Annotated in this window: 35 protein-coding genes and 1 pseudogene; 14 read left to right on the top strand and 22 right to left on the bottom strand. The window is 39.0% G+C overall.

The annotated features are described in order from the left end of the window. Positions 1-92: 92 nt before the first annotated feature. Both QMA12_RS19675 and QMA12_RS19670 read right to left on the bottom strand, forming a co-directional pair. The gene (locus QMA12_RS19675) at positions 93-1,826 is read right to left on the bottom strand and encodes a cobaltochelatase subunit CobN (RefSeq protein ID WP_290211112.1); all 1,734 of its coding nucleotides are present in this window, start codon (positions 1,824-1,826) and stop codon (positions 93-95) included. 17 nt (positions 1,827-1,843) lie between these two features. After that, a complete protein-coding gene (locus QMA12_RS19670; protein ID WP_290211111.1) occupies positions 1,844-3,745 on the bottom strand; it encodes a TonB-dependent receptor in 1,902 nt (633 codons plus the stop codon). Between the two features lie 571 nt (positions 3,746-4,316). Between QMA12_RS19670 and QMA12_RS19665 the strand changes: the two genes are divergently transcribed. Beyond that, positions 4,317-5,315 carry an SEC-C domain-containing protein gene (locus tag QMA12_RS19665; RefSeq protein ID WP_290211110.1) on the top strand — a complete coding sequence of 333 codons (999 nt, stop codon included), beginning with the start codon at positions 4,317-4,319 and terminating at the stop codon, positions 5,313-5,315. Between the two features lie 455 nt (positions 5,316-5,770). On the opposite strand, the gene QMA12_RS19660 is transcribed toward QMA12_RS19665, so the two are convergent. The 3 genes from QMA12_RS19660 to QMA12_RS19650 form a co-directional block, all read right to left on the bottom strand. Further along, positions 5,771-7,159 carry a HipA domain-containing protein gene (locus tag QMA12_RS19660; protein ID WP_290211109.1) on the bottom strand — a complete coding sequence of 463 codons (1,389 nt, stop codon included), beginning with the start codon at positions 7,157-7,159 and terminating at the stop codon, positions 5,771-5,773. Further along, positions 7,143-7,463, bottom strand: coding sequence for a transcriptional regulator (locus QMA12_RS19655; RefSeq protein WP_087534137.1), 321 nt, complete (start codon positions 7,461-7,463; stop codon positions 7,143-7,145). Before QMA12_RS19655 ends, QMA12_RS19660 begins: the two co-directional genes overlap by 17 nt. 515 nt (positions 7,464-7,978) lie before the next feature. Next, positions 7,979-8,332, bottom strand: a complete 354-nt coding sequence (locus tag QMA12_RS19650) for a hypothetical protein (protein WP_256828011.1) — start codon at positions 8,330-8,332, stop codon at positions 7,979-7,981. Positions 8,333-8,421: 89 nt separating this feature from the next. Here QMA12_RS19650 and QMA12_RS19645 point away from each other — a divergent pair, with 89 nt between their 5' ends. Next, positions 8,422-8,637 carry a hypothetical protein gene (locus QMA12_RS19645; protein ID WP_054452423.1) on the top strand — a complete coding sequence of 72 codons (216 nt, stop codon included), beginning with the start codon at positions 8,422-8,424 and terminating at the stop codon, positions 8,635-8,637. A gap of 31 nt (positions 8,638-8,668) precedes the next feature. On the opposite strand, the gene QMA12_RS19640 is transcribed toward QMA12_RS19645, so the two are convergent. Then, positions 8,669-9,109, bottom strand: a complete 441-nt coding sequence (locus tag QMA12_RS19640; protein ID WP_290211108.1) for a hypothetical protein — start codon at positions 9,107-9,109, stop codon at positions 8,669-8,671. Positions 9,110-9,372: 263 nt separating this feature from the next. Between QMA12_RS19640 and QMA12_RS19635 the strand changes: the two genes are divergently transcribed. The 5 genes from QMA12_RS19635 (at position 9,373) to dndE (ending at position 16,603) form a co-directional block, all read left to right on the top strand. After that, complete coding sequence (locus QMA12_RS19635) at positions 9,373-11,430, top strand: DNA phosphorothioation-associated putative methyltransferase (RefSeq protein WP_290211107.1); 2,058 nt, start codon at positions 9,373-9,375, stop codon at positions 11,428-11,430. Between the two features lie 116 nt (positions 11,431-11,546). After that, positions 11,547-12,632, top strand: a complete 1,086-nt coding sequence (gene dndB / locus QMA12_RS19630; RefSeq protein ID WP_054452429.1) for a DNA sulfur modification protein DndB — start codon at positions 11,547-11,549, stop codon at positions 12,630-12,632. Continuing rightward, complete coding sequence (locus tag QMA12_RS19625; protein ID WP_290211106.1) at positions 12,629-14,254, top strand: DNA phosphorothioation system sulfurtransferase DndC; 1,626 nt, start codon at positions 12,629-12,631, stop codon at positions 14,252-14,254. Before dndB ends, QMA12_RS19625 begins: the two co-directional genes overlap by 4 nt. Beyond that, positions 14,251-16,242 (top strand): DNA sulfur modification protein DndD, encoded by a 1,992-nt coding sequence (gene dndD, locus QMA12_RS19620; RefSeq protein ID WP_290211105.1) that lies wholly within the window; start codon positions 14,251-14,253, stop codon positions 16,240-16,242. The genes QMA12_RS19625 and dndD overlap by 4 nt, the downstream gene beginning before the upstream one ends. Before the next feature lies 1 nt (position 16,243). After that, a complete protein-coding gene (gene dndE, locus QMA12_RS19615; protein ID WP_290211104.1) occupies positions 16,244-16,603 on the top strand; it encodes a DNA sulfur modification protein DndE in 360 nt (119 codons plus the stop codon). Here dndE and QMA12_RS19610 read toward each other — a convergent pair. The 8 genes from QMA12_RS19610 to QMA12_RS19575 all read right to left on the bottom strand — a co-directional run bounded on the left by QMA12_RS19610 (position 16,594) and on the right by QMA12_RS19575 (position 30,941). Then, entirely contained in the window at positions 16,594-17,724 is a 1,131-nt protein-coding gene (locus tag QMA12_RS19610; RefSeq protein ID WP_290211103.1) for a hypothetical protein, read from the bottom strand. The two genes, dndE and QMA12_RS19610, sit on opposite strands and share 10 nt — an antisense overlap. Positions 17,725-17,726: 2 nt before the next feature. After that, positions 17,727-19,826, bottom strand: coding sequence for a DNA sulfur modification protein DndB (locus QMA12_RS19605; protein WP_290211102.1), 2,100 nt, complete (start codon positions 19,824-19,826; stop codon positions 17,727-17,729). A 65-nt stretch (positions 19,827-19,891) separates the two neighbouring features. Then, complete coding sequence (locus tag QMA12_RS19600) at positions 19,892-21,346, bottom strand: Swt1 family HEPN domain-containing protein (RefSeq protein WP_290211101.1); 1,455 nt, start codon at positions 21,344-21,346, stop codon at positions 19,892-19,894. After that, positions 21,333-26,387: a DNA phosphorothioation-dependent restriction protein DptH gene (dptH, locus tag QMA12_RS19595; RefSeq protein ID WP_290211100.1), complete on the bottom strand. Its 5,055-nt coding sequence runs from the start codon at positions 26,385-26,387 to the stop codon at positions 21,333-21,335. Before dptH ends, QMA12_RS19600 begins: the two co-directional genes overlap by 14 nt. Then, positions 26,368-27,666 carry a DNA phosphorothioation-dependent restriction protein DptG gene (gene dptG / locus QMA12_RS19590; protein WP_290211099.1) on the bottom strand — a complete coding sequence of 433 codons (1,299 nt, stop codon included), beginning with the start codon at positions 27,664-27,666 and terminating at the stop codon, positions 26,368-26,370. The genes dptH and dptG overlap by 20 nt, the downstream gene beginning before the upstream one ends. A 3-nt stretch (positions 27,667-27,669) precedes the next feature. Continuing rightward, on the bottom strand, positions 27,670-29,262 hold the full coding sequence (gene dptF / locus QMA12_RS19585) for a DNA phosphorothioation-dependent restriction protein DptF (protein WP_290211098.1): 1,593 nt from the start codon (positions 29,260-29,262) through the stop codon (positions 27,670-27,672). An 877-nt stretch (positions 29,263-30,139) separates the two neighbouring features. After that, positions 30,140-30,559 (bottom strand): DUF86 domain-containing protein, encoded by a 420-nt coding sequence (locus QMA12_RS19580; protein ID WP_087533548.1) that lies wholly within the window; start codon positions 30,557-30,559, stop codon positions 30,140-30,142. Next, positions 30,552-30,941: a nucleotidyltransferase domain-containing protein gene (locus QMA12_RS19575; RefSeq protein WP_087533549.1), complete on the bottom strand. Its 390-nt coding sequence runs from the start codon at positions 30,939-30,941 to the stop codon at positions 30,552-30,554. The genes QMA12_RS19580 and QMA12_RS19575 overlap by 8 nt, the downstream gene beginning before the upstream one ends. Positions 30,942-31,525: 584 nt before the next feature. Between QMA12_RS19575 and QMA12_RS19570 the strand changes: the two genes are divergently transcribed. Both QMA12_RS19570 and QMA12_RS19565 read left to right on the top strand, forming a co-directional pair. Beyond that, positions 31,526-32,050 (top strand): hypothetical protein, encoded by a 525-nt coding sequence (locus QMA12_RS19570; protein ID WP_290211097.1) that lies wholly within the window; start codon positions 31,526-31,528, stop codon positions 32,048-32,050. Continuing rightward, on the top strand, positions 32,051-32,941 hold the full coding sequence (locus tag QMA12_RS19565; RefSeq protein ID WP_290211096.1) for a nucleotidyl transferase AbiEii/AbiGii toxin family protein: 891 nt from the start codon (positions 32,051-32,053) through the stop codon (positions 32,939-32,941). A 422-nt stretch (positions 32,942-33,363) separates the two neighbouring features. Here QMA12_RS19565 and QMA12_RS19560 read toward each other — a convergent pair whose 3' ends face one another. The 5 genes from QMA12_RS19560 to QMA12_RS19540 form a co-directional block, all read right to left on the bottom strand. After that, positions 33,364-34,644 carry a UPF0149 family protein gene (locus tag QMA12_RS19560; RefSeq protein ID WP_290211095.1) on the bottom strand — a complete coding sequence of 427 codons (1,281 nt, stop codon included), beginning with the start codon at positions 34,642-34,644 and terminating at the stop codon, positions 33,364-33,366. 123 nt (positions 34,645-34,767) lie between these two features. Continuing rightward, positions 34,768-37,203 (bottom strand): hypothetical protein, encoded by a 2,436-nt coding sequence (locus QMA12_RS19555; RefSeq protein WP_290211094.1) that lies wholly within the window; start codon positions 37,201-37,203, stop codon positions 34,768-34,770. Between the two features lie 30 nt (positions 37,204-37,233). Beyond that, positions 37,234-39,933 carry a TonB-dependent receptor gene (locus QMA12_RS19550; RefSeq protein WP_290211093.1) on the bottom strand — a complete coding sequence of 900 codons (2,700 nt, stop codon included), beginning with the start codon at positions 39,931-39,933 and terminating at the stop codon, positions 37,234-37,236. A 92-nt stretch (positions 39,934-40,025) separates the two neighbouring features. After that, positions 40,026-41,015 carry a FecR domain-containing protein gene (locus QMA12_RS19545; RefSeq protein ID WP_290211092.1) on the bottom strand — a complete coding sequence of 330 codons (990 nt, stop codon included), beginning with the start codon at positions 41,013-41,015 and terminating at the stop codon, positions 40,026-40,028. 2 nt (positions 41,016-41,017) lie between these two features. Further along, entirely contained in the window at positions 41,018-41,536 is a 519-nt protein-coding gene (locus tag QMA12_RS19540) for a sigma-70 family RNA polymerase sigma factor (RefSeq protein ID WP_290211091.1), read from the bottom strand. A 212-nt stretch (positions 41,537-41,748) separates the two neighbouring features. Here QMA12_RS19540 and exbB point away from each other — a divergent pair, with 212 nt between their 5' ends. The 4 genes from exbB (at position 41,749) to QMA12_RS19520 (ending at position 45,854) form a co-directional block, all read left to right on the top strand. Continuing rightward, entirely contained in the window at positions 41,749-42,696 is a 948-nt protein-coding gene (gene exbB, locus QMA12_RS19535; protein ID WP_290211090.1) for a tonB-system energizer ExbB, read from the top strand. 2 nt (positions 42,697-42,698) lie between these two features. After that, complete coding sequence (locus QMA12_RS19530; protein ID WP_290211089.1) at positions 42,699-43,133, top strand: biopolymer transporter ExbD; 435 nt, start codon at positions 42,699-42,701, stop codon at positions 43,131-43,133. A 2-nt stretch (positions 43,134-43,135) separates the two neighbouring features. After that, on the top strand, positions 43,136-43,975 hold the full coding sequence (locus tag QMA12_RS19525) for an energy transducer TonB (protein WP_290211114.1): 840 nt from the start codon (positions 43,136-43,138) through the stop codon (positions 43,973-43,975). A gap of 1,042 nt (positions 43,976-45,017) precedes the next feature. Then, positions 45,018-45,854, top strand: coding sequence for a tetratricopeptide repeat protein (locus QMA12_RS19520; RefSeq protein ID WP_290211113.1), 837 nt, complete (start codon positions 45,018-45,020; stop codon positions 45,852-45,854). Here the strand turns inward: QMA12_RS19520 and QMA12_RS19515 are convergent. From QMA12_RS19515 to QMA12_RS19505, 3 genes are all read right to left on the bottom strand, one after another. Further along, positions 45,851-46,171 (bottom strand): hypothetical protein, encoded by a 321-nt coding sequence (locus tag QMA12_RS19515; RefSeq protein ID WP_290211088.1) that lies wholly within the window; start codon positions 46,169-46,171, stop codon positions 45,851-45,853. The genes QMA12_RS19520 and QMA12_RS19515 overlap by 4 nt on opposite strands. A gap of 17 nt (positions 46,172-46,188) precedes the next feature. Then, on the bottom strand, positions 46,189-46,944 hold the full coding sequence (locus QMA12_RS19510) for a nuclear transport factor 2 family protein (protein WP_290211087.1): 756 nt from the start codon (positions 46,942-46,944) through the stop codon (positions 46,189-46,191). An 80-nt stretch (positions 46,945-47,024) separates the two neighbouring features. After that, the gene (locus QMA12_RS19505) at positions 47,025-47,765 is read right to left on the bottom strand and encodes a ferredoxin--NADP reductase (RefSeq protein ID WP_290211086.1); all 741 of its coding nucleotides are present in this window, start codon (positions 47,763-47,765) and stop codon (positions 47,025-47,027) included. 59 nt (positions 47,766-47,824) lie between these two features. Here QMA12_RS19505 and QMA12_RS22255 point away from each other — a divergent pair. Beyond that, a pseudogene (locus tag QMA12_RS22255) lies at positions 47,825-47,957 on the top strand (hypothetical protein); the annotation flags it as partial.

Genomic DNA, 47,957 nt, shown 5'->3' with positions numbered 1-47,957 from the left:
TGAGGCAATGCGAATGCGGGGCCCCAAGTCAACGTAGCAAAATCAAAAAGGCAAGCTGGAGTGATGATTATCGGGCGAGAATATTTTTTGGATTATAAATTAATCAAAGTATGCTCCCGCCCTGGACGTCTTGCTTGCAAAGCCTCTGCCACATTATCCTGAATATAAGGGTAAATAACGGGCATATTACCCAAACTTAGAAATGGATAATCATACGCACTTAAGCCCCTTGCTTTGCCTGGAGTCCATTCTTGCGTGCCATGAGTACCTAGATGGATCAATGCATCCGTTTTTCGTAATTGCAACGCTAAGTAGGCAGCCAAATAATAATGGTCCGGCGGCACTTTTGTATCATGTGTATCGGCCCCAACTTTGCCTGATCGAGGCGGCTGAGGCATCACCAATAAGTTGCCCCAACTTACTGCTGGGAAAACAAACGATAATTGATCGTTAATATCACGCAATCCCCAATGTTTGCTAGGCTCACCCCACTTTTTATTTAAAGCTTGCTGTATTTCAACAGGCAACATTGAAAACCACGATAGGTAGTCATTTAAAGGCAAACTGATTGCCTGCTCTTGCTGCCACAAATCGACTAGTTTATCTGGGTGATAAATCCCACTGAGCAACCGCTTTCCTTGCTCAATAACCTCGTTTTCGTTTTTACTGTCAACCGAATAACCGGCCTTTTGTAGTTCTGAAGTGATAGTCGCTATACTTGTAGGAATGTTTAGATTCGAAGCTGACATGTTTTCTTCGCCAGAAGGGGAGTTCCAAAACATTAGAGCAAGTTTTTTAGTTTTATTTTCGGCCTTTTGTAAACGAACTAACGCGTTTAATTTACCTAATAATAATGACACCTGCTTATCAATTAACTCGGCTTCACCATTATGCATCGCGGCAATAACGATAGGATCTGTCATTCCCCAACTTTCTGGTACTGCCATTAACGTTGCAGCAGTGCTGACAGCGAGCCCATCAGCTGACGATAGCCAATCTTGCTTACTACCATTGCGGTAAGTTAGCGCTTGCAGCACTGGTACACCTAGCTGCAAAAACTCTGACTTACGTGCCTCACCATTTTGCATATGAGTCATATTAATTAATGCGCTAGGTTTTTGCTGCTGCCAAAAATCAACCAACCCATTATCATTAACACTATCAAACCAAAAAAATACCGGCATCAACCCTGCATCAATAACTCGTTGATACAAATCGTTTATTGTTTTAGTTTGCATATTACGGATCAAACTATTTGAAATAGCAAAACCGACCATCGGAAGAGGTTCCAAAGACGGATTGTTTTTTAAAAAGTGAGCTAAGTTATCAAATACTCCTGTTGGCGAATACACACCTTGCTTTTTAAGTGTAATCGGCTCAGGAAAAACAATATTAGTTTCTTTATTCACTATTTTTTGTAAAGCACCAAGTAAATACTCGTAATTTTGCTGTGTGCCATTATCATAATAAGCAATAAAATTACGCGCCCACGGCCCCGGTATTTTGCCAAATCCAGGCCGCCCCCCACCTACTTGAATCCAAGGCACATTAAGCCCCGCCACTCCATCAGGTAACGCAGCAACAACTGCCGCTCTATCCGAAGGTCTTGGCCCATCTAAAATCACTAACGAAGTGGTATTTAATTGGGCATCTGATATTTCATTAATTTGTTGGGCATAAATATAATCAACATGTATGTTGTATTTCTCTGCAATGCTCGCTAACTGTTTAAACTTACCTGCAGCAACAAAATCAGATGCAATCACCAGCACCTTAGCGGGGGCTTGCGCAAGCGCGGGCGCTGCTAATAGCCATAAAAATAACATAAAAAATCTTAGCATAATCAAAAGTTCATCCGCGCACCAAGAAACAACGTACGTCCAGACTCAACAAACTCAAACTCTACCGATTCATCAGGTAAGTAAACATCCGTTAAGTTTTCAATACTGGCTCGAACTGACCATTGTGAATTAATGCGATAACTAGAACTTACGTGAAGCAATTGATAACTAGGCAGTTTGGCATCATCTAAATACTGTTCACCAACATACTCTAAGCGTAATTGAGTATCTAACCTTTCGCTTGGTTGCCATACCAACTCTGCATAACCAGACATTTTGGGTTTATTTTCTAGTGCTTTATCTTCGGTATCATTGCGTGCATCGAGGTAATTCATATTAGTTGAAACACTCAAATCATTTAATACTTGCCACTGCGCATTTACTTCAACACCTGATAAAGTCGCACTTTCAATATTTCGATAATTGCGTAATGCACCGCGTCCATCGCAACCCGAGATGCAAAATGTTTCGATTAAATCATCTACTTTTGTTTCGAATACCGTTGTTGTTATATTCCAATTATTACTTGCATAACGTGCAGATAACTCATAAGCCTTATTTGTTTCAGGTTGTAAATCAGGATTACCCACAATATAAAACAGGCCACCGGCTGCAGATGTTTCATATTCAGCAGAAAGTTGCTTTAGGCTAGGAGCTTTAAAACCTTCACCATACCCCCCCTTAAATACCCAATCGCCTTGACTCCACACTAAATAAGCACGAGGACTCGTTTCCCAGCCGTACATATCATGATGGTCAAAACGGCTCCCAAGTAACAATGATAAATCATTACTCATTGCCCAATCATCCTGAACAAAAGCAGATTTTTGTATCGTTTGACTTTCTCCAGCCTCATTAACAGTGCTGTTTTTGAGATTCTGGCGTAACCATTGTCCGCCAAACTGTAACTGATGGACTCCTAACTCTGTTCCCAATCTAAAATCGGCAATATCTTCTGTTATGGTACTTGGGCTAGTAGCTGAAATGCCATTCGTTCGCGTATTTTCACGATCAACTTCAGTATGATACATGCGTACAGTTGAGTCTCCCCATGACCAATAGCCCTGGTGCCGCATTGATAATTGCACCTGTTCAATGTCATCTTTAAAAGTATAGTAAGTTGAACGAGAAGCCGTATCATGCCAACGGTTATCATCTATTAATGCTACTGATGCATCTATTGTTTGATTATCGGTAGCTGCCCATATCATTTTCAGGCGTAAATTATCTGTTTTTTGCCCTTCGATATCTGAAAGATTAGGATCAATGCGGTTTGCTACATCTTGTTGATATTCACGAACCACAGATGCTCTAATACTCAAATCTTCAGTTATAGAACCCGACGTTGACGCACCCATACTATAACTTTGTGCCTCTTCATCGCTTAGCTGCTGACCACCGTTTAGCGCCAGTGAGCTACGCCACTCACTTGATACTTTCTTAGTAATAACATTAATAACACCACCTAATGCATCTGATCCATACAATGCAGAAATTGGCCCACGTACAATTTCAATTCTTTCAATATCATCGACTGGAATTGAATTAAGCTCAAAATTTGAATGAGCAATCAAGTCTGACGAACCACCAACTCGTTGCCCATCAATCAAAACCAACGTTTGATCTGAGTCCATACCTCTAATTTCAATTCCTTTTCGTCCAAAGCCAACAGCACTCAAATTAATACCCGTTTGGCCTCGTAGAGCATCTGATAGATTCATAACAACTCGCCGATTAAGGTCAGCTTGTGTAATAACGCTGATACTCGCAGGCGCTTCACTTACTATTTTTTGTGTTGATGTTGACGTTATTACTATCTGCTCAATATCTTGATCAGCAGCTATTGCATTAATTGACAGTGTTAAAGGTGAGAGATAAAGAAGTGGATAAATATATTTTTTCATCGTTATGTTACAACATATCAAAACATCATAATATTGATGTAATTAAATTAAAATAATTTGAGTGATAAAACCCAAACAACAGCAAATTAGTTTTCCAACCGCCAAATATAATATGTTATACCATAACAACTTTCAAGCGATGCTAACTAATATCCACAATAGTCACCGACATTTCCTTGTAGAAAAAGCTTCAACTTTAAGCGACGAGCCGCGCTACACCGAGAAAACATTAAAAATCATTTTGCACAATGAGAAGCCATAAAGCTACGGGAATCGAGCGACGCGCTATGAATTCAGCCTAGCTCCTAGTCACTTCCTAAAACCTAGCGCCTTTATCTTGCCTGTGAATGTTTTAAAACCAATTCACCACAGAGATCAGCGAGGCGCTGCGCTACACAGAGAAGAAAAAACCACGGGCTAAGGGCTACGAATACAGCTAGCACCTAGTCAATTTCCTAAAACCTAGCACCTTTTACTGCTCAAGCGCCAAATTATTGCAGCTCTTACTTTGACCCAAAACAGATAGCTTGTATAAAATAGAGTAAAATCACTCCATATTAAGTCTCATCACATGAAGTTAGGCCGAAACGATCCATGTCCGTGCAATAGCGGTAAAAAGTATAAGCGCTGTTGTATGGATAGCGCATCAAAGCAGCACTGCGAAGTATTTGACGAAATAGCACAAACCATTGCTACTAACCCTGACTTAAGCCTAGATGAAATGAATCTAGTAGCTCAACATAAAATTTCAGGTATCAACAACAATCCATTAGATGATTTTTGCGGCCTCTCAGCTAATCTAATGGATAATTGGCTAAGAGCACCATTTAATGAGTTAGCAGGGGTAACAATAACGATACCTAATGGGCTAACAGCAAGCCCCGTGATGCGTTACCTAGCGATAATACTTGATGAAGCAATGCAACAAGGTGGCTCATTTAAAGCAACAGCCAAAGGTAATTTACCAGCCAAAATAGCCAAGCAAGCTAGTGAATTACTTCCTGAGTTTGCCGTATCTGAGTATGAAAAGCCCGTCAGCATCAGTGAGTTCTCCGGTAGTAACGAAGACAAAATTAACGCCTTACATTACACCCGAGTTTTGGCAGATATTGCAGGTATTATTTACCTTAAAAGCGGCAGCTTCCATATTAAAAAAACCGCCCAAAAGCAATATCAAACTCATGGTATTAAAGCCTTTTTCTTACCCATGCTTGAAGCTGCCACCACACACTATAATTGGGGCTATTTTGATAGTTTTGTCAGTGATAGCGATCTACGTATTTTTTGGGTGTTTATGCTGTGGCGAATCCAAACTCACGGTTCCGTTGAGCAATTGATTGAAGAAGTCATTACCGCATTTCCGGCTCTACTAAATGAAGTGCCAGCTACGCAATACAAAGAGCCACAAGATTTGTTAGGTGTTTTAATCAGATCCCGTTTTATAGAGAGATTTTTAGAGTTTTGGGGATTTATAACCGTTAACCCTAAGCGATTTTCAGATGGCAAACCCATTGCAATAAAAGCAAATATACAACCATTATTAAAGCAAACTTTTACGTTTGATATATAAAAAAGAGCACATCTTATTCGCCTCACCTAATGAGGCGAATAGCCAACTTAATTGCCTCATTATGGAGTTTACGAGTTTGCGAGTTTGCGAGTTTGCGAGTTTGCGAGTTTGCGAGTTTAAAAAGACTAAAGCTGGCGAGTTGAAATAGCAACGGGTTTCGGGCGGCGTGCTTCGGGTTACGGATTCACCCTAGCACCTAGTCACCTCCTAAAACCTAGCGCCTTTATCTTGCCTGTGAATGTTTTAAACCCAAATTTACCACCGAGGTCGCCGAGGCGCTTCGCTACACCGAGAAAGCATTAATAAAACATGTTTGCACAAAGAGAAAACAATGAGGGTAAATGAGAAGGCAAAAAGCTGCTGGAATCGAGCGACGGCTACGGATTAATCCTAGAACCTAGTCACTTCCCTAGCACCTAGAACCTTTAATTGCCTTTTACTTACAATGAAGAAGCCTAAATAAACACTTTCATACTTGGTAACAGCTCAACCTGTTCACCCAGTTCGACAGCTGCTTTTTTAATAATATTAATACATAAACCGATGTGTTCTAGTTCACTATTAGACAAATTATTTGCAATAGCAGCCGCTTTGGCCATATTTATTGCCGCTAATACTGACTCAATTGTTTGACTCATCAGTAGCTGCATACGCGCAAGAGAAATATCAAACTCATCAGCAAAATCAGCTAACATATAAGCCGTTATTTCATTACTAAAATTACCCGCGCCTTGTGAATTATAGTCACCTAGCGACATTGCATAATTCCTTGAAATAGCTGGCTGTGAACCACTTTTTGCACAATCAATGCTCGTCTGTTCAATAATCGCTTCAATGTTTACCAAATCGTAAAATGGTGTGAGCTCTAAACCATTTTTACCAACAAAAAAACTAATATTTTTACCGTGAGCATCATAATTACGCACTAAAATATTAAATGTCATCCAACGAATAAGTTGCGCCTGATACGCTTGCTCATTCGCTGTTTCAATATTAAACAGCTTAGGAAAAGACACTCCATCTCGAATATAAATACCATCACCTTCATCACCGTGCTGACGCTCGTATTTGTAAGAAGGCGGCAAATTAGTCGCTTGGCACCCATCAATAACATGACGACGTAAAACTCGGTTTTGCTCTTTAACAACACGCCTATCAAAACGATCGATAACAAAGGCCCGAATTTCACCATAGCTACGCAATTCAACGTCAGGCACATCAAGTCCTGCGCCTCTTGCCAGTAACATAGTAAATAGTTCGTTCACTGCAATGAAAGGCGCAGCACCCGTTTCAAATTTAAAGATTTTATTAGAGCATAACTGGCCTTCACCAAACCCTAACCTTCCATCTATTTCGAGTAGATTAAGCTTATCTTGAACCCCAGCAACAGAGAGTCTCGTTCGTCCATCCCACAGTGTAATGGCCTCGCCTGCTTGCTTAAAACGGCTAAGCTTCTGACTTAACTCCTCATTAGTTATTTCGCGAAAAGAGGTTTGCTTTGCAGCACTATTACTTGCCCTAAACGACAAAGCACCTGACGTCTCCTCGCCAATCACTTTAATCAAGCCGAAGGTGTTATTTTTAGAAATAGTCGTGCTACTAATGATCTCTTCAAGCCCTTTACCTTCAGGTAATAAATTTTGTAGGTAATTACGCACTGCACGAGAGTCAAAATCGCCATTGAGTGGCAAGTGGGGTGAAACTGCAAAACCCTCGTTGACCCAATTAGCCTCATAAGTAAATGAAATTTCACTTTCAGAGCCTACTGCTAATGTTATCTCAGCCACCTTTTGCGATTGACCAATAAACACATCTAAGCGGTTGGTATTAGTACCACTGTTCATCGCTCACCTCATCATTGCTATGAGCTATATCATCGCTAACAAGGCTAAACGACAACCCTAAATACTCCATCACTTTTAGTACATTATGCAGTTGCACGGTTACATCGCCTTTTTCTATTTTTATCAGTGTAGGCTTAGAAATAGCAAGCGCGTGTGATACATCCATTAATGTCAGCTTCATTCCTGTTCGTTTTGCAGTAATGGCTTTAGCCAGCTGCACGGGTGAAAATGGCTTAGAAAGCTCAGGCATTTCAGTACGCTTAACAACTCTTCCGAGTGTTTTTTTGCCAAGGGTATCACTCATATTTGGTCAACTATAATTTACTTATACAACCGATTTTAGGACACCCAAAGCAAAAGTCAACAGTACTTTACTTTTAGATTAAAGCATAAATTAATCAGACCATAAGAAAGTTATATTTTACTTATGGGGAGTTAAAATTTAATTAAACCCCATAAGTAAATTTAAATTGACTAGCTAATAAGTAAAGCTGGCGAGTTTAAAAGAGTAAAGTTAGCGAGCCGCGAGCTATGGGCTGCGAAATAATCCTAGAGTCTTTTACCTTTTTACATTCCAAATTTTAGTTATGTCGCGTTGGCGACGGCAACCAAAGTGTGATTTGTCTTTAAATCAACTCTGCTGCAAATAATTCATCCGTGAAGCTGGGTTACTGTCGGCATCCATGCCTTCACTTCCTCAAGCTGCAAAGCTGCGCTTTGGTCATTCGTCACCTCTCGGCGCCCCGAGCATTTTGCTATTTCCTCAAAACCTAAATTGATATGAGCGTAAACGCCGTGTAAGACGCGTAATTTGTCAGGCTAAAGCTTACTACCCTCTGAATCTATATTATTTATTAGTTCCTTAGATACTTCTTGCAGTGCTCTTTTTACATCTAAAGATATAAAACCAAGATCTAAAGGATTAGAAATCGCTAAATCGGAGTTTTTAAATTCACGTAAATTTGCGATATTGGCTAAATAACTTTCGAGTAACTCTGGTTTTGCTTTTCGTTTTAAATTTTGGCGAAAAGTTTCAACAAACTTATTAATTTCTTCTGTGTCATCATCTTCAAAGCGCTCACAATAAACTCGCTTGGCCATTTCTTTTTGACTTAAACCAAGTTCTTTAATAATAGTTTTAATTTTATTTTGTAATTCTTCGTGTTTTTCCATTTTCTGTCCCAGTTTGTCCCAATACCTTATTTATGATGATTTTGCTCTCAAAGCGAAGAGCATTCCTTAAACTAAACAAAGGTAATATTATGAAAAACATGAATCAAAGTGCCGCTGCACGAATCCAAGCTGCCGAGGCAAAAGCTAACAATGGCTTAGTTGAAAAAGGCGGTTTTGCTGCACGAGCTCAAAGAGCTGCTGCAAATAACCAGCAAACTTCACGTCCAGCCCCAAATAATGGACCTAGTAAAACAGGGAACCCTTCGGGCCCGGGCAGAGGTAATAATCCACCAAAATCGAAATAAAAAGAGTACCTTTAGCGATACGCAAGTATCGCTATCTACATTGCTGTAAATTATTCACAAAAGAATCTTTAAACAGCTTGGCATTTGACGACAACTCCGCCTCAGGCACTTCTTTCATTGTTTCGTCTAAAGCACAAATACAAGCTCTCGCTGTGACTCTTTGAGAGGCTTTACTAAAAATAGAATCAGAGCTTGCACAAAAGCTAACTATTTCAACAATTGCACCAGTAGAATAACGTTTTGGCTCTAAAAATTCTTTATCTAATTTATACGCCCCCACTGCACCTATTAATAATGCAGCTTTTACTGAAAGCAGAGGCTTTTTAAATTTTTTATAAGTATGACCTGCAAAGGTTTTCTCACATTTATTGCAGCTTATGTGGTTTCCATACTCTAAGGCATTTTCTTCTGTGCAGGCAGGGCAAACAATATTGAGTGGATTTTTATCATTTTCTTGTTTTACTGAGTCCATTACGTCAATTAATTTCCATATCTTAACTTATGTAACTAGGATATTGATATTTATCAATATACTCAACCTAAATTTACTCAGACCGCACTGGTAACGGCAATCAAGGGGCGATAGTTCTTCCAATAAACTCTACTGTAAATTACTCATCATTAATTTAATCTCGGGTGTGATCACGGGGGAATTGTCTTAGCATTAGCCTTCAAATTTGTTGTTGCTATTGCTGTTAGGTATATTGAGTTATCTTAACTATTTGAGTAATTTAAATGGCTGCTAACTTACCGGCATCACTAAACTTCCCTCAATACCGTGATTTAGTAAAAAAGCTCAAGCATGGTAAATCATTACCTACAGCCATTTATTTACATAAGAGTTCATTAGAAGAAGCCCTACCAGCAGAATTATTAAGCTTTATAACAAGCACAATAAACAAACTTGATGTTCAACAATCTTGGAACCTAGTTAAGCTTTATAAACGCGATTTAAAATTTACACTACTTAACTACCCTAATTTTGATGAATACGCTTACCCAGCACTCCATACCAGCCATACTATAGATGCCCAAGAGCTAACCTTAAAAACAACTAATTACAGTAGCTCAAATAATCCCCCCATATTGCACCGTAAAGAAACCTTTGTACTGCCTAATTACCCTCATTACACATTATTTAAAGCTATTACGAAAGAAGGCGAGCAAATAGGTCTGTATCAAAACACCAAAAGTATTGGTTTTAAACAGCAATGGCAAAACTTAATTAAGCGCAAAGGCTACGAACTAGATGCTCAAGGCAGGTTAAACAAACTAACAGAATTACCAAAACCAGTAATTGAACATGAGCCACAAAAAATACAGCGCCATTTAACCGCAATAAATCGCGATAGACTTTCAGCGCCTTTTCAAAAACTGGCAAAGTATGGCTACTTGAATGGTGAATATTCAATACTTGATTACGGTTGTGGGTTAGCTGATGACGCAACTGAACTTGAAGCCCACGGGCTTAATATAAATGCGTGGGATCCAGTGCATAGGCCAAACGGGAACAAACAAACGAGTGATATTGTTAATTTGGGCTTTGTACTCAATGTTATTGAAGATCAACAAGAACGAATAAACACACTAAGAGCGGCTTACCGGCATACTAAAAAATTGCTTTTAGTATCAGTAATGCTCGCCAATGAAGCCAAGCAAGAACACTTTAAACAATACAAAGATGGCGTAATAACTAAATGGAATACGTTTCAAAAATACTATAGCCAAGCCCAAATAAGAGCTTACATAGAGCAAACCCTAAACGTTAAAACAATGGCGTTTGGGCAAGGCATAATTGCTATTTTTAAATGCCCACAATTAGAAGAAGCCCATCACTTAGAGCTACAATTTCAAAATTATAATTGGCAACATTTAACGAAAAGGCCACAGCCAAAAGCTTTGCCCAAAGCCCAGCAAAAAACCTTGTTTGAAAAACACCAAACACTGCTTGATGATTTTTGGCAACATTGCCTGCACTTTGGCCGCTTACCAGCAAACGACGAGTTTGAGCAAAGTACAACACTGCGCAAATATTTCGCCAGCCATAACAAAGCATTTACCCTGCTGCAAAATTACTATGAACAAAGTGAGTTTGAGCAAGCGCAACAAAAACGAAAACACGATTTACTGGTTTATTTTGCACTTAGCCTATTTGGTAAACGCCAAGCTAAAAGCCACATGCCTGCAAGGCTAACGCGAGATTTAAAAGTACATTTTAGTGATTACAACCAAGCATTAGAACAAGCAAAACAACAGCTTTTCTCGATTGCAGAGCCCGCTAATATTGGTAATGCCTGTTACCAAGCTTACGAGCAAATTCAGCTCGGTGAGTTACACGACAACCACTCGTATATATTACCCACTCGTTACTTAAATCAACTTCCAGCAATATTGCGTGTTTATATAGGCTGTGCGGTGCAGTTGTATGGCGATATAGACGACGTAGATTTAGTAAAAATACACATGCGATCGGGCAAAGTTACATTTTTAAAATACGATGACTTTAATAAAAAGCTGCCATTACTAATCGAGCGAATAAAAGTAAAAATGCTAGAGCAAGATATCGATTATTTTTACTATGGAGATATTTACCCCTATCAGCCGTTTTATAATAAAATAAATTATTTACAAAAAGGCAGTAGCGAATACAAAAACCAACAACGGTTTGATAAAAAATTAGCCGATATGCTAAAAGGCGTAACCAAAGCAGAATGGCCTGATTGGTTAATATTGCAGAAGGTTTTTGATTATTGGGGTGTGGAATTAAAAGGTGATAAATTTTTTAAAAAATAAAAATTCTTTCATAACAAGGAACTAGTTATTAATTGTCCTAAGCGGAATAATAAAAACTGTATTTATCACGTAAGGTACGTAATAATATTACGTACCTTACGTGATGAGATTAAACTATGAGCAACCTTGAAAGCAATTATTGCTACAGCTTCCCCGCGGTCCGTGGCCAACAGGCTGGCAAACCATTTTATATAGCAACCTGCCCTTTAAGGCTCATACCTAAAATCTTCATGTATGACGAAGAAGAAGTCCCCGTAGAGCTTAGAGCTCAACGTACTCTCAATAAAGGTCGCATACCCGAAATGGCTCGATACCTAGTTGAGTCACCACACGATTATGTATTTTCAGCTATTACCGCCTCAATTGGTGCTGAGATCGATTTTATTGAAGTGGATAAAAACAGCAATATTGGCAGCTTAAAAGTACCAATGGATGCACAAATTTTAATAAACGATGGGCAACACCGTCGAGCAGCCATTGAAGAAGCCTTAAAAGAGCGCCCAGAGCTCAGTCAAGACAACATAGCCGTATTATTTTTTGTCGACGAAGGCTTACAACGTAGCCAACAAATGTTTGCCGATTTAAATAAATACGCAGTACGTCCTAGCCCATCGCTTGGCACCATGTACGATCACCGCGATCAAGCATCTGAACTTGCTCGTTATTTAGCTTTAAATACAAAACCGTTTGCAGGATTTACTGAATTTGAACGCTCTACAATTGCCGTTAAAAGTAGTAAACTGTTTACCCTTAGTGGCATTAAACAAGCAAACCGCGTTTTACTTGGCAAAGGGACTAAGGAAGGCTTTAATGAAGACGAAAGGCAAATTGCTGCAAAGTACTGGGAAGCACTAAATATTTATATGCCAGAATGGATACAAGTACAAAACAAACAGCTTTCGGCTGCAGAATTTCGACAAGAGTATATTTCGGCACATGGTATTGGTCTTCAGGCACTTGCACTAGTTGGTAAAAGCTTACTAACTCTGAGCGAATCAGAAAAACAAAAAAAGCTTAAGTTAATTGCCAACATCAACTGGCTTAAAAGTAACCCAGCTTGGGCTCACAGAGCAATGCAACATGGCAGACTTTCAAAAGCTATGAGCAATATTTTCCTTACAAGCATGCAAATTAAACGTGAAATTGGCCTCCCTCTTTCGAAAGAAGATGTACAAAAAGAGAATGAATACTTAAACGCATGAAATTATTAAACCAGTACGATCTAGAAGACTACATCGAATTTATCGAAAACGAATCGTTTGCAGGTAGCCAACTACATAACTTTGTAGCCGATACCCAACGAGTTTACATGGCCGATAAACGCCCATGGGTATTAGGTTACAGCGGCGGTAAAGATTCATCTGCCGTAATGACTCTAATTTACTTTGCGTTACTAGGTTTAAAACCAGAAGATCGCCATAAGCCCGTTTTTGTCGTCGCGTCCGATACCTTGGTAGAAACACCTATGGTGGTTGATCACGTCGATAAATCACTAAAGCTTATCGAAGAAGGTGCAAAGCGCGAAGGCCTACCAATTACTTCACATAAAGTGGTGCCAAAATCGAATAATACGTTTTGGGCTAATTTACTTGGTAAAGGTTACCCTGCACCAACGCGTAACTTTCGCTGGTGTACTGAGCGAATGAAAATCGATCCTGTAAGTACCTTTATTAAAGAGCGTGTAAGTGAATACGACGAAGTAATTGTTGTATTAGGCTCTCGCTCACAAGAAAGTGCATCGCGTGCGCAAGTAATTAAAAAGCACAAAATTGATGGTTCAGACTTAGCCGTACACACCACTTTAAGCAACGCCTTTATTTACACGCCAATTGATACATGGAGTGTTGATGATGTGTGGAAAATTTTACGCCTATGCCACTTAAAAACCGAAGAAACGCCATACGGCACTAAAAACAAATGGTTTGATAAGTACGACCTAGAATGGGAAAACCCATGGGGTGGTAAAAACCTCGTTTTATGGAACCTATACAAAGACTCATCAGGCCAAGGCGAATGCCCAATGGTTATTGACGAAACCACGCCATCGTGTGGTAACTCACGTTTTGGTTGTTGGACATGTACCGTAGTCACTCGCGACCGCGCAATGGAAAGCCTCATTCAAAACGGTGAGCAGTGGATGACACCACTACTAAAATACCGCAATATTTTGTCGCGCAGTACTTCGCCTAAGCTTAAAAAGAAATACCGCAACCACATTCGTCGCGATGGCCGTTTAGCGTTTAAAACCCTAAAAGAAGACAAAGAGCGCGTATTAACAGACGACTACACAACAGGCCCTTATAAGTTAAAATATCGCCAGCATGCCATGCGTTTATTGCTTAATATACAAAAGCAATTTAACGACCAAGGCCGTGATGTAGAGCTAATTACAGTTGATGAATTACACGCCGTAAGGCACGAATGGTTAAACGACCCCAACGAGCCAGATTGGGACGATACCCTACCCGGTATTGTATTTGATGCGCTAGGCATAAAGCTCGACTGGACAATAGACGACTCAAACCAATTTAGCCTTACCGAAGGCCAGTTACTTAACGACATTGCACCTAAACATGGCGTATCGCCGCAAATGGTTAAAAAGTTAATAGACGTTGAAACTCAAATGAGTGGCCTTGCCCGCCGTACGGGTATTTTTAACCGAATTGGCCGCTTAATTCAGCAAGATTGGGAAAGTGCCGAAGTTATTATTGCCTCTAATTTAGATATTCGTCAGAGCCAAATGCGCCAAAGTAACGAAGTAAAAGCGCTAGAAGACGACCTAAAACAAATTACTGCATTGCTCAAAGCTGAGGGCATAGAATGATTTTTAAAACACTGACCCTAAATAACTTTCGAGTTTTTAACGGCCAAACCACTATAGACTTAGACCCGCGTAAAGAAGGCATGTTTGAGCGCCCTATTATTTTATTTGGTGGCTTAAACGGTGCGGGTAAAACCTCTATTCTTACTGCAATTCGTTTAGCGTTATTAGGTAAGCGTGCGTTGGGTGCTGTAATCACTAAAAAAGATTACCTAAGTTACTTAAACGAGCAGACTAATAAAACAGCTACCAAAGCCCAGCAAGATGCCGAAGGCAGTATTACGCTAAGCTTTTCGCATACTCATCAAGGCAAACATAACCTTTACGAAGTAACCCGTAAATGGCAGCTTGAGGGCGATGAAAAGTTAACGCTTACTATTAATGGCGAGCAAGATACCTCGTTAAACTCAGAGCAAGTACAAGCGTTTTTACATGAAATAGTACCGCCGGGTATTGGCGATTTATTCTTTTTTGATGGCGAAAAAATAGCAGAGCTAGCAGAAGACGATACAGGCTCTTACTTAAAAGAAGCCGTACAAAAACTGCTAGGTATCGATATTATAAACCGCCTAAGCAACGACCTTGATATTTACTTAAAAGGCCTAGGCGCAGAAACCGCCGATAAAGACACGCTTAAAAAAATTAAAGCCGCAGAAGATCAAAAACACCAAATTACCCAGCAAGTCAATGCAACAATGGATAAAGCCGACAGCATTGGTGCGCAATTAACAGAGCTTAAAAATAAAATAGCCGCTAAAGAGCACGAAATACAAGCCCAAGGTGGCGCATGGGCTAAAACCAAAGATCAAGAACAAGCAAAAGCCTCTGAGTTGATAGAGCTTGAAAAAGAGCTAACCGCTAAAATACGCCAAGAGCTAAGCGGCAGCTTACCAATGGCACTTGCGCCAACGGCAATGCAAAACTTAATTGAGCAACTAACGAGCGATCAACAAATCAAGCAAGCCAAAGCATTTGGCAACGAGCTGGTGGAAGCGTTACCAAATCTTGAAAGCGCATTGAGCCAAAAGTTTGATGCCCAAAGCAGCGATATAATGGCAACTGTAAATAGTTATTTTGGTCAGCTGGTAAACCAAACTGCGCTTGCCGAGCCAAAACTTGATATTTCAGACTCTGAATTTGCACTTATAAACGCACAAGTAATAGAGGCTTCGCAATCGCAAGCGCTAATAAAAGAGCTATCAACAGCACTTACACAAACGCAAAATAAATTAAGCTCACTTTCAATTAATATTGAACGAGCGCCCGATGCTGCGGACTTACATGAGCTTTATACATCGCTGCGCGAGCTTGAAAAGCAGCGCGATGCGACAAGCAAAGAGTACATAAGTGAATTACTTAAAGCGAAAGAGTTTAAAGCTAAAGAGCTAGAGCTGGCTAAACGCCTAGAAAAAGATTACGCCAAGCTTAAAAACAACCACTCAGCTGATAAAGCCGTTGAGCGTGTAGAGCTTAGCCAATATGTACTGCAAGACTTTAAACACGCCCTTACAGAGCTGCGTGTAACGCAATTAGAAGAGCTATTTGTAAAAGCGTATCGTAAGCTCGCCCGTAAAGAAGACTTAAAGCTCTCAGCTAAAATAGATCCAACCAGCTTTGACGTAAACCTAGTCGATGCCGAAGGCGTTATTATTAATCGTAAATCAATGTCGGCAGGTGAAAAGCAAATATTTGCCTTCGCTATTTTAGAAGCACTCGGCAAGCTTTCAGGTAAAGTACTACCTGTAGTCGTAGATACACCACTTGGCCGTTTAGATTCAAAGCACCGCGATAAACTTATTAAGCACTACTTCCCAGAGGCCAGCGAGCAAGTAATACTGCTTTCAACCGATACCGAAGTAGACGAAGACTTTTACCAAGCTATTGAGCATAAAGTCTCTCACGCGTTCGAGATTGAGTTTAACCAACATACAAATTGTTCAACCCTGCGAGAAGGTTACTTTTGGGCAGAGCTTGCACAGGAGGCTATATAACATGCTCCCACAAACTATGTGGCTTAATAAAGCCGTTGAAGAACAGCTCCAAACCCTAAAAGGCAAAACAGGCGTTACACCAAACGTAGCAGCCCGTATCGCGTTTTTTCGTTCTATAGAAAGCGGGTTTGTATTCAATAAAGAAAAAGACTACAAGCTCTCTGGTAGCCTTAAACTCGATAAGTTTACGTGGTTGGGTAAAACTCAAATGATCACTGAGCTATTACTCAAGCAGCGCTACCCTGAGTATTCTGATAAAGAATTACAAACAGCATGGGCAGCACATGTTGAGGATGGAGTTTCTGCGATTAGGAATTATGGAAAATTAAATGAATTAGTTATTAATCTTTATCATTTTTGATTATTAAATAACGATTTAATAATATCGTTGAATCTTCGCTTTGAATGAAGCATGAAAAGTTTTTTACACTTCTTAAAAAAATAAGCTTCATCTTCATTCAGTAATTCAAGTACTAATTTCGTATAGCTATTATATATATCATCATACTTATCAAGATTTGGAGAATATAAACCATGACCAACAAATGAATTATTTCTGATGCTAAGTAAGGTTAGAATCGAGGATTCCTTATCTATCTTTTGTATGTCTTTCATATAATGTATCAAAGGTCCAGAGCCCTTTACTTGGGTTCCGTCATGAAAAAAAAACTCGTTATTTTCCTCCTTGATATAACCCTTTTTTTTCAGGTAAAAGACAAGAAAAACCTCCAAACTACGTAGTAGAAATAAATAAGACAATGCACTTTTTTTAAAGTTTTTTTGAAATAATGAAATATTTAAAAATAATGAAACATAAAAAAGTAATACTCTTTCATTATCACTCCTTACATAGTTCTGATATTCATCCATGCAATCTTTTAAATCACTCCACTTTCCCTTTTTTTTATATTCGCGGTCTGCAATCCCAACCATTTTATAAAAAAATGACTCATTTCTTAGAGAGCTCTTAAGCCCCTTTTGGATATTTTTGAACTCGCAAAAATTAAATTGATAGTTATACAATGAAATTAATAAGTTATCGAACTCAATATCACTAACGAGAGTAACTAAACCAGTCTTTAACTCTTTACAGGGGATTGATTCAAGTTTTTTAGGTAATGTAAATATTGAGTGCAAAAAGCTACCATATTCACTGGATTTATTTTGATAAGCATTCAGTATTGATCTAAGTTCTAGTTGATAAGTATATTCATTCCCTTCATAAATTTTTAAAATAACTTTATTAAAGAAGTTTTTATAAACGGTATATAAAGCAATAACACTTTCTAAATGCTTTTCATCAAAAGGGGAAAAGCCTAAATAGTACACTTCCTCAGATAAGCAGTTTATAACAAGCTCTTCATAGACTTCTTTCTTACCAAAAACAAACAAAGGTTCTTTTTTTTGCTGTACTTCGTCTATCATTAGTGCTTTCAAGTCAGCATCGGAATATAAGTTGGTATTAACGCAAAGTACTTCCAAAGCTAATCCTCAATATCAAGGTATTCATCTGCGAAGAAACCTGTTAAACCAAATACATCTAACTCACTTTCCAGAATATCTTGTAACTCTTTTCGTGACTTATTAGTTTCTATTTCTACATACTTACTAACCAAAACTTCAAATTTTGTACTAATCTCATTTCGGGCAATATCACCATCTTTAAACGCTTTTTCATCTCGTTTACGTATCACCTCTTGTTGACTAAGCTCTTCTCTTTCATCAGCATCGATACTTCGGTCTGTTGCATATGTAGCCTTAAAGTCCTTCGTTTTACTTTTTAAATAAAGATCAAAGTATAAATTTAAACTTCTGTACCCTAAATTTTCTAGCTCTTCTAATAAGTCTTTCTTAAATCTACTTTCTGCATTTAAGGAATTGCATTCACGTACAACACTCTTTCTAAAGTCAATATTAGAAAACTTTGATAGCATTAAAAAGGCTATACCTTTTCTTACATCTCCGGTTGGAATAATTTTATTTGAATTAAAAATGAATGATTGGCAATAATTTCTTTTGGGGTTTATTAAAGAATCCAATGATGGAGTAATTGCATTTATAAATGAGATGAATATATCACTTGCAATATTTGAATCAATTTGACTAATCTTGCATGCTTTAAGTATTTCAGATAGGGTCAAAAATATGGCTCTTTGAAAAATTGCATAGCCTAACCATTCGAAAACTTTATCCTCTTTACATGTTGCAACATCATCTTCAAATTTTCTTAAGTTTGCGTGTGATACACGCATCACTTTCTCATCACCTATCGGAATGTATTCTAAAATTCTGTCCAACACAGGTTGATATTGAGTATTCCCAGTAGGTACATTAGCAGCTTGCTTTTTAAGGTCATCTAAAATAGATAAAAAACAATCATTGGCTGGTTTGAATAGCTTACTTTCAAAAAACAATCGATATAATAAATCAACAATAGTTTCACCTAAGAGTGGTTCAATAACTCTTTTTTGAGAAAAAGAAAAGCGTTCCCAACTTACCTTTGGAAATTCATGGTAATCGTCAACACCACTAGGGTGAACTCTGCTCTCTACAGTATCAAAGTTAATTAAATAATTAAAAATTGTTTTTGACTTGCTAAAAGTTTCAGTCAATGCTTTTTCAATTACGCCTATACTTGTGATGTAATATTTTTTTGTAATCTCATTCGATAGTTTTTTATTCTTTTGATTCCACTCTATCTGAGCTAATAATTCTAAACGCTCTCCTTCAAGAACTTTTTTACAAAAGCTCCTGCAAATAGAGCTTCCCATATTCCCCTCCGAGAGTAATATATTAAAATGCCCACCAACTTGAACAGCATTTTTATTAACGTCAACGAAGAGCTGGCGAAAAATTAATGGTATGGAAGGAATGTTAAATGTTTCTGTGCCGAATTTATCAGCAACTTCAGCAGTTGAATTTGGAGAGAAAAGTATACAAATAGGTAAAGCCAATTCAGAAAGGTCTAAGTTATTCTGATCATAAACATCTCTTAAAGCTTTTAACCTATGTTGACCATCTATAACAACTAACTTAATTCCCTTTTCAATTCCTTTAGTTAAGTTTGCTTCAAAAATTGCAGGCTCTTTAACTATTGAAAACCGCTCATCTCCCATCATACTAGGCTGTATTGAATACCCATTCTTAGTTCGTTTTAATTTTAATTTGAAATATTCATCCCACATCCTATTCAAAAACTTTGCCTCAGTTTTATCTATTTCCTGATCAGAATAATGCTCTTGCATCGTTTTATTTTCAACGGGAATAGCTGCAACTAATAAAGGAGGGAAAAATATTGTTTTCGCTCTCTTTTCTACATCGGTTAAACCAGGGGAGGTTAAGTATGGTTCAATTTCACTTTTGACACGCTCTTCATCTATATCCCTCTGTAAAAGCTGTTCAAAATCAACTGACGCAGGTTTAATGTCCCTAGCATATGTTAAGCAATCTAACTGGCTTGATTTTAAGGTTGTTAAAAAAAACTCTATTGGGAAATTATTAATAGTTGAAAAACGGCCAAATGAACCAACTCGTTTAAAATCATAAATATCCTCATCGTGTTCGTCATCAAATATATCTTGCATTTCTAGCCCTTAATTTTTATTTAAATTTTTAATATCAAAAACAAAGTAAAAGGTTTTCGATGGTTCTAACCACCATGATTAAGAAATTTATGAATTAACTCTTCATTAAGGTCTTTTCTTAACATCCATTTACCTTTCCCAACTCTTTTATAAATATCAAACTTACCTTCAAAGAGATCTGCATCTGAAGAGTTACTGTATATTGCTCTTCTAACTGAGGTTTTCCAAGATCCAAATAATTTTCGGTGTGTATTCGTGACCACTTCATTATAAACACGCTCTAATGTGGCACTACCGCCTAAATTTACAAAATATTTATAAACCTCTTTACTCCAAGTTTCCTGTATACAAGTACGTAGTTCATTAATTTGGGATTCTATCTGCACTATATTTTCCGCTGAAGGAATACTTTCAAAAGAAAGATTATCTTTCAACTCTACTAGCTTTCTTAATTTCTCAGCAGTAAACATTTCCAAAGACTTATTCGATACTAATTTTTCAAGCACCTCATCTAGTGTTAAATTATGTTCTTCTGGTAATAAATCTCTTATTTCTTTTTCTAAATTATTTATTTCATCAAAATACACGCCAACTTTTGAATCTAACGTTGTAGCAACCCTCTCGGAGATTGCCTTCCTTTCCGAGCTCTCTAATTGTAGTTTGTCTAAATTTTTAAACGCTTCATTCAGAATAGGTTTTAACTCATCCACTAAATCTTTGATCTTGTGATAATTAAACTCAGACAAACTTGAAGTGTGAGCTACTGTATTTCTCAAACCGTACAATTCACTCCAATTCTTTTTTAGCTGAGGACCATCACAATTAAGTATGTCTTTAAAAAAAACATTCCAATTTGATTTAGGTATAAATTTTTTTAATTCACCTAAATCAATTTCATCCGCAGATCTATAAGAATCAATTTTATCATATAGTAATTGGTTATCTGCAATTTGATACGTATTGAAAAGAATGCTCCCTAAGTCTTTAAAATCAAGTTTTTGTAACTCTGAAGCATAATCTCGATGTTTGGATTTAGCTAATGCCGTTTTTACATCGCTAGATATATTTTGCGATACCCACTCCTTTCCAACATTTGTAATCATAAAGAAAGTGATAAACTTCCTCATCATATTTTCAATTTCATGAATCATTGCATATGCTCTATTTGAATAATAAAACGACAAATCATCTTGTAAACTTTCTATTATGAAGGATTGTGAAAGTACCACTTTTTTGATGACTTTAAGCAGCTGAACATAGTTTTTAAAATCATTATTTGTTGTAGCGATAGAAATATAAAAATACCTTTGTTCTTTCTCGGGTACTTCCCCGTGCCTTATTTTATAAATAAATTTTTCTTGTGAAAACACTATTGAATTATTTTGAACTTTCAACCCACCTGCTTTTTTTAGAAATTCATTAAACCTTTGCGGGCAATCTATGAAGCTAAATAAAGCACCAACACTTTTATAATCTAAGATAACTAAATATTCTGTTTGAAAGAAGTTACTGGTCTTCATTTAGCAACTCCCAAAAGGCTTTATCTTTAATACGTTTAATCTGTTTTTCACCATCAATATAAAGACTAGTGTGCTTTTCAAGCTCGCGGATGTTTTTCATCAGAAGTTCTTGCTCTGACTTATCATCTTTATTGAATATGCCTTTAATATCTTGGGTTTTAATTTGCGCGACGCGATGCACTACCCAACTTAATATGTAGGCAGAATAATCATTTTCGCTGGTTTTGAAGTGGGTGATATCTTGGGTTGATAAAATAACCCCCACGCCATATTCACGGCCTTCTTTTAATATTTTGCGAAGGCTTGGGAAGTTTTGCGACATAAAGTTATCGGCTTCATCAACCAGTACCAGTTTAGTAACTTGCCTAAAGTCGCCTTGTACTTCTGGCTTGCCTTGTTTTTGCATTTGCGAGTAGAACAAGTCGAGAGTAAGCGCCACAATGAGGTTTTGGATTTCACTAGGGTAACCAGCCAGCTCAATCACGGTTATACCGTCAATAAGCTCATAAAGGCTAGTCATTTGTTCAGGCTGGTCTTCAAAAATTTTGAAGCGAGCTAGCTTAGATAATGCTGCATAAAGTGAATCTTCTTCCACTTTTTCTTGGTTTAAAAATAACTGCCAAATATCCTCAATAGTTGGAGCTGGTTTCGACCATGTACTTGGGTTTTCAGAACGAATACCTGCTAAGTCATAAGCTTCCAGAATAATATTTTCTAGTTTGAGTTGCTGCTTAGGCCCTAAGCCATATGCTTTAGACATTGTTTGTGAGAAGCCTGCCGCAGTATGAATTGGCAACATAGGTGTATCACCAAATAAACTCAAAGGATTATATGGAAGCTTGAACAACTTATACTTTTTAGCGTTAGTCGCATTTATAAACTTATCGTCAACGTAATCTGATTTGTAATCGAAAATGAGTATACCTATTGGTTTACCATCAACATTATTGTGCTGATTACGATAAAGCTGAGTAACTACCGACTTAGTACACTGGGTTTTACCCGTGCCCATAGTGCCGATAATACCTGAGTTGGTATTCATAAATTTAGCAGTATTAGTAGGCTCCCAATAAACAGGTTCGTTACTTTGCATAACATGCCCAACAAGCACTTTTAATGAGTCTGTAGACGCTCGTTTTGCCACTATACTCGGCGCAGCTTCTTCGGCAACTTTAGGTAAAATCTCATCTACAGGTTTTGGTTTATCTGGGTCTATTTTTTCAATGGGCTTTATTGGTGTCACATTACGTTTATTTACCACTTCGCCTTCAAGAATGTATTGCTCTGGTATATAACAAAGCTCACTACTTTGAATATTGCTAAATAGTGTTTGTAGTGGGGTGCTTATAAAGCGATTTAAGTTAGCGCTTGGTAGTATTATTTGCAGAATATCGTCTTCAACGGTGTATTCTTCTTTGGCAAAATCGGCATTTTCAAAAAATGCCATCATAAAGCCTTGCGGGTAGTCTGCTAAATCGGCAACTTGGTAATCACCTTGTAACCACCATTCACGATTATTTTGTAGCTCGTTAAAATAATCACTCTCGTACACTTTGTATAATTCAAACTTATCCACTTGCATTAATACTTGGCGAATAAATAGGCCTCTGTATAAATGCCCAGCTAAGTCGTCACGACCAAATAAGTTTTCGACTAAGTAACGTTTCAGCTCTTTAGCTTGTTGAATGCCTTTACCATGTGTGCGTTTTTTACCAATTTTAACTTCAAGCGGTAGCAAGTACATATTGCTACCTTTAAAGCCAACAAATAAAACATCGTCAGATATAGCGCCGCTTTTTATATTTTGTGAGTAGCGCGAAAAGTCACTATCACTCATTTTTAAGCCAATATTGCCTGCTACACGGAGCATTTCGGCCACACTCATTGGCACCCATGTGATATCGCTTTGATGCAGCAAGCAGTTTACGTATTTGTACGCACCAATTATGCTTTTTTTCTCTTTGCGGTCGTTGTCGTTACTGGTGATCATTTTAAGTAACCACTCACCATTAAACGCATTAAACTCGTCTATGAGTCCTTTAATACCTTGCGAAAGTACTTGGTCGTATAAATCACGGCGCTTGGTAACGGTTATCGCATCGTAATTTGCTGAATTAGTAAAGTTGTCTGAGTAGTGGATGAGTACGGCATCTTTTTGGCCTTTAAAAAACTCAAGTGTCACTTTAGGATCAATAATCACCGTCCAGACTGAATTTTCATAAACGCCTTCAAGCAGCTCTGACAGTTGCCCCGCTACTTTTAAACCTAAGCCATTACTGGTTTCGTACTTCTGCCCGCACCATGCCGCTTTTGCCAAGCTGTTAAATTGGCTACTTAGTTTTAATGTAGCTGTACTGTCAACATCGAGTTTATTAAGACCAAAAGTTGTAAAGTACGTGTTTTGCTCTTGATATGCGGTTTCGCCAGCTAATAAGCCATGGCAGGCAACGCCTGTTTTTTCGGTAAGTACATCAACAGGTACTGGCTCTACAGTTGTATCGTTACGTACAAAGCTAATGTGTGCATAGTTAAATGTTGGCTCTTGTGCATTTAACTTAAACTTACTGTACGTTATGCGATTTTTAAGCATATCGGCAATAGCATCGGCTTTGTCTTTTTCGCTACCGAGCTCTGCTAACTCTTTAAGTTCGTCGTAACTTGGCGCATCTGCAAAATCATCAAAGTAAGTACGTTGCAGTGATTTGTCGTAAATATTTACGTGAATGCGGTTTGCGTCGTCAGGGGATTTCTTTTTTAGGTAGTCAACTAAGCCTAAAAATAGCGCGGTGTTGTTACCATTATTGATAGAGTTAATATAAACGGTTTCTTTACCGCCTTTATCAAAAAGGACATCAAACGCTTTTGTAAACTCACTTGTTTTTTGCTTTACTAATGGGCGTACATATTCAAGTTCTGCTTTTTTGTTAGAAACTAGTTTACACCACATACGATTCTCGGGCACAGCTTGGTTGTATGCAAACCCGTCTGTTGCATGCCATACAAATGGTAATAAGCCTTCAGCATTTAAGCGTTTAATTGTGGCATTTGGTAACGTATTAAAGCTATTGTCGTTTTCATCACTCGCACTAGTAACTAGTTGGGAAAAGTATGCGAGAGTTAACGGGTGAAGCGGCGTTATGTATTCTTGCTCGTCAAACTCAGCTATACCTATATTTACCAGCATATTCGCTTGCGGAGATAACAGCGATTTGGTTTCTAATTTATCAACTTGCGCTAAGTAGCACTCAACAACTTTATTTGCTAAACCTAAAAACTCGGTCCCCAAAGAGCAAGTACTTATGAGTGCCTTTCGCTCATCTAGGTAATCAAATAGTGATTGATAAGCTACAAATAGATCTGGAAATGCGCTTTCAATATTTTCTAATGTAACTTCTGGCCTACCAGCAGTTTGTGTTGCAAGTATGCGCTCATCTTGTAGTTTTGCTTCCCAATTTAATAAATTTTTACGCATACCAGTTGGGTTTAAGTCTTTCCCGTCAATAACGACCTTTTCTTTCGCGCGATTGTATAAGCCATTGAAATTATCATTGTATAGACGGTTGAACAGGTTGGTATCAAGCACTAGTGGTAGGCTTAATGTATCTGACGAAACTGCGCCATCTACTTCAAAATTAAGTACATGCGCACCACTTTGAACTGCAAAGGTTAGTGTGTCTGTTTCATTGGCAAACTGAGCAAAATCGACGACCTGTGTTTGGTCAACTAGAAAAGTTTGGTTTGATTGCGTAACTTTCGCAGGAGTTCCTTGTTCAGCAATCTGTAAAACCCCGGCATTTGTTTGCAAAGTTATAAGCTGCTTACGTGGTACGAGCAAAAAACTATCAGCTAAATCATCAAGATAAAAAGCGCCCTGTGGAATAACTAAAACTCTATATTTAAAACGCTCTTGTGGTTTTTCGCGTTTAAAATCAACACTAAAATAAAGTGGCTTATTATTAAACGCTCCCGAAATTTCAGCAATACTACGTTTTTGAGACCGATTATTTACATCAAGAGTAATTTGTTCTTTAGTGTGCTGTAGTTTTAATTCATTTTTTTGAATTTTACCGCCCACAAAGCTCGCTTCAATTTTAAAGTCAGTTTTATCTGCTGGCATTTGAATGATTAAATGGCGTTCTTTTTTGTTTTCACGCGCTATAAAATCTATATCTGTGACTGTTTCACTTTCAAACGACAGTAGGTTTTCTTTATTGTCTCGGCGCTCTTTTATAATTGCGCCAAAATCGAGTTCTTCCCAATTTTGACCATCTGTAAAATGAGTATTTACAAACTTTTCGCTAAGTTCTAAATCACCTAACTTTTCGACAAGCTCTTGCGGGTACTTTTCAACTATCTCGCTAATATTGCCGTATAACTGGTGGTTTTGTGATAGACGTTTATCTATTTGGTCTGTATCGTCCCAGCTTACAATTGTGTTGTCGTTAAATAACCCTAATTCACTAAATTGAATAACGCCATCTTCTAACGCATCATAAAGCTCAGTAAAACCAAACATGGTTGCACCGTCTTCAATAATGAGCTTAAAGCGATGATCGAGCAGGCATTGCGATACTTTGTCAGTACCGCTTATTGACGAAATAAGCTCACTGAGTGATTTTTTGATTGTTGAGGGATGCCAAACTTCACCAGCTTTGCCTAAGTCACGTGCTGAATTAATTAGTGTATCTAAATAAGAGTTGTGGATAACGAGTAATGCGCAGTCTTTTAAAGGGCCGTCTTGCGATGATATTAAATCGCGTAAATGTGAGATAAAGTTTTCACTCAGCCCTTGTGCGCTTTCGCTATGTACAACAGGTATCAACGTAGTTTTACCAAAAGTAATAGCAGGCAGCGTTTGGTTTATGTCATTAGTTTTTAATTCAACGCTTGTATCTGCCTTATTAAGCATTGCCTGATAAAGCTTTAAACTATTATCACTATCTGGCGAGCGAAACTGAAAGCGGCTTTCACCTTCAAAACCTTTAGTTGCCCACTGACAAAAGTGCTCAACTAAAAAGTCTTCATATAGTTTTTTTGACATAAACTGCATCTCCGCTATCACTCATTCTTTCTACATTACCCATTCTTTCAAACAAATCGATTAAGCACTCTTCACTGCTTTTATCAAAAAATACACCGCGTTTTTGAAACTCAATTAACAACTCATGAAGTCTTAATTTTTCGTTCCCACCAATACACAAATTAGCAAGCAATAGTAAATAATCTTGGTTTAATACTAAAAATGAGCCTGCCCGTCGTCGGTTTTGTTCAAACGGCTTGATTAAGGTTTCTCGGGTGGCTTTGACAAAGTTGTTAAACGCTGTCTCGCGTGTTGTGCCCTTTTTAAACTGTTCAACAAAAAGCTGAGTTAAATGATTAATAGACTCGTCTATAGTGGTTGGTTGTTTCTGCTGACTCGTTAAATTTCTATCAGTATAAAATTTATTAGCATAAGAATTTAACGCCTCAATGTCTGTATCCTTAATCTCATCCATTAACTGCCACAGAGGGCTAATAGCTGTTTTTGTATCTTGTAAACTTTCATTTAATGCTAAATAAGGAAACAACGCATAACTAGACTCAATAACTTGCTTGTGCCCATGTAACTGTAATTTAGTACGCTCTTTACTGGCTTTTTCACTGTCTAGAATAAAGTAGCAAGGCTTCACTTCAGGCTTTTGCGCCCAGCCTTTTATATTTAGCGACAATTGCGCCGTATACAAAAAGCCGTACAACTTTAAAAAAGCCTTAATATTTTGTAAAAAATGCTCTGGGTAGCTAACTAAGAATTTAAGATCTTGCTGAAATTGTGCTGACAAAAAAGGCAGGTAAGCAATATGTTGCTTGCGTACTTTTGGGTTTTTATTAGTGACAAGTGGCGAGTCAAAAACCTTTTTTACTTCTTGTTCTAAAAAATTAAGCTGCGCTTTTGGTGCATTAGTAACTTCGACGTCGCCCATTAAGCTATTAAATAATGACGTAAGCCGCTCATCACCTGAGTTACTTTTATCTGGGTTTAATACTTTCAACACTTGCATCTCAGGCGCTATATTTAAGACCTGCTCGTTATCAAAATACATTTTTTCGATAACATGCCAAAACGGTTCGCCATCTAACTTATTGGTAAAATGCGTTTTACAAAGCTTTTTAAAGTCATCGAGTGACTCAATGTTTTTTTCCAGTTTAAGACTGTGGAGAGACTTGATGAAAAAACCAACTACCGTTTCCCAATCATACTTATTGTTAGCGCTATTAGCTGAAACAGGGAAATAACTAGCAGCACTATTATTTTTTGGCTTTAACTCTTCTAATAATGGCATTTATTACCCCTCATTAACCATAATGTCTTCATCATCAAGTTCTAAATGATATTTACCATCTACACCTGTAATGACTATTTCTTTGGCGGCCTTTGCTTGCTGTACGATTTCTGCGGCTAATTCATCTAGCAGTATTACCGAATTTTTGTCATGCTTATTAGGTCGATAACCATTGTTTATATTAATCAGTAGCGACAAAAGGTTAATATTAATTGGCAACTTAAACTTTTTATCTTGCAGCTTTAAATGCGCATTAAAAAATGCACTACTGGTGGTTGTTGATGCAGAAATAGATTTTGAATCCATAGTGAGATCTGCTGGCGCCGCAATTTGGTAATTACCAAAATCAGACAGTAAAAAGAACTTTTTACCCAACTTTGGTGCGTTACGGTTTATATAGGTGCGAATAGCAGCAATTAGCGTATCTCTATAAAACTCTTTTAAGTTATTTTTTTGACTGCTATCGCCATTATAAGACTTGTGTAATTGATAAACTGAAAGATAACTTTTGATTAGTGACTCGTTAAAGTCACCAGCAAAGCTTTTATGGTAATTGTTAGCAAAGTCGTCGTATTTAAGTAGATAAAATAAACGCAGGTACTGAGCGCCAGTTTCAATATTAGTAATACCTAACTGGTTTAATGCATTCTTGAATACATCAAACTCTTCATCTGGCAAACCTAGATCGAAAGCAAGAATAAACCGGTCGATTTCTTTGGTACGATGATGCGCGGGGTCAAAATTCTCAATTTTATTTGCAAGCTCGTTATCTCCACCTGCAAATAAGTTATCAAATAGATACCCATCACCTAATAAAAGCTCATGGATAAAATCAAGTAGTGCACGGGCTGTTAAAAATTGATCTCGCATTAAACGCGCTTTAAATAGCAGATCTATAATCACTTTTTGAACAGAAGGTAGGCTAAGTAATTCAAAGTTAGCGATTAAACGTAACGTTGAAACATCGTTTTGTTGTAGCTTTTCTTTTTCAATAAGCTGGCGAATGATGTTGTTTTCTTGCTGTGTAATTCTTTGTAATAATTTTTTTGCAAAATCACATTTATAACCATCTTCACCTATTTCAAACTTTGGATAGTCTTCAAAGTTAATAAAAATAGCAGAGTCATCTTGGGTATTTTTATTTTTAAGATATTCACTAATTTTGCTACGTATTAATTGATTTTGACCTTCTTCAGCATAATTCCCTAGCATACCAGCGTTTATGCCAACAACTAACGGGCTGCTTGAAGCTTCAAACTCATCAAATACCTTATCTAATGTTTGAATTGCTGTGCCATGCGGGTCAAAGCTATGGGTAGCATCTAAATGGAATTTAATCCGTGAGCCAAAATTGACTTTAGCTTTTGTTAAAAGCTCTGATTTTCCATCACCACTACTGCCACATAAAAACAATATTTTTTTATCGTTAGCACCAAAACTTGAAATAGTTTTATTAACTGCCTCTTCGATAGGCATTTGAATATACAAGTATGACTTAATGCCATCAAGTAATGACTGGTTTTGTTGGCTTCTTTCAGTCGAAACAGCGTAAGGGGAAGACTTTGATAAAACGCTGAGGGCTTCTTTTAACCGCATAAATAAATCCCGTTACTGCGGTTTAAAAGTAAACCGCTCCGTGGTTATTTTCTGGTACTTAATGATTAACTGTTAAGTTTTCATTAAGTTTAAAACTAATCTATCATGAATAACCATGAAAAATATAGGTTTTTACGGCTAATAAGTAAATGTTAAAGTGTCAAACCCCCCCCTGTTTGTATTGATACGCCCAATTACGGACACACTCCAATTCCCCGTGATCACACCCGAAAGTTATAAATTGATGAGTAATCACTTGCATGGATGCAAGTTAAGCCGTGTCTGGCACATGGATGTGCCTTACACGGCGCTTACGTTCACATCAATTTATAACTTGAGGAGACAGTGTGATCCTCGGGGCGCCGTGGGGTTTCAAGGGGCGGACGGCGGTATTCGCCCCTTGGTTGCCGCCAGCAATCTGGCAAAAGCCTCGAATAGAGGTTTTAAAACAATCACAGCTAAAGCTGGTTCCTACGGTTGAAAAGGCGCTAGGTTCTAGGAGCATCACGTAGCTCGAAACCCGGAGCCCGTCAGTTTGTCTGCTCATTTACTCTCATTCACTTCTCTTTGTGCAAATAGATCTTTTAGTGATTTATTCACCACAGAGGTTATGAGGCGCTTCGCTGAAGAGGAAAAATATGAAAACTAGGTTCTAGGGAAGTGACTAGGAGCTAGACGTGTTCGAAGCTAGCAGCCCGTCGCCCGAAGCAATGGTTTCCATTCTCAGTGAAGCGCGGCGCCTCGGTGAGCTCGGTGGTGAAATTGATTTTAAAACAATCACAACTAAAGCTTGTTCCTACGGTAGTAAAAGGTACTAGGAGCTAGATGTGTTCGTAGCCCGTAGCTCGCCGCGCGAACCCCGCTGCATTTTATAATGTCAGTTGGCTAACTCAGTTATCGCTTTTAAGCTAAACGCATGCATAGTTACATAATGTTGTTTTTTGATAATCGTTTTTACTATTTCTTGATCTATATTCAAATAATCATGCACAAGGGCGTTGCGTAAACCAATTATTTTACGCCATGACAGCAACTCTGCATCAGTTAAAATTCCAAGCTGTGTTAATTCACTAAATGTTTGGTAGGCGTTACTGCTGGTACTGCTTTTATGTTTTTTAAGCCAATGTTTTGCCAAACCAATGCAGACTTCTGTCATCAACTGTAACAAACGCTCTGCGGCACGGTAATCTCGACTATTAAGCTGTTCGACTTGGCTTAATTCGTTGAGCTCTTGCATATATTCGTCGATATGCCGTGTTACTTCACTAATATAAAGTGATATTCCTGTATCAGTCATGCTTACTCGCTATCGTCTCAAACTCAAATTGGCTATAAATACGCTGCTGCTCTTTCATAGCTCTCAAGCTATTTTTGCCTAAAATGGCCTGCCCGTATTCTACTACATTGAATGCAAGGTAACTTGGGATTAAGTTTATATCAACAATTGAAATTAGCTGTTCGTTCAAGCTAAGTGCATTGCTGATTTCAAGCTCGAGCTCTTTTGGTCTAAGTCGTTTATCGAATGAGCTTAACTCAAAGTTTTTAAAAGCGATGGCAAGATCTATATCGCTATGGGGTTGCGCCGTGCCTTTGGCGTGGGAGCCGTATAACCAAACAACCTCAACATCGCTATTTTGTTGCAAGTATTTAATTATTTTTTGAAAAATATTATTTCCCACAATACAAAACCATTAATAAAACACAGGGATAATCATAACCTATCAGTTTTACAGTGAACACAAAAACTGATAATACACTTTTATTTGTGCAAAATGATTTTTAAGTGATTTATTCACAAAGAGGTTATGAGGCGCTGCGCTGAAGAGGTATAACAAAAAGGATCTAGGGAAGTGACTAGGCGCTAGGATTATCACGTAGCTCGAAACCCGTGGCTTTTTTTTCTTCTCGGTGTAGCGCAGCCTCGGTGAGCTCGGTGGTAAATTTGGTTTTAAAACAATCACAGCTAAAGCTCGTTCCTACGTGGAATATTAAGCTGTGGTCCGAACCCCGTAGCTTTTTGTCTTCTCATTTACCCTCATTGTCTTCTCTTTGTGCAAAAAATAATTAAGTGATTTATTCACAAAGAGGTACTAGGTTCTAGGGAAGTGACTAGGCGCTAGGATTATCACGTAGCTCGAACCCATAGCTTTTCTTCTCTGTGTATAAACATACTTTTTCACTCTACTGGGGTTAAGTTTAGTTTGCTCCAACCCAATTGAAGGTCTACAATTAATAACATTATAAGTATGTAATTGTAGACCTAATGAATAAAACAGAAAGATTATTAGCAACACTAGCTAGCTCTGTTAAAGCAGGTGGCGGTATTCATACCAGTGCTGAATTGGCTTTTATGATGGCTGAAAAACTCACGCCTGCGTTCACTAAGTTTCTGACTGATAATGTTAATAAAGGGCTATTAAGAAGGGTCTGCAATGGTATTTTTGAAAGCACGCTCACGCCACCCGATTCAACCACCGCTATTTATAAAATAGTTAAAAAGCTACGTGGCGATGTTTTAAATTACATAAGCCTAGAAAGCCAGCTCAGTTACACGGGCGATATTTCACAAATATTATTGGATAGGCTAACAGTAATAACGAAAGGCCGTAGTGGTACATTTTCAACTCCGTATGGTGTTATTGAGCTGACCCATACAAAAAAACCAATTGATAAATTTGCGAAAAACCTATATTTCGATAAAAGCATCAAGATGTACCGAGCAAATACGCTGCAAGCGATTGCAGATCTAAAAGCCTGTAATCGCAACGTACACATGCTGGAGAACTAAATGTTAACAGAATATATACGCCAAATTATAGCTGCAAATCCAGAGTACGCTGGCGTCACGCCTGTGATTGAAAAAGAAATTCTTCATCACGACATTATGGCTGCAATGGTAAAACAAGGTGTTATGCCTTCGCTTACTTTTATTGGTGGCACCTCACTTCGTTTGTGCCATAACAGTTCTAGATTATCTGAGGATTTAGATTTTAATGGTGGGCATGACTTCAAGCCGTGCGACTTCAATGGCTTAGAAGTTGAAATCCAAAAATACATACAAAATAAATATGAGGTGCAGGTATGGGTAAATAAACCAGCTGAAGATAATCAAGCTAATACTTCATCTTGGAAAATAAGTATCAAAAAAGAAAGTAATCGTCCTGATCTTCCCCGCCAAAAAATGCATATAGATGTTTGCGCTATCCCGTCATTTGATATCGAAAAAAGGCCATTAATAAATCACTATAATATTGTCGCGCCAACAGAAGGTTTGCTGATCCCTGTACAATCATTAACGGAAACGCTTGCAGACAAGTTTATTGCATTAGCCTACCGTGCTAGGCGCATTAAACCGCGCGATGTATGGGATATAGTATGGATAAAACAAAGAGGTGTTGCGGTATCTAAGCAACTGATCAATAAAAAGCTTGCGGCTAGGGGTAAAACCAACGAAGACTTTATTGAGGCACTGACTATTCAATTAGACAAGCTACAGCATGACGATGAAGTTCGTAAAGACTTCAATATTGAAATGAGCCGTTTCATTCCAAATCAAATCAAAGAAAGAACAATCGATAACCCTGATTATTGGCCATATGTACAGTCAGAAATCAAAAATATGTCATTCCCTTTGCTTAACAATGATATTAAAAAAAATGAGTTTGATATGGGGAGCTAACTTCAAGTTTACAAAAAAGCACTTAATGGGTAATGTTTTGTAGACCAGCATCCACAACCTGTCGCTCGAAGCTTTTTGTCTTCTCATTTACCCTCATTGTCTTCTCTTTGTGCAAAAAATAATTAAGTGATTTATTCACAAAGAGGTTAAGAGACGCTGCGCTGAAGAGGTATAACAAAAAGGTACTAGGTTCTAGAGAAGTGACTAGGCGCTAGGTATGCGCGTTGCTCGAAGCCCGTCGCCCGAAGCCATGGTTTCCATTCTCAGTGTAAAAATATATTTTTGAGGGAACAGGCTTTAGCCGTGATGCTGTTTTAGGTTATGTGTTAAAAGCCATTCAGCGCTAAAGCGCTCTCCTACAAAATAAAAGCGCTAGATTCTAGGATTATCACGTAGCTCGAAACCCGTAGCTTTTTGCCTTCTCATTGCTCTTTTTTTCGTAACCAAAACAAACTACCCGGCACGGAGATCCAAGCTTGTTTGCCAAGTGAATTTAGGTATATACCCACTTCTTCTTTACTGCCTGGACTGTAAAAATGAAACTCCTCAGATTTTAGTTTTTCTTGCCCGGTGAGTATTTTTATAAAATGCTTATTAAGCTGTTTAAGCTGCTTTTTGTATTGCTTAGCTTTGCTAGAGTCACCATGTTTATGAAACTCACTCAAGGCGCGGCTTGCTGTGGCATGGAGCTCTTCGCTGTCGAAGTCGGCTAAAAACGCATCCAGCTTTGGCCACTGGCCTTTAATAATGTAGCAATTCATTAGCCAGTGGCGATTAGCTTGATTATCCATAGGGTTTAGTTGCCAAAGCGCTTCAAATTCGTCAATAGCGTATTGTATGTTACCTTGTAATGCGTTGATTTGTGCACGATGCGCTCGTAACATCATATAAGGGCGTGTTTCGTGGATCAGCCAAAAGTGGCCTTGGTTCTGTGCTATGTATTGCTCTGTAATAATACCTTCAAACAGTTCCAGTAACGCTGCTATCGGTTCAAATGCGCTTGGAGTAAAATCGCTAAGGATTGCTTCCATTAATTGATCAATTACTTCGTCGTCGAGCACTTTACCAGCAAAGTCATCGTTGTGGTGTTCACCTGCAAACTCTTCCGCAAATTGTTCGTTAAACGCGGCTTCGTCTTCATCTGTCCAGCTGGGGTCTTCAATAAAACGAACGCTATAAAGCACACCGGCTACAAAATAGCTGTAGTTCTTTTTATAGGCTTGCGCTAGGCCTTGGTTGTCAGCAAATTTATTAACTGCAGCTTGTTCAGAGCTAAATGCACTCAGTACTTCATTTAAACTCATTAGCAGGTCTTTTTGGTGTTTGTTTAGGCTGCGTTTATCGATAAATTTAAGTGCCTGTAATGCCCCTTTACAGTAATTAGGCAGTGGCATATTAGCTTTGAGTGAATCGCGGTAGTCGGTTTTCGATAAGCTGCATTTAGTGGGCATTTTAAGGTCTTCGGTCATCACTTTATGCATGCTGTTATTGTAATTTTCCATCAGGCTTTCGAGGTACTTTAGCTCAGCATCTGTTGTAAAATTAATGTCACCTAATAGGTCTGACTGCCATTGGCTCGGCATTATTATGTCGGGCAGTAAGCCTAACCCTAAAAAATAACCTTGGATAAAATAGTAATCAGGCTTTTCCTCACTTAATGCGCTTAATTTAATGACATTATTGCGAATTTTGGCGGGTGACATAACTTGGCTCTTTCTTTGTAAATTTGTTCTAGTGTACCTATTGGCTTAAAGGTTATAACTCGAAATTTTTAATCAAAACCCAGAGTACTTACTCTGGGCTTTATCTCTTTAATTAAAGCGTGATCACTCTTGCGCTTCGCACTCAGTCCACTCATTAAACAAACTCGATTTATTTGCTGTGCGCCATGTTTCATAAACAAAGGTGATTTCAGGGATTTCTTTAATGTTAAAAGAAAAATGAAATCCTTCAGACGCTTCTTCATTGCGAATACAAGGTACAATCGGCAGTATTGTTTTAAATTCAACTGATCCGCCTTTTGCTATCACTTGCTTATCTTTTAAGTTTTCAAAACGCGGTGTTAAGCTTTCTAAATCGCCATTGATATGACGTACCTGTAAGTTTTCAATGGTGTAATCTGCATCGACTGCTGTTATTGACCATCTAATAAAGCCTTCTTCAAGGAAAGGCTTACCACTGGCACTAAAGTCATTCGCAAATGGTGGAATATTTTCATAAGGTAGTGGGCGCCATAAGCTTTCGTCTTCATCATTTAAGCTGCGTAAACGTACGCCTTTAGCCTCGGCAATCGGATCTACTTTTACTACAAAGTCATACTGTGGCGCATCATCAATTAAATCGGTTGCTGAATATCGGAATGTGTATGTACCGGGTTTGGTAAATACTTGACCTCGGGTATTTTCACATGCGCCATCGCTTGGGTAGCTAGTAAATTCACCACCTTGTGGAGTGCTGATAAGTTCTTCATGGGTGAATACTTCATCACCATCCGCATCAACGGTTACTGGGCGATGTAATAACGACATACAAGGTAGAATTTGATAGTAATCTTCGCCTGGGTTTAAGCGTCCCCAGCTACGCGCCCAAACAACGGAGCGGATCTCTGGAGCGGTATTGGTAAATTTAGCTAAACCACTGTCTTGCGAGTAACTCTTGGCGAATAAGCCTCGGTCATCTTCTACAATTAACTGCGCGGTATAAGAACCTGGTACATCAGTTATAACTTTTGCACGGCGATACTCCTGACTCTCTGGCTCGATCACCGCTTCAATTGTGGCATGACTGCCATCGGGTTTATCTGTTAGCTGCCAATGAAAGGTAATTGGGTCATCATTAGGATCACTACTTGATGCGTCAAATACTAACGCATCACCAACCAATACTGATTTTGATTGTGCGCTAACACCACCTGTTGAAGGCTGACCATTAACGTTTCCTACTTTTGCTTCCATCGTGGCATCAAGTGAAATTTGATTTTCACCATCAGACACAACCATACGTACAAGATAAGTGCCAGCAATATCTAAGGTTTGAATTTTTTTACCCATTGGCTTCCATGAGCCAATATCAACAAGCTCAGCAGCACTGCCTTGTGGTTTATCTACAAGCGTGGCTTCTATAATTTGTAGTGCTTCGCCTTCTGGATCATAACCGGTAAAGTTAAACTCTGCACGTAAGCCAACTTCTTGTTCGCCAATACTATAAGATGGAAAGTAGCCCGTTGCTGATAGTTCACCGATGGGGGCTTCATTTTTTGTTGCTTCTGGGTTTTTCTCTACTGTGATGGTGACTTCTTTTTCTTCACTTTTTCGTGTGCCATCAAATACAAATAGCATCAATTTATAGCTTGCGACGACTTCTGGCGTAAAACTAACCGTGGCTGTTGTGGCTCCTTTAAGTGCTGGTAAAGGCACATTATCCGGGGTTGTCGGCTTATAATTTAACCACTGCCAGCGATATTGTAATTGCTCGCCCTCTGGATCTGTGCTGGCTGAAGCGTCTAATACGGCTTCTTCACCTAAGGTAATCGTAATATCATCAGCTTTAGCGACTGGCGGCGCATTACCAGAGGAAACACTTACCACTACATCAGCAGGCTCACTAGCAATGCCATCATGAGTGACAACCAATTGCAGTTTATAATCCCCAGCTACATCAACAAACAAAGTACTCTGACTTTGATCTGTATTATTCAAATAGCCTGCGCTATCTAATGGTTTTTCTATAAGCGTCCATTGATATTCTAGTGTCCCAGTTTTGCCTGATGGCGCAACACTTAAACTACCATCTAGCCCTATACTATCTGTGCCTAAGCTAACACTATAGATTGGCTCAGTAATCGCAACAGGGTAAGGGCTGGTTGCCGTTAATGTTAAACGCGCAGCTTCACTATTGTTAGTTCCATCGTTGACAATCAAGCTGATAACGTACTCGCCTGGTAAATCGGCAGTAAACTCTGTTGCTGTGCTATCGTCGCTGCTGATATCCGCGTTACTTGTAGCTGGCCTTTCAATAAGTTCCCATTTATACGTTAAGCTAGTGCTTTGCTCGTGTTTACTGGCATCGGCATTAAGTTGAACTTGCACTGCACCATCTTCTAGCGAAAAGGTTGAATCAATAGGTGTTTGCAAATCAATAACCGCTGTAGGTTTCTGTTGGGTTACTTGTTGTTCTTGCGTATTACTATCACTACCGCCACCACAGGCGGTCAGAGTAAGCGAAAGCCCAACAATGGCAATTGCGCCAAAAATGTTTTTCATTGTTTTCTCCTGTCTGATAAAGGTTATCAGTTAAAATTGTAAGGTTAAGCTCAGCCGTGCTGTTCTTCCTGGTGCAGGCACTAAGCCTAAGCTCAAAGCATCGAGATAATAACGATCGGTGATATTGTCGATGGTGAAATCGATTGTTGTGTTATCGTTAAACTTGTAGCTAGCATAGATATCTAAGAGGTTATAGCTGTGCCAAAGCACGGGTTCGTTAAACCCTGTTGGGGCGTTATAGCGAGGGATTGAATTACGTTCCCCCATAAATGTTGCTCTGAGCCCTGCTTCTAATCGCTGCTCAAATAAACGAACTCCTACATGAGCACTGGCATGCCAATTAGGAGGGATCATGTTGTTTATATAACTTTCTGGAAGGCCCCAATCATTACAGTAATAGCGTACATAACTACCCACATTACACACTTCTATGTGGGTATAGTGAGTACCGCTTAATTCAGCTAGCCAATATTGGGTGTTGTAACTAAAGTTTAACTCCCAGCCATTTAGATCTAGGCTGTCAATATTGCGCATTCTAAAAAAATCAAGGCCGCCTTGTTTTTGTTCCCATGCATTGGGTTGAGTGCGGGTTAAATAATCATCTACATGATTTTGAAAATAGGCGAGTTTAAAGCCTATTTTGTAGTTATCTTTGAGTAACGAGTCATTTAAGTAATTTAAACCAAGTTCTTGGTTAGTAGCATGCTCTGGCTCTAAAGGAATATCTAAAACAGGGCTAACTGACCACCCTGATGTACTTTCGAATAAGCTCGGCATGCGAAGTGCTTCACTATGACGAATATAAAATTGTAACCCTTTAAATGCGTGCCATTTAAGCGCGACCAGTGGCGCTGTCCCGGAGTGGCTATTTTCATATTGCACTGCTAAACAGCCATCAGAGCCATTAGGTATACAAGCAGGATCATTGGTAGTTAAAGAAAGTGGGTTATTATCTTTAGATGAAAAATGAGTAAAGCGCAGACCCGCTTGTAATGTCCATTTTTTAGTAAGTTGCCAATCAATTGCGCTAAAAGCACTAAACTCTTTGCGCCACCCACTTCGCGAGCCAACATAAAACCCCTCAGTTTCAGGGGTATCGGTGTCCATGTCTTCATATTGGGCGGCCAAACCATAATTAAGTGCTAATTCACCCAAAGAATAAAACATCATGGTATTACTAATATCTGCACCAAATCGTTGATAATCATCACTACGAGCAACATTATTGGCAATATCAACCGAGCCAACTCCAGGGGTATTTAAACGAGTTAGCGCATCGGTGTGCCAAAAGTTCGCTTTAAAGTCTGCCCAGTCATATTTAATTGGCTGCCAGCGATAACGTAAGGTATACGTTTGGTTTGTCACTTCGCTATCAAGCCATTGTCTTGCCTGTCCAAATGAGCGAATTTGTGATGGCATCATTTCACCGTAAGCACTGTTGTAACGAATGTAGCTCATTTCAAGGCTTTGATCGTCGGGTAACAGTATGCTGCTTTTTAGTAACCATGACTCGCTAGAAAAGTTCGTATTGGGTATGCGCTCGTTGGCACGAAACCGCGATGCACCTTCCGTCGAGACAGCGGTTTCTGTGTACCAAGCGAGCTTATCTGGTTCACCATAGATTATCTGTGGCGTTGGACCATTACTCCCTGCATAATAATTACCTTGCTCTCTTTTGGCATAAGCTGCAATGAGGTCTCCCCAGGTAAAATGCTTTGCCGCAGCAAAACTACCTGCATAGCTTCCACCAAACTCAAATAAACTAGGCCTGTCCATGCCTTCTTGCGGTGCAAAGCTTGCTGGCATTATAAATTGATCAGTGCAATAACTTGAAAACCGACACTCTGAGCGATACGCGTTGCGAGGTAAATAGTATCCGGCATAAGTACCGGGCTTGGGAGAATTAGAACTATTGCCTATAGCGCTTGCTCTGACACGAAAACCCGTTAACTCACCTTCTTTAATGATATCTTCAGCGGTTAATGTACTTACACTCACCAAGCCACCTGTAGCACCTGTGCCATCAGCACTCATTACCGGGCCTTTACTGATCTTTAACGAGCCGATTAAATCTGGGTCGATATAGCTACGACTCGAAACGCCCGAATACCCTCTATAGACGGTGGTTTCTTGACGACTCCCATCTATCACTACCGGTACTCGTCCTTGGCCTTGCATGCCACGAATATTAACATCAAGCCCGCCTGAGTTACGGTTTTCGCTGATCAATACACCCGGCGTGCCCTGAAAAATATCGCCAACACTGGTTCCTCTAAAGCGTTCAATATCTTGCTGAGTGATTGAATTTACAGATGCGGCTTCGGTATATGTTTGATCTTTTATATCAACACGGCTGCTTTGCACATTAATGGCACTGAGTGTGATTAAACCTTGCTGGTTTTTTTGTTGCACAAGCCAAGCACTATTACTTATAGGTAAGGCTTGTAAATCTGTGTTTTTTAATAACTGCTGTAAGGCTGTTGCTGCTGTGTATTCCCCGATTATTGCTGCAACGGAGTAATCACGAACGGAGTGTTCTTCAAATGACAAGGTAACACCAGCTTGACGAGAAAATAACGTGAGTACATCCCCTAATTTACCCGCAGGTAGGTCAAGTTTGATCATTCGTAGCTGAGAAGCTGTTGCAGCTTGTTCGGCTAAACTTAAACTAGGTGTAGCGATTAGCAAACAAGTAACAATGGTGGCTAAATTTAGCGCTGCACGGGGCATGAATAATTTCCTATTTCTTTAATGCATACTTTAATGCCGTATAAAAATAGAAACCCCGTAAGTTTAAATGATAATTATTTTATATTTTTTAATTATGGACTGATTTGTGCCCACCAGCGGGTCATATAATTCACATTTGCACGAGCAGAACGCGCCACGGTAGTTAAAATAAGATTGGTGTCATTCAGTTGAAAAACACCAGACACTAAATAATCATCTAAGCTTTGTGCACTTTTTATAAAACCACGGTGATATCGTGATAGCTCAGCTATAAAATGTTTAATAGGCATGTTGCGCACTAAAAGTAGCCCTTCAGTCCAGCTACTGTAATCAAATATATGATTATCTAACGATTGGATAGAGGTAGCGGTAACCTTATAAAGCCCTCCTGCATGCATTATCCGATTATTTTCTAAATTATTGCGGTTATTAACCCGAATACTACCTTGCATTACTTTAACGAGAGCATGATCCGCTTCATGGCGCACAAAAAATTGCTTGCTGTCACTTATTAACGTTCCGTGTGCTAATTTAACCTGTAATCGGCCAGATTCACCTGAGCTTGTATACTGCATCTCTCCTTGAGTTAGATGAATTTGTTGATGATTATCATTAAAGTCTAATTCAACTGTACTGTTATTGTTTAACCAAAGTTGGCTATTATCAGCTAAGGTAAATAACTCTCGTTGATGTGTTGTTGCAAAGTCAGCGTTGAGGTACTGCCATGCGCCTTGCTTATCTGCCAACCAACTAACACTCGCTAATGCAAAGGTGGTACCCGCAATCCTTTTTAATGCTTGGCGGCGACTCATACTTTGAATGTCATGATCCGTTCTATTTAACGTGGCGTGCACAATGCCCGTGTTTTGTTCACCAACTTGTGTGAAAGTCGACTCCATCATTTCTAGTCGCTGCCATGCTAACTCATGCATAGGATCTGCTTTTCGCCAATGCTGATAGTCGTCTAGCTCTTTAGGTTGAACATTACCTGACTCTAAACAAATGCGCCACGCAATGGCTTGCTTTACTATATGATCTGGAATAGGTATTTTTTTCTCTTGGTACATGGGATTAATATCCATCCTTATTCTAAATCAGAATAAGTGAGGGTATAACACTCAAACATCGCTTTGGCGATATACTTTTCAATAGATGACAAGCTTACACCAAGCTGACTGGCAACTTCCTTATAGCTCAACCCATCCAACCTAACCATTAGAAATGCTTTTTTCTCAATTGATCTTAAACTACTAAGCAAGCTATCGATTTGTTCTAACAACTTCAATAATTGAAACTGTTCTTCAGGGGAAAAATAAGCTGTTTCAGGCATGCTTTCTAAATACGCTACATAGTTTTCTTCTAATATTTTACGTCGTATATCATCAGTTACTAGGTTTCCTGCTACTTTTGTAAGCCAAGCTCGCGGGCTGCGTATTTCGTGATACACCGCGGGCTTATTTAGTAAACGTATAAAAGTATCTTGAGCAATATCTTGTGCGTTATCTCTGTTATAGGTGCGTCGAGCAATCCAGCGAACAAGCCATTCATGATGTTCCTGGTATAGTCTATTAAAACCTACTGAGTTAGCTGTTTGGCTAGTCAAAACTTAAATATTCCTGTAGCATCTTTTCGGCGAGTATAAATGATTTTAATTATCATTCAATACAATTTCAATATTCCTTTCAATTTAATTATAAAAAATTAAATATTCTTTACTGGTTTTTGATTTTCGTTCGTCATTAGTTATAGGGCCAGTAGCTACTAACTGGTGCTACAACAGTTAGTGAAATGATGATTTTAAAATTAGGAAACAAGATGTTTAGAAGAGCCTCATTGCTTGTGTGCGTATTTTTTGGCGGAGTTTTGCCCTTATTTTTAACCGTACACGCTGAGCAACCCACTTCTCCTGCAGGTACAATCGACAATCAATCTACCCAAGATGTTAAAGCCCTCCCCATTACCGATGAGCTTACAGCAACGCCGCAAGCTGATAAAACAACACCGCCTCAAGTTGACGAAGCAACTTTTGATACTCATGATTTATCTGTTATGGGCATGTATAAAGCTGCGGATGTGGTTGTAAAAAGTGTCATGATAGGCCTACTTTTGGCCTCTTTAGTTTGCTGGGCTATATGCATTTTCAAATCGATGCAATTAAAAATAGCCAAACGAGATGCAAAAAAATTACTTGCGCATTTAATTCATAGTGAAAGTTTTGCTCAGGCTAATCAAGACTTGCTTAAACAAAAAAGTGATGCACTACAACTGCTAAAAGCTACCGAGCATGAACTAAAACTAACCGCCAAAGGACCTGCTACGGATGAAGCACTCAAAGAGCGAATAGTCGCACGGCTAGAGCGGGTTCAAGCTTCACTCAGTACACATATGAATCAAGGTACTGGGCTACTCGCTACCATTGGCTCAGTCGCGCCATTTATCGGGTTGTTTGGTACTGTTTGGGGCATCATGAACAGCTTTATTGGTATCGCAAAAACGCAAACAACAAACCTTGCTGTGGTAGCCCCTGGCATCGCAGAGGCTTTATTAGCGACAGCGCTGGGTTTAGTCGCAGCTATTCCTGCTGTTGTTATGTACAACCATTTCTCTCGTACTATTGCGAGTTATAAAGCTCAATTAGCAGATATTCTTACCGCGATTATGATCTTAGTCAGCCGCGATTTAGATAGAGCACATCCGCAAGCAAAACCATTAGCTGACCTACTTAATAAAAAGGCAGTTGATATAACTGCAAAAGAGTCTTAATCATGGGGTTTAGTTCTAAACACAACCAAAGTGATGAGTTACAAGAACAGCATGAAATTAACGTAACTCCATTTATTGATGTCATGCTGGTATTACTAATTATCTTTATGGTGGCTGCGCCACTTGCCACTGTGAGTGTACCGGTAAAACTTCCTGCTGTTGCAGCCCCTGCAACACCTAAAAGTGACAACCCGACTTATCTAACGTTACAAAAAGATTTAACATTAGTGCTTGGCGACAGTAATACAATTAGCCTACAAAACCTAGCACAAGAACTAAAAAGCCATGGCATTGAAACCGAGCAAAAGATTTTGATCCGTGCCGATAGTAAAGTTGAATATGGGCAATTTATAGCACTAATGAATAACTTAACAAAAGCAGGTTACAATCAAGTAGCTTTAGTTGGTTTAGAACATAAAACGGATGTAACGCCGTGAGCATGTTAGCAGGAAGTGATATTCAACCTCGCGCTTTGGTAACCTGGCAAGCTTTAGTGGCTATTATTGCTGCAATTATTTTACATGGTGCCATTGCGAGTTATTTTTTATTGCCAGCGAAAAAAAACAACAGCATACCTATTCAAGCATCACCGCAGGTTTTTGAGATCAACATTATTGCTGCTCCTAAAGCAGAGCCAACGGCCCTTTCTGATGGACCAAAACAACAAGAGTCAGCCCCTGCGAAGCAACAAACAACCGAGCCCGAAACCCAATTATCTGAGCCTAAAGTAAAACCCATAGTAGAGAGTAAATCTGACTTTACCATTGCTGATAAAAAGCCAGAACCGAAAAAAAGTAAATCTGAAGAACAACCAATTAAGAAAAAAACAGAAGCTAAACCGCTAGCTGAGCCAGCCCCTCAGGACACAGCCATAGAAGGAAATAGTGAACAACTAATAGAAAAAACCAGTGCGCCTGCTGCATTACCTGTTAGACAAGCCGAGGTTGCATCCGGGCCAACCAAAGGCAAGCTGAGCGAACAAGAAAGCACAGCAAGGCAGCTATGGCAAAGCATCCTGCAAGTTCATTTAGAGAAAAGAAAACGTTACCCGAGAATGGCTAAACTAAAGCGCCAGCAAGGTGTTCCATGGGTGACCTTTACAATGGATAGAGAAGGTAACGTAATTGATGTGTCACTTTTTAAAGCAAGCGGTATCGCTGCATTAGATAAAGAAGTGATTGATTTAGTAAAACGCGCAGAACCATTACCAATACCACCAACGGAAGTTAAAGGTAACCCCTTAACTATGGCAGTTCCTGTGGCATTTTTTATTCAGTAATAATCTTTAATAAACGCTGCTTTTATCGAATATTCACAAAGAGATTATGAGGCGCTGCGCTGAAGAGGTTTAACGAAAAGGTACTAGGATCTAGGGAAGTGACTAGGGACTAGGATTATCACGTAGCCCGTCGCTCGAAACCCGTGGCTTTGTCTTCTCTTTGCGCAAATATATCTTTTAGTGATTTATTCACAAAGAGGCTAAGAGGCGCTGCGCTGAAGAGGAAATGATGAAAAGGTGGTAAGTGCTAAGATTGTTCCGCAACTCGTCGTCCAACGTACGAAGCCATAACTTTTCCTCTCTGTGTAGCGCAGCGCCTCTGTGCCCTCGGTGTTAAAACTGGTTTAAAGCAATCACAGCTAAAGCTCATTCCTACGATAGTAAAAGGTACTGGGTGCTAGGTTTATTGCCCAAGCACGTTACTCGCAGCCCGCAGCTTTTGTCTTCTCATTCACTGCTCTTTGTGCTAATAGGGTTAATTTATCATTTTGTTACCCGCTCACCAGTTTTTTAATGCATCACTTTGATGAATAAAATAGGCTAAAATAAATTTTCGTAAATAAGCAAGTACCCTCAACGACCACTTATGTTGGAATTAGTGATCCGTTTATTTTTCAGCCCGTATTAAATTGTGAAGGGTATGGAAGAGGTCACTAAAGTGGCACACAGTATTAGTCACCTTCACCATAGTATTTTATTAGCTCAGAATAAGCGCATCACTAAGCCCGATGCGCTTTCTTTTAAGTAGTAAAAAACACTTTAAATATTAAGTAGTTGTTCAGTTAAACTTAGTTAGTATATAAACTTACTCCTGTTGATACCCCTAACGACATTTTTGTTGTTTAAGCAGTTTTACCAGCTCACTCTTGAGCTGGTTTTTTTTGCCTGTTTTTTGCCTAGTTCCACGCTGATAGTCATGTTAAAGTTCCACTACTAATTGAATACAGCACTGTATTTAATGTTGAATAAAATCTAATTACTAGGCAGCACTATGCGTCAAAATTTTTTACTGGTTACACTCTTTTTTGTTCTGTTTGGAACAATGCACGCGCAGGCACAAGAGTCACGCCCAGCGCCCACTGAACAACAGCAAGAGCAAGCATTAGCACAAGTACAAAAGCCGATGTATCAACCGTTGATGGAGCGTTATATTCTCGATGAGCTAAAAGCGGTTCGTCAAGATCAGCAAAAACTGCGTGAAGATGTCACAAAGCAAGTGACCCATGCCCAATTAGATACCGCAGATAGAGCATTAACCTACACTACAGATACAATAAATAACGTGTTTTTTATCATCACAGCCACAGCATCGATTTTAGTATTAGTTGGTTGGAACTCATTGCGTGATGTAAAAAATAAGGTTGAAGACATTGTTAATACCCGCGTCAGCGTGATCACCAACGAATATGAAGCGCGTTTAAACACTTTTGAAGAGAAACTGCGGGAACGATCTGAGGAGATCCTAAAAAACCAAGAGAAGATCTCGGTCACTAATGAAGTTCATTCATTATGGATGCGGGCAAATTTAGAAAGTGATGTATCAAATAAAATTGAGATTTTTGATGAAATATTAAACCGCAAACCAGAAGATGTAGAGGCAATTGCTTATAAAGCCGACGCTTTACTTGAGTTGAATGAAACAGAACAAGCAATTGAGCTGTGTAACCAAGCTTTAGATATCGATAGTGACTATGGCTATGCTTATTGGCAGCGTGCTTGTGCATATGCATTAACACATGAACATGCTGATGCGCTTGCTGATATTAAAATGGCGCTCGAATACTCACCAAACCTGCGCAATGAACTGTTACACGAAAGTGCATTTGCCAGCTTACACGACAACACCAGCTTTAATATTATCTTAGCTGGTGAAAGTTAACGTTCTAAAAAACTGTCTATAGCTTGGGTGAGCTGTTCGTCGAGCAGCTCTTCAAATTCATCTTTGTTGGTGTTGAAGTGAGCTAGGTAAGCATACGCATGTTGCTCTGACAGTATTTTTGAATTAATGCTGTATTGGCGCTCTGCCTTTGACTTATCAAATCGAGGGGTGAAGTGGTAGTACGCAAAGCTCGGTGCGCTAAGCTGTTGATTTGCATATTCGCAAAATGCTTCTATCATCTGCACACCATTAGGACCAAGGCAACCAGGCTCTACACGATAAAGTAAATAAAGTTTTTTATCGTCACTTAGCTGCATTTCTTCACCTCTTTATCTTATCTAAAAAACAGCACTTTGGTTATTTTGCCATTTTCGATTTCATAGCTCGACACAAATTCAGCTCGTTTATCTACGACCCTTTTATCTGTTGAACAGGTTTCTGATAGCTCATGATCAATCACGATATTGCCATAGACAATACGTTTAATAGGGGACGATTTAATACATTTTAGCTTTTTAAACATGATGCCGTAACGAGCGATAAGCTTTTCTTTGCCTTTGAACAACAACTCATTAGGAAAAGCATAAAACTCAACATTTTCATCATACATCTTAACGAATGCTTCAATATTACGGGCATTATACGCTTTAATTAATTGCTCAATGACTGCCAGTGACTCACGGGATTGTTTAGCTTTAGCTTGCTGTTTTAACGTTAATGCTTGTTTGGCTTGCGCTACCGCTTGATCAGCTTGTGCTACAGCTTGCGCTTTCTCTTGTTGTGTTTTTGGTAGCTCTGCTGGTTTTGCTGCTTCGTTACCTAATACTTTACTAGTATCTACAACTTCAATCATATTGTCTTTATCAGGATCAACAACAATAGGCTGTGTAGGCTCGATATCAGTGGGCTCTGATTGCTCAGCTTTTTCAGGCGTTAAGGTGATCACCGCCACGCTATCTTGCAACGCAGCTGATGTCGTTTGAGTTTGCTTACTTTGCTGTTTCTTTTCAGCTTCTTTGTTCTGCCCAGCCTCGGCCGAAACTAGCTGCCAAGATAAAAGTAAACTAACTGCAAAAAGTAACGATTTCATACTGTTTCCGAGTAATTTAAGAACCGCTAAAATAACAAAAAATACGCTTAGGGGATAGTTTTATCCCCCGATTAACGTATTTACCAATATTGTTCTACCGTTATTTGTCCAGGATCTCTACGCCGGTTACGGCTGTAACCTTTATCAATTAAAATAGCACTGGTGTCTTTGACCATTTCAGGGTTACCACAAATCATAAATTGCGCTGTGTCTGGTGTTGGCACTAACTGGCAATGGTTAAATAAGGTTTCATTAGCAATATGCTCTGTTATTCGTCCGTGCAACCCTTGTATAGGCTGCTCACGGCTCACAACACTTACATACTGTAATTGTGGGTACTGTTGTTGTAATCGCGTAATTTTTGTTTGGTAACTGAGGTCCGCATTTAACCGTACGCCATGTACTAACACAACCTTTTCAAACTGCTGCCATACATCGCCTTGCTCAAGTATGGATAAATAGGGGCCAATTGCAGTCCCCGTGCTCAGCATCCACAGTTGCTTACTGGCAGGTATTTCATCAAGTGTAAAAAAGCCACTGGCACGACGCTCTATCATCACCGTATCGCCAGGTTTAAGCTTGGCTAATTGTTGTGATAATAAACCATCTGCCACGTTAATAAGATAAAACTCTAAATCGAGAGAGCTTGGTGCGTTTACATACGAGTAAGCACGGGCAATACGCTTGTCATCCATCATCACCGACAACTTAGTAAACTGCCCAGCTTTAAATGGCTCCACATCAGCATTTACAATTAAACTAAATAGGCTATCTGTCCACCAAACACTATCTTTAACCTTTGCTTCAACCCAGTTCGACACAACCATTCTCCTTTAGTTATTGCTTTATATAACAGTGGCAAAGGTAATGAGAGGTGTCAATGTTTGCGGTCAGCGGTCAGCGGTCAGCGGTCAGCGGTCAGCGGTCAGCGGTCAGCGGTCAGCGGTCAGCGGTCAGCGGTCAGCGGTCAGCGGTCAGCGGTCAGCGGTCAGCGGTCAGCGGTCAGCGGTCAG

The sequence above is a fragment of the Pseudoalteromonas sp. APC 3893 genome (assembly GCF_030408095.1).
GTDB lineage: Bacteria > Pseudomonadota > Gammaproteobacteria > Enterobacterales > Alteromonadaceae > Pseudoalteromonas.
Note: the sequence above shows the minus strand (reverse complement) of the source record. Positions and strands in the feature narration are given on the sequence as shown.

What these genes read in the sequence shown, in the direction of transcription:
- QMA12_RS19675 (WP_290211112.1), bottom strand. Translation starts at nt 1,826, where the DNA reads ATGTTATTTTTATGGCTATTAGCAGCGCCCGCGCTTGCGCAAGCCCCC.
- QMA12_RS19670 (WP_290211111.1), bottom strand. Translation starts at nt 3,745, where the DNA reads ATGAAAAAATATATTTATCCACTTCTTTATCTCTCACCTTTAACACTG.
- QMA12_RS19665 (WP_290211110.1), top strand. Translation starts at nt 4,317, where the DNA reads ATGAAGTTAGGCCGAAACGATCCATGTCCGTGCAATAGCGGTAAAAAG.
- QMA12_RS19660 (WP_290211109.1), bottom strand. Translation starts at nt 7,159, where the DNA reads ATGAACAGTGGTACTAATACCAACCGCTTAGATGTGTTTATTGGTCAA.
- QMA12_RS19655 (WP_087534137.1), bottom strand. Translation starts at nt 7,463, where the DNA reads ATGAGTGATACCCTTGGCAAAAAAACACTCGGAAGAGTTGTTAAGCGT.
- QMA12_RS19650 (WP_256828011.1), bottom strand. Translation starts at nt 8,332, where the DNA reads ATGGAAAAACACGAAGAATTACAAAATAAAATTAAAACTATTATTAAA.
- QMA12_RS19645 (WP_054452423.1), top strand. Translation starts at nt 8,422, where the DNA reads ATGAAAAACATGAATCAAAGTGCCGCTGCACGAATCCAAGCTGCCGAG.
- QMA12_RS19640 (WP_290211108.1), bottom strand. Translation starts at nt 9,109, where the DNA reads ATGGACTCAGTAAAACAAGAAAATGATAAAAATCCACTCAATATTGTT.
- QMA12_RS19635 (WP_290211107.1), top strand. Translation starts at nt 9,373, where the DNA reads ATGGCTGCTAACTTACCGGCATCACTAAACTTCCCTCAATACCGTGAT.
- dndB (WP_054452429.1), top strand. Translation starts at nt 11,547, where the DNA reads ATGAGCAACCTTGAAAGCAATTATTGCTACAGCTTCCCCGCGGTCCGT.
- QMA12_RS19625 (WP_290211106.1), top strand. Translation starts at nt 12,629, where the DNA reads ATGAAATTATTAAACCAGTACGATCTAGAAGACTACATCGAATTTATC.
- dndD (WP_290211105.1), top strand. Translation starts at nt 14,251, where the DNA reads ATGATTTTTAAAACACTGACCCTAAATAACTTTCGAGTTTTTAACGGC.
- dndE (WP_290211104.1), top strand. Translation starts at nt 16,244, where the DNA reads ATGCTCCCACAAACTATGTGGCTTAATAAAGCCGTTGAAGAACAGCTC.
- QMA12_RS19605 (WP_290211102.1), bottom strand. Translation starts at nt 19,826, where the DNA reads ATGCAAGATATATTTGATGACGAACACGATGAGGATATTTATGATTTT.
- QMA12_RS19600 (WP_290211101.1), bottom strand. Translation starts at nt 21,346, where the DNA reads ATGAAGACCAGTAACTTCTTTCAAACAGAATATTTAGTTATCTTAGAT.
- dptH (WP_290211100.1), bottom strand. Translation starts at nt 26,387, where the DNA reads ATGTCAAAAAAACTATATGAAGACTTTTTAGTTGAGCACTTTTGTCAG.
- dptG (WP_290211099.1), bottom strand. Translation starts at nt 27,666, where the DNA reads ATGCCATTATTAGAAGAGTTAAAGCCAAAAAATAATAGTGCTGCTAGT.
- dptF (WP_290211098.1), bottom strand. Translation starts at nt 29,262, where the DNA reads ATGCGGTTAAAAGAAGCCCTCAGCGTTTTATCAAAGTCTTCCCCTTAC.
- QMA12_RS19580 (WP_087533548.1), bottom strand. Translation starts at nt 30,559, where the DNA reads ATGACTGATACAGGAATATCACTTTATATTAGTGAAGTAACACGGCAT.
- QMA12_RS19570 (WP_290211097.1), top strand. Translation starts at nt 31,526, where the DNA reads ATGAATAAAACAGAAAGATTATTAGCAACACTAGCTAGCTCTGTTAAA.
- QMA12_RS19565 (WP_290211096.1), top strand. Translation starts at nt 32,051, where the DNA reads ATGTTAACAGAATATATACGCCAAATTATAGCTGCAAATCCAGAGTAC.
- QMA12_RS19560 (WP_290211095.1), bottom strand. Translation starts at nt 34,644, where the DNA reads ATGTCACCCGCCAAAATTCGCAATAATGTCATTAAATTAAGCGCATTA.
- QMA12_RS19555 (WP_290211094.1), bottom strand. Translation starts at nt 37,203, where the DNA reads ATGAAAAACATTTTTGGCGCAATTGCCATTGTTGGGCTTTCGCTTACT.
- QMA12_RS19550 (WP_290211093.1), bottom strand. Translation starts at nt 39,933, where the DNA reads ATGCCCCGTGCAGCGCTAAATTTAGCCACCATTGTTACTTGTTTGCTA.
- QMA12_RS19545 (WP_290211092.1), bottom strand. Translation starts at nt 41,015, where the DNA reads ATGGATATTAATCCCATGTACCAAGAGAAAAAAATACCTATTCCAGAT.
- exbB (WP_290211090.1), top strand. Translation starts at nt 41,749, where the DNA reads ATGTTTAGAAGAGCCTCATTGCTTGTGTGCGTATTTTTTGGCGGAGTT.
- QMA12_RS19530 (WP_290211089.1), top strand. Translation starts at nt 42,699, where the DNA reads ATGGGGTTTAGTTCTAAACACAACCAAAGTGATGAGTTACAAGAACAG.
- QMA12_RS19525 (WP_290211114.1), top strand. Translation starts at nt 43,136, where the DNA reads ATGTTAGCAGGAAGTGATATTCAACCTCGCGCTTTGGTAACCTGGCAA.
- QMA12_RS19520 (WP_290211113.1), top strand. Translation starts at nt 45,018, where the DNA reads ATGCACGCGCAGGCACAAGAGTCACGCCCAGCGCCCACTGAACAACAG.
- QMA12_RS19515 (WP_290211088.1), bottom strand. Translation starts at nt 46,171, where the DNA reads ATGCAGCTAAGTGACGATAAAAAACTTTATTTACTTTATCGTGTAGAG.
- QMA12_RS19510 (WP_290211087.1), bottom strand. Translation starts at nt 46,944, where the DNA reads ATGAAATCGTTACTTTTTGCAGTTAGTTTACTTTTATCTTGGCAGCTA.